Here is a 57,671-nt window from a genome sequence, read left to right as displayed (position 1 = left end):
TGTATTATAGAGATCTAATCCATTTATGAAACTCAGATGGTTCGTCTATAGCTAGATACATCTTTGTGAAAGTACGTTTTCTGCCAAACATAAATACAGCTTCGACAGGCTCCGTACATTCGATTAAGTCATAGACTTAGAACATATCTTCCATTTATTCTTTGTCGTAATAACATCAGTACACAAAGCAAAGGAAGCACTGATAATCAATCTATTGAATAGTCTAATATAATATATAAACGGGATTTATTTTTAAATAACAATTGACTCTCACATTAATGTCACAGTTTATAATAAGCTTACAACCATCAATATAGGAGTTGCATCCATTGAAAATTGGGGAATTGTCTAAGTTAACAGGTGTTAGTATTCGTTCACTACGATATTACGAAGAACAAGGGTTGATTTCGCCAAAGCGCCTTGAGAACGGTTATCGGGAATATAACATGCTGACCATTGAACAAGTAAATACAATCAAATTTTATCTCAATCTCGGCCTATCAACAGAACAAATTTCAACATTTCTCCAATGTGTACTCATCAGTAAAGAAGCCTTCTGTAAGGAAGTGATGCCGGTCTATCAAGCTAAGCTTGAGGAGATAAACAGTCAGATTCTTCAACTCACTGCAATCAAATCCAATTTAGAAGAACGCATTCAGGCCATTCAATTAGAAAATAAATAACTGATGGAGGTTAGATTATGACTATTAAAAATATATCAGATCTGGATTATCGCAAAAATATTTCAAATAAAGGTGTCACCATTATTGATTTTACCGCGCCTTGGTGTCCACCCTGCAAAGCTTTAAACCCTATTCTAGATGGGTTAGATCAAGATTTCGGTAAATCGGTTAACATTCTTAAGCTGAATGTAGACGATTCACCAGAAGCTGCAGCAGAGTTTGGGATTATGTCCATGCCAACTGTTATGCTATTTAAGGATGCGAAGCCAGTTGAGAAATTAGTTGGATTACGATCCAAAGAGGTATACAAAGGACTTATTGCAAAGTATGTAAATTAAACAAATGCATTTAACAAGAAGTAACGGGTTCGCTGTCCTTATAGGATGGCGAACCCGTTCATCTTCTATTTAGAGCTTTGCTCGATAAAAGTCTGTACTTCTTCCACGGAAGGTGCCGCACTTGCCCCACCTATTCGAAGCGTCGCTAATGCGCCGCATGCACAGGCAAACTGCATCATCTCTTCCCTGCTGCTTCCTGCCAAATAACTATAAATCAATCCCGCATTAAAGGAATCTCCAGCGCCTGTCGTGTCGATCGGAGTCACTTTAAACGGTTCTCCCATTATTCTGTTCCCCTGCTCATCAATCATGACAGCACCCTTAGAACCACATTTAACCGCTACAGTATTATGCTTAGCTGGCAGCTTCAGGATAGCATCTTCTAATTGATCCGTAGCATAAATTTGCATAAGTTCATCTTCACTCGGAATAAAAAGTGTCGTCCACTCCATCAATTCTGATATTTGACTCTCATACCACTGATTATGTAAATCCCAGCCAGTATCAAATGAAGTACTAATGCCACGCTCTGTTGCTTTCTTAAATACAGTTTTCCAGTGATCTCGCATATCATCTTGCAAAAAATAAGAACCAAAATGAATGAGATCTGCCTGCTCATACATTTCTTCAGGAAGAAGGTCCATATTCAAATGCGGTATAGCACCTAGATAAGTAAGTAATGCTCGATCCTTCTCAGTGGATAGTGAGAGTGTTACACCAGTTTGCATAGCTGGATCTACCTTCACATACCTGGTATCTACACCTCTTTGCTGCAGTTTTTCGATACACATGCGACCGAATTGATCGTCACCAACTACACTCACCAAATATACATTTAAACCAAGACCCGCTAGTCCAGATGCGGTAATCGCTGAAGAAGAGCCTAGCACAATATCAAATGAATCTAGCAGCTTCTCTCGATTCCATTCAGGCAATATGTCTTTACCCTTAATAATCACGTCTACATTTAATTCGCCTAGAATAAACACATTTTTCTGCATACTCACCCTACCTACCAATTCTATTTAGTATCTCATCTTGGGTACATTTTCCACCGACTATTCTACTTATTAGAATACCTTATTCGCAATCTGATTGCTAACCTAAATAAATCACTTAATATCCTATAAAATTAGTAATTTAGGCCATATTTGAGACCAATTCTTCTTGGAGATCCTAGAATGATAGTACGAACGATCATGAAACTTCGGACTCTGTCTCACCCTACATTCAAAAATATCATCTAATCCATATGGACAAACATAAGTTAAGCGATCATCGTCCTCTAATCGAATTGCAATTCCTGTAACTGTCTCCGGCCAATGGCTAATCGCATCCTCAATACCTGAGTATGGCTCATCACCATTACGAATGTGCATTCTAGCTTGATTCTTGACAGACCACAGAAAATTGCCTGTTTGTTCAATTAACTGTTGTTCATATTGAATATCTATTTCTTCATCCAATTGTTCCAAATCGTAATAGATCAGATCAATATCATTCAGAGGTGTTCGATTCGTAAACCCATGAACATAATCCCATATGTAGTTACGAACATATCCAGCTGAAATATATGCTTCCGGTAATCTCAGATCACGTACTATTCTTAGATCTTTCATCATTTCAGAGTTATTCCGTATTAAGTCCAGAAATTGATCCTCGTACTTAGAAATAGCACTGATTATTGGAGACAACTGACATCAATTCCTTCCTCGGCTATGTAGGGACACATATCTACTCATATCTACAATTATCCTTCCATTGCATGGATATGTACAGAATACCTTATTCACTTGTTATGCTCAAACAAAAAGATAGCTCCATCGCAGATCGCAATTGGAACTATCCATTCATAACTCAGCTAAATTTACTCGTACTTCAACCAAGATTTAAAAAACTTATCATCTTCCATTAAGAAATACGCCTTGGTAAATCGAACGAACTCCTTGGTGTCCACTTGCTTGTAAGCATAGTTGGTATAATACGCTTTGAGATAAGCCCTGGCAGTTTCGATGCCATCATGTTTGTCGAATAGCTCCCATAGTTTGAGTGTTGGTTGGGCGTATAAGTAGGTAAAAAAGCGCCCCCCAGTCTCATAATCATGTAGTGGTAAATTGGATGGTTTGCGAGTAGATCGAATCGTAGATTCATATTCTTTCACATGCTTGAAACTTAATTTCTCGTCCAATTGCTCGGCATCCAATCTTAATAATGAGGCAGTAAACTCTGTGAAGCCTTCGTCCAAATATCCTTCTGTATACGGATCATTGGTAACGACTCCATAGAACCACTGATGAGCCATTTCATGCTGCAACGTTTGTTTTAGCATAAATGCGTCATCAAATCCACCCACGGTTACAATTCCAGGGTATTCCATATTCGCTCCTGGACCAATGAGAATATCGATCTGTTTACGTGGATATAAGCCAATATTCTTTTCGTAATAAGAAAATGCCTCTACCGCATTATCTATCCAACCATCTATTAATGATTCGTCCTCTTGTTTTCCAAACACACGAATTTCCGTGCTTCCTACCATCTTCTTACGCATGATTGAATCCTTCAATATCCCGATGAAGACTTCTTTGGAACGTTTAACTTCTAAAACACCTGAAACCGATGGCTCGTCTACTTCATCATCTGCTGAAGATACGACCGTAAATCCATTTGGTACCTTATAATGAACTTTAAAATCGGTGAAGTCTGTAAAATACGACTCCCCATATCCAATATAATCATTTTTATTCCATCCCCCTTGGTAATTCGCTAACATAGGGTAGAATTGAGCCAAATGATAATCAATTCCTGCTTTGGTAAAACGAATACCTTGTTCTGGAAACGTAAACGAATACGTAATCTCCACTTTATTAGCTTTCTCCTGTTGCAGTCCATCGGTGAGAGAAACTGTTAATGTATCCTTATGAAGTGTAAATTCATTTGGTTTACCATCGACCTTCACCTGATTGATTTGAAATGTACCCTCAGATCCTAACATTCGTTCTAATTTATTTTCCTTAGTAAACATGTTCGGAATCATATAGAAGACCAGTTTGTCCCATACATCTAACGAATTATTCGATACATCAATACTTGCCGTTAGATCAAATTCACCTGAAGATTGCATTTCAATTGAAAGATCGTAAATGGCATTACTTTCATTTGACACCCCTTGCGGTTCAAATTTCCTTAAATCTCCGATCTGAGGGGCATTCTCATCAAATAAGCTTGTTTGTGTTGTCTTTGGCTTGGCATTAGCCGCAAGGAATCCTGGTAAGTAGTCATAAGCTAATTTGCCAGCTATAACGACAACGATTAAACCGAGAACCGTTACAAATGCAAAGAACCAGCGCTCTGTTCCTTTCTTGGATGTATAAATAGTTCTTGTCGTTCCAGCAGGAAAACCGCGTACTGCGAATTCTGCTGGTATCCATGCTGAGATGAGCCCAATGATCATTGGTATTGCACACACTGGTAACAAATACAAAGCATCTAACCAAGGAACGGATGCGTACATATACCAGACAATTATTAACCCTATTCCGTAGCCAATAATGCCAGATAACAAGCCACAAATCCATCCTTCGAGGATAATCAACCTCCGAACAGCCCCACTACGCCATCCAATAGATTTCAGTAAGAATAATTCGACTTTTCGTTCCGTCACATTCTGCCACACGAGTTCACCTGTTGTAAGAACGCAAATGACAAGTGTAACAACGATTGCAATATAATGCTGGGGTCCAATTTGAACCGAGATGTATTGTCCTACCCAGCTTGTATAGAGAACCCCTTTTAGCCTTAAAGTAATGAATAATAGAAGTACGAGTAATGCTGTTGGAAGGGCAATCGAGACAATGGATAGAGAATATCTGCCCAGTTTACCTAGAAAATGATTGAGTGCCATCGCAAACATTCCGTTTGCTCTGAGCCATCTTCTTGACTGCTTCGTTATTTCACCTGTTCGCATCGTTTCATAAGGCTTAATTCGTCCTGACAGCCATGCAGGCCAGAGTGAACCAAGTAAGTAGACCACAAGACCTAGAGATGAGATCAGCCCAATACGTAATAGATCCACATTCTGAGGATTATTTAATTTCATCATAAATCCAATTATTCCTGACACAATAAAGGCAAATAACCCTAATATCACTGCTTCTTGTACGATCATCCTTTTTAACTGCGATGGCTTCCAGCCAACAGCTAGCAGTACAGCAAATTCTTTACGGCGCATGAATAGCGATACGAGCTGCGTAGCTTGTACATATAGAACAGCAACAATTAGGATTAGCAGCATAATGATACTAAAGCCCATCTGTGTTTCTTGAAAAATCCCCGTCGTTACGCCAACTTTCATCCACATCTGTTCAATCCATCCGAGTGCAGGTACATCTCCATTGGCAGGTATATTAATTAACACTGGCTCTGGTGAGGAACCTAAGATGATATCTGCTAATAAACCCGTTTGACGCTCTATCTCCGCAGCCACGCGTTCCACTTTAGCTTGATTTTCTGCGGAGAAATCTGTAACGCCAGCAACCTTAACCCGAATAGAGGAGATTGCCTTATCTCCAAGGACCGCCGTTGCCCCATCTATTGTGGTTAATATAGTAGGTGCACTGGTTAGTACACCTAACGGGTTCGTTGTTGCAGCTACATTCTGAGCTGGATTAACTGGATTTCCTTGTGCATCAAGTACAAGCTTGGCTGCAGGAGAACGGTAAGTTTCTAATGGAGTTTCACTCATCGGATCTTTTGATAATCGTAATTTACCTGGATCGTAGACGCCTACAATGTTGAATAATGTTCTAAATCCAGCCGTATATCTATCCTCCGTCTGATATATGTTATAATCTCGAAATGAATTAGTATATGGTCTATATAAAGTAAACCCTGGAAAAAATTCTGGAGGATTTGTACTAGATGTTGGGGTTACTTGATAGGCATTAGTCCAACGGTCAGGATAAGGACTCATAATTGTATTTATTTGTAGAGGTGTTGGCTGAAGAAAAAGATCATGACCTGCATCTAATTTCACTGAATCCCCGGTCTCAAAAGAATCTCCGGTATATGGATTAAGCCCTGTAAGCATTCCAAAAAACACTTCATATAGTTGCTTCGTATCATACTCACGAATAATCGCATTTTCCTTTAATACACCAACAGTTTTTAAATAATCTACTCCTCCTTTCTCTTTAACCATTTCCATCGTTTTCAACATCTGCTCATTCGTTTCTGCAGGTAAGTCTAGTTTTTCAATTCGAAAGGAAGAAGTTTTGTCAACAAATGGCTGACTACTAACAAGTACAGGTAGAGTAAATACAGGGAGAGTTACCCCATCACCATTGCTATTAGATTTTATCAAGGGATTGTCTTTTACTTGAAAATATCTACTGCTATCAAATGGTAAAATAGCTTCATCCAGTCCTACTAATTTTGCTTCTTGCTCAGGATCAACACCTACCAGTAAACGTTCATCTTTGACATAAATATCTCCGCTAAAATAACCAAGACCGTAATTTTCCAAAAAATCTCTTTTAACAAAAGCATCTTTACTGTCAATATTTAATGCAAAACCTTTCGTAGTATAACCCTCACGCTGTTCCGTTTCTTCATGAATACCGCTTCTTGATGTAGTTTGGTTAGAGATTCGATATATACCATTCTCAGGCAATTTGAGCCCTTCAAATATTATATCGTTGTATACATATCCCATCACTGCTAGTGGTGCAGCAATATCGACATTATCAATACCTTTTATAGTCTTGTATTGTTCAGTCGAAATCCCACCTCCAATACCACTGAGGAAATTGGGTTCGAACAGCTTGTCCTCTTCCGTTACACTTCTTGTTCCTTGCGAACGTACAACAATGTCATAAGAAGCCCTCCATTTCTTCTCAAGGGTATTAGACACAGTACCAAAGTTAGATTCCGTAAGTGTTGATAAGAACGTTAAACCTGAACTTATAATAAGAATTCCGACAAGCAGTAGGATGAATCGCTGCTTATGTCTCCACCAATTGCGCCATATGAAGCGGGTCATAGATGAACCTCCCTTTTATCCATTATCAAAGCTTCAACCATGACTCAAAAAACTTATCATCTTCCATCAAGAAATACGCTTTCGTGAATCGAATGAACTCTCTGGTGTCCACTTGTTTGTAGGCATAAGTGGCATAGTAAGCTTTGAGAAAAGCCTTGGCCGTTTCGATGCTGTTGTACTTTGAGAAAAGCTCCCATAATTTCAAAGTAGGTTGTAGATACACATATTGACCGTACTTACCATCAAAATTAGGCAATGGGAGATTGGAGGGCTTTTGAGCAGGCTCCGTTTTCATTCTACTAGTACGAGAAAATGCCTCATCTTCGTCAAATTTCTCCCCATCCATACGTAGGAGTGTTGCACTAAATTCAGTAAATCCTTCATCTAAATACGCCATATTATAAGGGTCGTTAGAGACAACACCATAAAACCACTGATGGGCTATTTCGTGCTGCAGCGTATGCTTCTTACTCTCAAAATCATCCGTAGGACCTCCAATTGTCACAATACCTGGGTACTCCATAGCCGCGCCTTCTTCAATGAAAATGTCTAACTGCTTCCGAGGATATAACCCTATTGTCTGCTGATAATATTGAAATGCTTGCACTGCATCATCGAGCATTACATCCACTAAAGTAACATCGCTCGTAGCACCAAACACTCGGATTTCTGTTCCTTCAATTGTTTTTTTGCGAACAATTCGATCTTTGACAATAGCGACGAATAGTTCCTTTACCCGCTCCACCTCGAATTGACCAGATGCAAGTGTTTGATCAATTTCATCATCTGCTGAAGAGACAACCGTATAACCTGTTGGAACTTTATACGCAAATTTGAAATTGGTGAAATCCGTAAGATAGGATTCGCCACCAGCGTAATAATCCTCTTTGATCCAGCCTTTATTATAATTAGCTAGCATCGGATAGAATTGCGCTAAATAATAATTATCTTTTTCTTTCGAGAAACGAATGCCTTGTTCTGGAACGGTAAAAGTATAGGATACATCCACTTTAGTATTCGCCCCTTGCTGCAAGGGCTCGGACAAAGGAACAGTCAAAGTATCGTAATGAAGATCATACAATGTCTTCTTCCCTGCTAGTTTAATTTCATTTATGTCTACTTTGGCTGCATCTATTAAATATGTAGGTTTATTAGCCTCTGTAAACACATTCGGAATCATATAGAATACCAACTTGTCCCATGTTTCGGCAGAATCATTCGTAATATCAATAGTAGCCTTAACAGTGAACTGACCAGAGGAATTCAAATCTAGAGATATATCATATTCCGCCTTGCTACCGTTCGGTACCGTTTCAGGCACATAATCTCTCGGTATGCCAATAGTTATGGGTTCTTCCTTAATCATGTTCGTAACAGGTGCTTCCTGTACAGTATTAGCAGCTATGAGCTTGGGAATATACTTGTATGCAGCTATACTTACGATTGTTATAATGATAAGTCCCATCATTGTTACCGAGGCAAAGAACCATCTCTGAGTGGATCGGCTAGACGAATATATTGAACCAGTCGTACCGGCCGGGAACCCACGAACAGCAAATTCTGCAGGAATCCATGCGGCGATTAATCCCACAATCATAGGAACTATGCATACAGGAAGTAGAATCAAGGTGTCCATTAACGGCACTTCACCATACATATAGCCAGTAATAGCGAGTCCAATTAGATAACCGATTAATCCTGACAGTAACCCGCATACGCCACCCTCATAAAGAATTAACATACGTACTGCATTACTTCGCCAACCAATCGACTTTAGCAAAAATAACTCTGGCTTACGCTCCGTCACATTCTGCCAGATCAATTCACTTGTCGTCAGTACACAGATTACTAGCGTAACTCCAATTGCGACAAAATGTTGAGATCCAATCTGTACGGATATGTACTCTCCAATCCAGCTTGTATATAGTACACCTTTAAGTCGGAACGTTATAAATAACAACAGAACCAGTAACGCCGTTGGCAGAGCAATTGAGATAATCGATAGCGCGTATCGCCCGATTTTGCCAAAAAAATGATTTATAGCCATCGAGAAGATCCCTCTTGAAGTCCATACACGACGTGAAGTCTTGCTAATTTCTCCTACTCGCATAGTCTCATAAGGACGAATTTTACCCGTCAACCAAGCAGGCCACAGGGCACCAAGTACATATATAACCAGTCCTAGTAGAGCAAACACCCCAATACGGGATAAATCCACCTCATCAGGAGTTTGTAACCACAACACAAGTCCAATCGTTCCTGAGATAGCTGACGCAAATAACCCTAGAATAATCGCCTCTTGAATCACCATTCGTTTCAACTTCAAGGGGCGTAAACCAATAGCAAGTAAGACAGCAAACTCCCGTCGCCTCATCAGAAGTGAGACAAGCTGCGAGGCTTGAACGTACATTACTGCAACTAATAAGATCAGGATCATAATCAAGCTAAAACCCATTTGTGTTTCATTGAATAATCCGGTCGCTTCTCCAACCTTGATCCAGGTTTGCTCGATCCATCCAAGAGCAGGTGTATCCCCATTCTGTGGAACCTCAATTAGAACAGGTTGTGGCGCCGAACCAAAGATAACATCAGCAATAAGGCCAGTTTCACGTTCGATGTCATGAGCGACCTTTTCAACTTTTGCCTGATTATCGGAACTCAAATCATTTACATCAGCTACCTTGATTCGAATGGCTGAGATCGCTTGGTCTCCATATATGCTCGTTGCGGCATCAATTGTTGTCAGTAAGGATGGAGGGCTTGTCAATAAACCAAATGGATTCATGGTCGCCTGCATAGCTTGCGGCGGATTAACCGGATTTCCTTCGGAATCCAGAACTAGTCGTGCACTTGAAGCCCGATAAGTTTCCAGTGGGGTCTGACTAGTAGGGTCTTTAGAAACAGTCAGCTTATTAGGGTCATAGAACCCGATCCAATTGGGATCTAAGATTTCTGTAAAACTACTATACGTCACTGGACGATAAATATTTTTAAAATAGTTATAACCTTGTATTATTAACGGATCCGCCTTATAAGAAAAATTCCATTTATCCTTAAATGGTCCCGTTGTTGTGCTGAGATTGAGTGGAGTTGACTTTTGATTTATAACTAGATATGACTGCACACCACCGTTTTCACTTTCAAATTGATTTCCCGTATAGGGGTCAGTACCTGTCAAACTACCGATAAATATCTGGTAGGATTTTATGGAATCGAAATGATATTCGTTCTTTACTCCCTTAACAGAAGGGATTGTATCCAAGTATGCACGTGCACCATTCTTCTTTACTGTCTCCATTGTATCTTTTGCTTGTTCAGCAGTATTAAAAGGCAAATCCAGCCTTTCAATTTTGAAGTTATATTGAGTATCATCAAACGGTACACTACTAACGAGAATGGGCATTTTAACTATTGGTAGAGCTTGAAGATCATTCTCATTCTTATTCTTATTATCATTTATCTTTATTACATCATTTTTATTAAAATAACGACTCGTCTCAAAAGGAATTATAGCTTTATCCAACCCGACTAATCTAGCCTCTTGCTCAGGATCTATACCAACTAATAGCTTAATTTCAAATCCACTTAACTGTCTTGTCCCCTCATCATATTCATTTACTCCATACGCATGAAATCCTGATGTATCATTTAATGACTTTCGAGGTATACTCCATGGACCATTAGTTAGATAAGTTGTTAATGAAACAGATTCCTGATTAACTCCACTATCTGATGCGGCATGATGTGTAATTCTGTAAACTCCCATATCTGTGAGTTTAAATTTATCAAAAACCACTGTGAAATGCGTATACCCCATAATAGCCAGAGGTGCCGCAATATCAACATTATTGATAGCCTTGATCTGCTCGAATTGCTTAGTCGATATACCTCCACTTAGCCCACTTAGAAAATTCGGCTCAAACAACTTGTCCTCTTCCGTCACACTACGTGTTCCTTGCGGACGTACAACAATGTCATAGGAAGCTTTCCACTTTTTCTCTAGCGTCTCAGATACCGTACCGAAGTTAGATTCCGTAAGTGTCGATAAGAAGGTTAATCCCGAACTTATGATAAGAATACCCACTAGCAGTAGGATGAATCGTTGCTTATGTCTCCACCAATTACGCCAAATGAAACGGGTCATAGACTGACCTCTGCCACCTCTTCTAAACTCGAAGTATATGAGTCACTTACAACTATCCCGTCTTTCATCTCAATTACACGATCGGCACGTTCCGCTAGCTGTCTGTCATGTGTCACGAATATAACACCGCATCCTCTGCTCTTATGCTGCTCAAGAATTAGTTCGAAAATCAACGTACTATTCTCTGTATCCAGATTTCCAGTCGGCTCATCGGCAAGTAACCACTTTGGCTCGTTTACAAGCGCACGGGCAATCGCAACACGCTGTTGTTCTCCGCCTGAAAGCTGTGAGGGTAGAGACTTCATTTTCGTCGATAAACCAACTTGCTCCAGTAACTGCTTCGCTCGTTCCGATTTGTTGTAAGACACACGTCTTGACAGAAGCGGAGACATGACATTCTCTAAAGCAGTTAAAGTAGGAAGTAAGTGAAACTGCTGAAATACAAATCCAATTTGTTCAAATCTGAAGTCTGCTAGTTTACTAGATCTAAGCTTAAATACGTCGACTTCGTCGAACTTAATGCTCCCTGTCGTCGGTTCGTCTAGCGTACCAATCAACGATAACAATGTCGATTTACCAGATCCAGATGCTCCCACAATCGCTGTAAAATCACTCTGCTTCACAGTCAAATCAACATTACGAACCGCATGCGTCTCAGTCCCATCACCAGAATAACGCTTACCTAATCCACTAATACTAATATTATTCATCCTAAGTTTTCCTCCCAATATAACAAGTAGCACCACTTTTTAATGATAAAGAAGAAGCGCTCTCAAAAGTTACCTACAAGTTAATCACCTACAAAAAAACTAAATAATGTAAACTACACACTAATTATTGTAACATTTGCATTATCATTGTAAAGGAATATTATTCCATCTATTTTAGATAATAGGCTTCAGTGATCATAAACTTATACTTTCTGATATACAAAAAAACGCGCGCATGACCCATTAGTCATACACGCATTGCTTTTATTTCCTCAAATATTATGTTGTTAATCCCATTTAGCAGTATCTGGTTTCCAGCTCTTCTGCAGCTTCCGAATATAAATGATTTGACCAATGTGATAGGCGTTATGTGTTGAAATAATTCCAAGAATTTGCCACCACTTCACTGATACTGAGAATCCATTTACTTCACTTTCTACTTTCTCTTCAGTTAATAGCTCTTGCCATTGCAACAGCACTTCTAATAGTTCTTCCTTTAGGGCACTAAATGTATGATTTTCCGGTATGTTGAAGCTATTATTATTATTTCCTATGGATGGTACAGCCTTGACATCAGATTTAATGTACCTGGTTTGCCATGTCCTGTTCCAATAAAGCAGATGTGCAACAAGTTCAGCGATACTATTACAATCTTCGTTAGGCTTCCAAAATGCTTCTTCCTCTGTTAAATTATCAACTGCGTCTGAAAATGGAACATACCAACTAGGGTCGTTAGCATTTGCTAACAATTGGTCGGCTATAACATCTTTTGCGTGAACCATGCGTTCAACACCCCTTATCACACATAAATTGTTTTTATATTTTATAATCCTTAACTATTATTTAGACTTTTCATCCATCTCATCTAGAACCTTACGAATCGATTCCTCATCAGTTTGCTTCAATGCCTTCAATTGCTGTAGCTTATTCATCATTTCTGTAACAGCTGGATCTAGTTCATTAATTTCTTCGCCTGGATCGAACCAGATATAATAACCAATCGGGCCATTACGAAGAAATGATTTATGCCAGTGCTCAGGATACGTATACGCTTGATCCGTGAACATCAAACTCAGTACTTCATCATTTTCTAGTGGCATTAAATAATGGAATTGCTCTTCGGCTCCTCCAGCAGTAATATCACGATGTAAATAAGCATAGTGAAGATAATGTTCACCTGTTTCATTATCTTTCATAATCTCGTAGCTCTCGAATTCTGGTGCTTCCAGCTCTTTAATTGTTGTTAATCTCTCTTGTAACTGATCAGCTGCAATTTTATCTAAATTTGTCCATGATTCAGTCATTTCATATCCGCTCCTTTAAGAGGATTCTAGTATTCGCTCTACTAATGCATGCGTTGATAGTACCTGATCTGCTCGTATACGACATGATTCCGGATGATCTAGCGATTCTAGAAAGTGATTGACTACTCCTGTGAATCCTCTTCTCTCCCATATCGTTTCCCAGCTGCCGAATGTGTGAACTCGTTCAAGTACATTACGCTCATACAGATGAATTTTATCTAAATTAATGACCTCTACTGATCTTCCTCCGCCGTGCATTTCTAGCTTCTCTAGATCAAATCCGGCATTACGTGCCATGCTATAAGTAGCTGAAGAAGCTCCATTAGATAGCATACCTGTGATGTACTCCATCAATCCCTTATCATCTGCAAGCACCCGATTGGTCTGTAGCTCAACATCAACGCCCGCTAGCCATACGAGCAAATCAAGCATATGTATCAAATCATCATATATCGTTACTTTAGCACTTTGTTGCTGTTTATAAGTACGATGCTTCTGAGCAGAAGCGTAACTAAAGCCAGATGAACTAGAACCCTCCATCCACTCTTTAGCTTCAATATATAGTGGAGCAAACCGACGGTTAAATCCAACCCCTAATATAAGCCCCTTCTTTTCCGCGAGTTCTGTCATCTCAACTGACTCTTTCCAAACTGCTGAGAGCGGCTTATCGACATATACGGATACACCTTGCTGCAAACACTGCATTACGATTTCATAATGTGACTCTGTAGGACTATGAACAAACACTGCATCTAGATCCCAGCTAAGTAATTCCTTCAGTTCAGTTGTGCCGCGAGGGAACCGGTACTTAGCCTGAATCTGATCAACAGTTGATTGCGTTCTACTCATTATGCCTTGTACTTCAACAGATTCGTTCCAAGCTAATAATGGAGCATATACTTTTTGTGCGATGCCACCCATTCCAATCATAGCAACACGCTTTGAACCCAATGATCATCACTCCTTATTCAACACAAAAAGAAAACGGTTTCACGGTTTCACCATCTTTATAAGACGGATTCGTTTCTTAAGGTGATACTTAGAATTTATAATCTGAAAGTTATAAATTCTATATCACTAAGAAAGCCCTGTAGCAATCCAACAGGGCTATACTGTCTAGGTTACAATCGATACAATCTTATTGTAGGTTAGTATCTTGCTCAATCTTCCTGATTCATCTCAAACCCATAATCTTTATATAGGCCTACTAATTCATCTTTCGAACGATGTGCCCATAATTCAATTAATTGAACTCTCTTTAGTTCACGATTCAACGAATTATGTAAGGATGCTTGATAATCTGGAACTTCTCCATCAAATTGACGTAAGTTTGGAATATCAATAAGCGTAATTTCACCAAATGCTAAAGCCCGACGTTGAAAAAATCTACGAGCATCGCCTTTCATTGGATGATGAAGATCACCTTGTTCTGGATGCTTCAATACTGACAATACTTTGACAGCAGATCTGCCTGAAGCTGTAAATTCAACAACCTCACCAATATATTCACCTGAATTATATGTTGTAACGACTTGATCACCAACTTGAATCATGAATGAGCCTCCCTGTTTCCTATCTCTATCTGACAATAAGAATGATTACATTCATGGTAATCTTCTCGGAACCAATCGTCAAGTTATTTAGTAATTCAGATTATTTTCTATCACCTGTTCGAAGTCTCGAAGATACGATGTGCATTTCCTCACGATATTTCATCACTGTTCTGCGAGATATTTGCATTCCAGCGTTTATAAGCTTATCTGTAATTTGTTGATCCGAATAAGGCTTCGCCTTATCTTCCGCATCAATAATATGACGAATTTGCGATTTAATACTCTCAACTGAAATAGCTTCGCCTTGATCCGTCATCAAACCATTTGAGAAGAATGATTTTAACTCATATAGACCTCGTGGCGTTTGAACATATTTATTTGCAATAGCACGACTAATTGTTGATTCATGCAATTCAAGCTTTTCTGCAATCGCTTTTAAATTCAAAGGCTTTAAATACATGATTCCTTTATCTAGGAATAAACTTTGTTCCTGAGCAATTGCCTCGATTACACGATACATTGTCGTTTTTCTTTGATCCAAACACCGCATGATCCATTTAGCAGATTGCGTATAATTACGTACAAAGGACTTCGCCTCCTTATACAGATCCTCCTGATACAGATTTAACGAAATTTTCGGATAACTATTCTCGTTCAACAAGACCATATAACCGTCATTTCTCTTCTGAATATACGCATCGGGTTCCACATATTTAGGACGAACATAACTATAAGGTAAACCTGGGCGTGGGTCTAGGTTACGGATATAGGTTAGCGCGTGTTTCACCTCATCTACAGTAATTTGAAGTGAGTCGGCGATTCGCCCATATTTAGCACTTGCTAATTCGTTCATATAATGACTAACTATTTGGTAAGCAGATGATGTTGTCTCATCGTCTTTACGTATTTGGATAAGTAAACACTCTTGTAAATTTCTTGCTCCAACCCCCGCTGGTTCTAATGATTGTAAATCGCTAAGTGCCAATTCCACAAAGTTAAGTGGTTCTTGAAAATGTGAGCTGACTTCTCCTAAGCTGACTGTTAAATAGCCATTTTCATTCAAACTACCAGCCAAATAAGCCGCTATTCTGAATCGCTGACCAGATAAGCCTTGAACCCGCAACTGACTGATTAACATTTCTTCTATTGTTTCCTCATGATTCTTCACGAATTCAGTTGGATCATAAATATCTGTCTGATTATTAAATGTTCTTGAACTAGTCCTGTTCCACTGATCTGCCCCAGGATCGAATACAACTTCCATGAATGGGTTCTCTGAACACTGCTCTTGTAGATAAGTAATTAAATCTAATGTAGGCAGCTGCAAAATATGAACCGCTTGTACAAACTGTGGGGATACATTCATGCTTGTATTCAGAGCTTGGGTTAAGTTATATTGCAGCTTCATCAATTTTCACCTACCCAAAATAAGATTAAATTAATCATAACAGATTTGTAGCTTGCTTTTATAGTATTCTTTGGCTCAAATAACGTGGACTAATAACTTGTATTTTCTATATAACGAATAAGACGTACAGTAACCGATCACGGTTCTGCACGCCCTACTCATTCATACTTCACATTAAGAACTTGAAGATATTAAACTAAACAACGAAGTTTATTTAATAAGTTCTGAACGGATTCCATTCGATAAATACGCTCAACCACTTGTCCATTATGAACAATAGCAATACAAGGTACACTTTGAATCTGCCATTCATTACTGAGCTCCGGGATGAAGTTCAGATCACTCTTGAATATTGGGATATCAGGCTCCATCGTTAGAACAATTGACAGCATCTTCTCAGTAACCTTGCAGGTTCCACATATAGGTGCATATAGAAACAATGCAATAGGCGACGAGCTGTCAGCTAGCTTCTGGAAGATTTCCTGTTTACTGAGTTCTTGCATGAAATCACTCCCCGTAGGGGTTATTCACAGATAACCATTGCAAGCTTTGAAGCGTATATTCAACTAATGTAGGCAGATCCTCAGCATTCTGTTCATTCAGCTTACGACCAAATAGCAAAGCAACCGTAATGTCACAACGAGGATCCTGTTCTTCATAACTGTAGGATATCGTCTGACGAAGCATTGGTCTACCTTCCCATATGGCTGTAAATTCCTTCTGAATCAAAGCACATAGTACTCGTGGATTGCGGGAAGATGTGTAGAACTTAATGTCGATTATGCACCCGGCTTCTTTCGTTTCTCCTTGCAGGAGCTCTGCAGCTAAGTCAGTTAACGATGCATGCAAAGTCAATTCTGCACTAGAGGAAGCCCCTGAGTTGATCCGAAATCCGATCGTATAATTTCTCGATACCGAAGATAAATCCACGATATCGCTACGCGAAATTATACTAAGTTCACCACTCATATCTAAATCATATACCGCGCCTTCAAGCACGACCTTCAAATTATCAAAGATTACAGGATCAAACATGTCTAACCTCCCAAGAAGCAACGTTTATACCATCCATAGTTGGACAGAATCGTTCCTTAAGGTCAATCTTAACGTAATAGCTGTAGCTATTACGCGTACATCTGCTCACGTAGCGCTTTAACGTCTTCATTCTCAAGAAACTCGTCATAAGTCATCATTCGGTCAATCAATCCATTTGGTGTAATCTCGATGATGCGATTCGCAATCGTTTGAATGAACTCATGGTCATGAGAGACGAAGAACAACGTTCCATCAAAGTCCACAAGGCCATTATTCAGTGCTGTGATCGATTCAAGATCCAAATGGTTCGTAGGCTCATCAAGTAAAAGAACGTTCGATGCACTAAGCATAACTTTAGATAACATACAACGTACTTTCTCTCCTCCTGAGAGAACGTTAGCTTTCTTCAAAGCCTCTTCTCCAGAGAATAACATACGTCCCAAGAAGCCGCGGATGAACGATTCATCCTGATCCTTCGAGTATTGACGCAACCAGTCAATTAGGTTGATGTCCATATCAAAGTAATCTGTGGAATCCTTAGGGAAATAAGCTTGTGAAGTTGTGATGCCCCAAGTATAAGTACCTGCATCTGCCTCAAGCTCACCCATAAGAATTTTGAACAAGGTTGTTTTGGCAAGTCCATCAGGACCAACAAAAGCAATCTTATCTCCTTTGTTGATTGTGAAGTTAAGATCATTTAGGATCAATTCGCCATCAATTGATTTCGTTAATCCTTCAACCTGTAGTAATTGTTTACCCGCTTCTCTTTCAGGCTTGAAATTAAGGAACGGATACTTACGAGTAGAAGGCTTGAGATCTTCTAACGTAAGCTTCTCAAGTTGCTTCTTACGTGATGTCGCTTGCTTCGACTTGGAAGCATTAGCAGAGAAACGAGCGATAAACGCTTCAAGCTCTTTACGCTTCTCTTCCACTTTCTTGTTGGACTCACGTGTTAACTTAAGCATCAATTGAGATGATTGATACCAGAAATCATAGTTACCGACATACATTTGAATTTTACCAAAATCAATGTCAGCGATATGAGTACATACTTGATTCAGAAAGTGACGGTCATGAGATACCACGATAACAGTACCTTCATATTTGGCTAAGAAACTCTCTAACCATGTGATGGACTCAATGTCCAAATGGTTGGTAGGCTCATCGAGTAGCAAAATGTTCGGCGTACCAAACAATGCTTGTGCAAGCAAGACACGAACCTTCTCGTTACCACTTAATTCAGCCATCTTCTTATCATGCATATCACGCTTGATTCCAAGACCAATTAGCAATTCAGCTGCATCAGGCTCTGCTTGCCAGCCGTCAAGCTCAGCAAAATCACCTTCTAATTCTGCTGCTCTCATGCCATCATCTTCATTAAAATCAGGCTTAGCGTAAATCGCATCCTTCTCTTTCATAATCTCATAAAGACGTGTGTGTCCCATAATAACAGTTTCGAGGACTGGGAACTCATCATATTCATAATGATTCTGCTTAAGGACTGCTAAGCGCTCTCTAGGAGGAATACTGACAGTTCCTTTGGATGGTTCGATTTCACCAGATAGAATTTTGAGGAACGTTGATTTACCCGCTCCATTCGCACCAATTAATCCATAACAGTTACCAGGTGTGAATTTAATATTCACATCTTCAAACAAAGCTCTTTTGCCATACCGTAAAGTTACGTCTGTTACAGTTATCATTTAATTTAAAACCATCCTTTAGTTTAATAATTGGCTCATTCCGTTATATATGCTGCCAGCAAACCTGCTGTTCCAAGAATAGCCATAATGTGTGTACGTTCCATTGCATGTGAGGCCTGTACAACCGGACCGATTAATGCTGCGCGAATATCATTGCCACCTTTAAGGGCGGCCGAAGCATCAGATGAGTATTGAGGATATACATCAACGACATATGGAATGCTCTGCGCTTCTGCTAATTGAATTAGCTTACTAGTCATTGCATAGTCATAAGGACCTGAAGAATCCTTAGCACATATCGATACATCTTGTTCAGTTCCAGTCAAGTCGTCTCCTGCTGCACCCATATCAACCGCGATTAACTCGGTTACATCAGGTGGCAAGTATCCAAGTCCATGACCCACTTCTTCATAAGTGGTAATGAGGATCTTAATGGTATATGTTGGCGTGATTGATTCACGCTTCATCCATTCCAATAAGCCGTATACCGCTGCTACACTTGCTTTATCATCAAGATGACGAGATTTAATGTAGCCATTCAACTTGATCTCGGCACGTGGATTGAATGAGATGAAATCACCTGTGCGAATACCAAGCTCCTCTACGTCTTTCTTAGAGAACACAGGCTCATCAAGGCGTACTTCCATATCAGCCTCTTCACGCTTGAGATCACGTGCCCCAGGAAATACGTGAACAGAAGGCATTGTTGACATAATAGTTCCATCGATCGTTCTGCCATCACGCGTATGAACAACGCAGTATTCGTTCTCAACCGAACCCATCATGTAGCCGCCAATCGAAGTAAAGCGTATGCGGCCCGATTCCTTAATCGAACGCACCATAGCTCCAAGTGTATCTACATGAGCAGATATCCCAATGACTCGATCATTGCTAGTTCCAGGTACAGTAATTACGCCACAGCCTTTGTTCGTTGTTGTAAACGAAAACCCTAGCTTCTCTGTTTCCTCACGTAACATCCCCATAATATCATGAGTAAACCCTGTAGGACTCGGTGTATTCAGCAACTTTTCCAGTAAACTAATTACATACGTTTGGTCAAAAACATTTTTCATTTGAGACAGCCTCCCTACACCCTATGTGCAATATTTACAAAAGGAAACGGCTAAGAGTCCATGTAATTGGACGAGCACATTTCCTTCTTAGTTAGCCATAATTAATTGATTCGTATAGAGTGTGATTAACTAATAAAATCCACACAAACTGAAGGACCATCCGTTACTGACTTAATATGCTGGCCTACTTCTACATGAAGCGGATGTACTTGATAAGCTTGCATATCTTCTAATGAAATGAATTTGGTAATTAGCGCAAGATCATAAGAACGCTCACCATGCAAGACATCTGTTCCTACTTCGATATGCAGCAATTGTGGAATCTTTCCTTCCATATTCGCTAGCACATCGCGAGTCACTTGTACCGCTTCAGGAGAGCGGTCCTTTAACTTAAATAATACCACATGAGTCAACATCGATAGTTCCCTCCAAATTTGTGAGTTTAATCTTGCACATGAAGAAGCGGCTTCGTACGTTTAAGCTTAATTTGCTAATTTATTTGACCAATCTTCAACATTCCATATTTTGGAGACCCAGCCTTCATAGAATTCAGGCTCATGACATACAAGCAGAACGGTTCCCTTATATGCCTTAAGCGCTCGCTGCAATTCTTCCTTAGCAACGACATCAAGATGGTTTGTAGGCTCATCGAATAAGATCCAGTTACTCTCTCTCATGAGTAGCTTACAGAGGCGAACCTTCGCTTGCTCTCCACCACTTAACATGTTAAGTGGACGCGTAATATGTTCATTCTTCAAGCCACATCTAGCAAGTGCGCCGCGAACTTCATTTTGAGTCATATGAGAGAATTCATTCCATACATCATCAATTGGAGTAATCGAGCCTAACTTAACTTCTTGCTCAAAATAGGCAGGTGTGAGGTAATCACCCAAGTAAGTTTTACCACTGTAAGGTTCAATCTTACCTATAATCGTTTTGAGTAAAGTCGATTTACCGACTCCATTACAACCGACAATCGCAATCTTCTCACCGCGTTCAATAGCAACATTCATCTTCGGGAGCAAAGCATGGTCATAACCAATTTCTAAATTTTCACCTTCAAAAACAAGCTTACCACTCGCCCGTGTTTCCTTAAACACAAAAGTTGGCTTCATCGCAGATTCAGGACGATCAATCAGATCGATCTTCTCAAGCTGCTTCTGACGACTCTTAGCACGCCCAGAAGTAGAAGCCCTTGCCTTGTTACGCTGGATGAAATCCTCTTGCTTCTTAATAAATTCTTGCTGCTTCTCATAAGCATCGATATGTTGGTTCTTGTTATTATCAGCCATCTGCAGGAACTTCTCATAGTTGGCTGCATATCTTGTCAGACGCGAGAATTCTAAGTGATAAATGATATCTACTACAGCATTCATGAAGTCCGTATCATGGGAAATTAACATAAATGCATAAGGATAATCTTTTAGATAATTGGTAAGCCAATTAATATGTTCAACGTCCAAATAGTTTGTAGGCTCATCAAGTAATAGGACAGTTGGCTTCTCTAACAATAGCTTAGCAAGAAGCACTTTCGTTCTTTGTCCCCCACTAAGAGTAGCTACATCACGATCTAGTCCAATAGCGTTAATACCAAGTCCATTCGCCATTTCATCCACTTTCACATCGAGCAAGTAGAAGCCACTTGTTTCAAGGCGATCTTGAATATCACCCATTTCCTCAAGAAGCTGTTCAAGCTCTTCAGGTGTTGCATCTGCCATTTTCTCACCGATTGTTATCATTTCTTTCTCTAGCTCTAACAAGGGTAGAAAGGCTTCTTTCATAATATCACGTACTGTTTTACCAGGTGTAAGCTTGGTGTGTTGATCCAGATAACCATATTGCACTCTTGGCATCCATTCAACTTTACCAGTATCCTTTAGCACTTTACCTGTTAATATATTCATTAAGGTTGATTTACCTACACCATTCGCACCGACTAATCCAACATGTTCTCCTGCTAGAAGTCTGAACGAAACATCTTTAAATAATACTCGGTCGCCAAATGTATGGCTTAGTTCCTCAATAGTTAATAAGCTCATGTTTTAGCGATTTCCCCCATACAAAAATAATGTCACCTTTATCGGCGACATCTTATTATACCACTTGTACCAAAATAGTGGAAATATATTTGTAAACAAAGATTATGTACTCCTACTATGTAACTAGGATGCATAGCTACGAAAGACGATTTTGTAGGAAACTATCCCGATCATATCACCATCTGACAATGGATAGCTCTCATAAGGTACAAGCTCTTGTTCGTTCAATGTTGTACCATTCTTCGAATCTAGATCTCGAATCACGTAGCCTCCCGATCCTTCACACACCTCTGCATGTATGCGAGACACACCCTTCGTGTGTACGGTCAGACCTACACCCGTATCATCGCGCCCAATGACAAATGGAAGGTTATGAATACGTTTATGTTCAATACGTCCATTCACCTTGATTTCCAGCATAGGCTGTGATTCGGATGTACTTGCCCTCTGAATCTCGCGATCAAATTCCTCTCTCGATTTAGCATCTAGGAGTGAAGTAACCATCGCATGATTGGGTGCTAACAAAGAAGTTTTATTCCCTAGCTGTTGATAGTATGTATCGAGATCAGAATCAGGATCGGGCTCAATACTCATTTTGTTTATTTTACTCATGATACTGACATGTGTCTGCCCATATTCCTTGTCTTGGTTGTATTGATTGCCTTGGTTATTTTGATTGTCTTCATAGTTTTCATTGACTATCATGCCTCTATTTGGGAATAATTGTTTCTTCAATAGTAGGACTCCTGTAGCCAATATAATTACAACTACTATAGCCATGCAGATCCATAGTTTTGTTGGATTCATAGCAGTCTGGGCTCCTACGATGATAGATACTGCTAATATCACATAAATAATGGACTTAGCAGCCTTCTGACTAAGATTTAAGTCGAATATGGACTCTTTAGAAGATACCTCTTCAACATCTTCCCACCAAGTCCCCTTCCAATTATCTTCTTCTTTAGGAAGCTCCGTCCGAACTTGATGACTGTGATTAGGAGAGATGTGTTCTGCTTGATGCTGATGTTGACGTGATGCTTGATGTGCTTGATGCTGAGGTTGATTTACTGCTTGATGAAGTGGTTCTTGTTGAGGATGAAGTACAGATTGTTGTAGAGATTGATCTAAAGTCTGATGTACCGCGTGGTGTAGAACTTGTTGTTCATCTGCGACACCTCTATTATTTACTGTTGGTTCTTTGACCCAATATGGAACTGCTAGTAATTGTTCTACTTCTTGCCGAAAATCAGCAAATGTCCATGCTTCTCGCTCACAATGACGTTGAAGTCTGACTACGTCGTCACATGGCTCATGATGATTCTGCAAATGCTGAACAAGGATGGATAGTAGCTTTTTGATCTGATTTTGCAGAGACGGAAGTGCCACGATGTTCCCTGGAACATAGGTTAACCATATATCCCCCCAGTGCTCGCCAACATAAATCAACCGATCATGTAGAACATATTTACTCTCATGTAATAGATAGTTTAAAGAGTTTCCTATAGTGGCCGTCATACTCGTTATTAAATCAATCGCGTCCTTACTAGTCAATTTACGAATTTGTAACGCATAATGAAGCATTTTACGTGAACTGATGTTATATAAGAGCTGGATATGAAAGTCAATCTCATCCACTCTAAGCGGCAATAAACCGGGGATCGTGCCTGTGCTAAGCATCTGTACTTGCAGTTCTATGAGCTGTTCACGCTTTACTTCCTGTTCTAGCAGCATATAATGCCCACCACGATCGATATAACTCACTTGAAAGCCGGCTATTTCCTCGCTCATATAATCTTCTCTCCCTCCTTATATCCACTTATCGCAATAAGTAAACAAAATACCTGGAACAACCGCAACCATAAAAGGAAAAGTCACATTCTTCTCTTGATGAATGGTTCGGATAGCATCAAAGTCTCGTACCCAAATAAACATCCATAATCGTGTGAACAAGCTTGCGATTCGACGAATGAGCTCTTTACGCCAAATCAGAATAATAACGCCAATTACACCTGCGCATAACAGGGAGTAAATCAATGAGTTGATGACAAACGATGAACCAGACAATGCACCGATGCCCGCGAACAGCTTCACGTCTCCAGCACCTACAGCACGAGCCAAATATAGTGGAAGCGTGAGTCCAAAACCAATCAAGAGTCCAATAAGTGATTGGAGTACTCCAGTTCCCCCGTTCAAGACTGCATGAAGAAACAAGCCTGCTAAACATGCACTCACCGTTAAATAATTGGGAATGAGTGATTTTCTTATATCCGTAACGCATGCAACCACAATATACATCCCTAGCATCACATTAACTACCAATCGATTGTTGCCCCCTGTATATACAAATAATTTTATAAAATTTAAGCTCCGAGCCAGACCCGCTCATATGCTTTTTTCTTCAAAATCAACTCTTTGCTCAGAAAAGGTAGTCGAATCGGGAAACGATAGGTTAATTCAATTCCTAAATAAGCATGATCACGATCACTTAAACTCGGCCAATTTACCTTATTCACATTCATACGATCCTTCTCTAACGTAGACTGATCAGCAAACAAGTAAACAATTGGTTTCATAGCTTGATTTAACCTAGGCTGAAGTACGGTATTATTCAAATTCTGAAGCTCAGCTTCGGTTTGAGTAGCAGCGGACTGCCTAACTTCCTTCTCCCACTCTATTAACTGAATGAATGGCTCAGGAATCCAAGCTCCATAATCATCGACGAATTTCTCTGCCTGTTCTAACTTTCCTTGTGCGGTCTTGACACGATCAATCGCAGAGTTAATCCCAGCACCAATTTGACTCCCGTTATATTTAGCTTTCGCCTCGTCTACTAGCAATTCCACAGGATATAAATTTGCCGAAACGAGCTTGGTAGTTTCAACTGCAGCAGATTTTAATGCGATTTCGGTCACAGCTAAACGAACGAATACTATTAGGACAAGTACAAAAGAAATGAACATCGGCATTATGATTGCTGCCTCAAGCGTAATGCCCCCCTTGGTAGCTCGAACCAGTGAGAATGACTTGAAATACTTACATATAACCTCGATAAGGCGCTTTAATTTCATGATGCGAAGTACTCCTTTCTCGCCTCAAAATGGAACAGAGTCAATTGGGCTTCAATAGGCAATTGCAGCTGATTTCACAATTTCACATCGATTTCCATTTACTACACATTGTGAATTTCCTGATAGTCGAAGTAATTTAAATAAGCCCGAAGTAAACCATAATGAAGTCGAAGACGCTCCTTCTCCTTCTATGTAGGTAGGCACCGTTGCAAGATCCACATTGGTGTTAAGCTCAATCAGAGCTTGCATTCTGGACATTAATTTCTTGTCATTCGAATGAAGGAATAGGAATAGGCGTAAATAATCTTTATATGTAAAAGTGAAAGCAGAGCCTGTAATCTTAGAAGAAATCGGTACTGCTTTTCCATTCGTAAGTTCTTCCATATCTGAATAGGCTTTGACTGCTCCTTTAGCTGCTGCTGTTAATAGAACTAAAAAAGGTGAACCAATCCCAAGAAGTTTATTCTTCGGGTCTGATAACTCCTCTAAAGTACGAATAGCAAACCGTATCGCAAACATTTCGCCATATGCAGAGGACAGATTAGAACCACAGGAGGAAAATCCATAAATCATGTATTCGACTTCCTGATTAAATAAGTTATGGGAATCCGGACTATTCAAGGTCCGCTCCTTCTTTATCTCCCCACTTGGTTTTTGTTCAATTCCAAATGTTCGATAGTTATATTTGGTAAGCACATACTCATTTAAATAAAGTTCATTACGAGCGCTTAATAACAGGTCCCCTAATGCACCTAATAAATCCATTGATTTCGTTGTAGATTTATCCGCATCATCAAGTCCAAAAGAAACACCATTATCACCTGAGCCCTGAACTTGATTCAATTGCAAATATTTAGCATAGAGTCCTTCAGCCTTATTCTTACTATCGCCTTCAAGCTGTTTGTAATTGTCTTCCGTCGCTTGCTCACTACCAACAATGCAGCTACTCATAACCGTCTTCTTAGCTTGATCCAGAACGCTCTTAATCTCCTTACGACGTTCCTTCTTCTGCCCCTTCACATTGTCGTTCTCTTGCTGGCGCTGAGCTTCAATCGAAGACTGCTGTTGATAGAAACTCTGATTACGATCTCGATAAGCTTCGTTCGATGCAATAGCCTTAGAGTAATTAGCATCGTTATATAAATAAATCGCTCCTAAGTCATTACGGAATCCAGCAAACAAAGCTGTAACGGAAGCAACCCCTGCCTGAAATGAGTTAAAATAGGACTGGTCACGAATAACGACTTGCGTAAATACATCGTTTACTCCAAGCTGGTCTTCTGTTCCGCTTTCTTTCTTAATACGATCAAGCTCAGTTACGATTTCATCATTTATTTTCTTAGCAGATTGAATGTACTCATCAACATCCTTCTGAATGTTAAGCATGATCGAATAATCCCATTCCGCTTGAAGCTTCGTCTCTGCAAGTAACTGAATATACTCATGAATCCAGGCAAGTATTTGTCTGATCTGTTCCTTTGCTTGATTTCTAGCCTCTTTCTCTTCCTTACTTTCATCTTTATGGCCACTACCTAAACTCTCGAGCTGCGCGTTTAATGAGATTACAGTTTCAGAACCTATTTGACTCGCCAAATTCTGCATTTGATTAATTTTCTCATTATAAGAGTTATAGGCTTGTTCGATGCGAACATTCAAATCTTCTGCTCTTGACCATGCTGAATCCAGAGCATCCTCTCGCTTATCAATAAGCTTCTCCAGCTTGTCTGCATTCTTTGAGAATATCGATCCACTCTTAAACATTGAAGTTATGGTAGGCTTCTGCAGCTTGTCCGTAATTTCTAAGGCAAATTCTATCGGAGCACGATATTTCATTTCTTCTAGAATCTGCCGTTTAAATACATCATGATTACTTAACATATACATAGGTGTGATTTGAGTGGAGTCTGCTTTCAACTGAGTATCTATATAAGCAAAATAATTGGGATCCGCTGCAGCTTGCATATTCTCTTTGATCACTTGATCAAAGATCACTTTCGCTTGTTCGGAATCAATACCGAGGCCAAATAAACCCCATTGCTGCAAATCCGGACTATAAGCTGACATAACGGACCTTACTCCTGCTCTTATCGCTTGTTCCGTTTCAAGTTCGGAGGCTTTAATTCGTGCATAATCAATGAACAATGTTGTAAAAAGAAAGATAGGTACGAATATAATGATCAAATAGACTGATACCGCTCCTTTAGCTGAACGAAACCGACGTAACAAGATGGTTCTCCTCTCTTACTCATGAATGACAACGATAATTCCTGCTTGATCTAATTTCTGCTGCAGCTTCTCAGAGGGTAGGTTTTTGCCGCCTTTAAAGAAATGCCATACGACCCCTTTTACCATACCTGCTTGCATAAGCTCAATGTCTTTGGGTAATTGAACACTCTCGAGTTCCGAGTTCGTATAATAATAAGCTTGATGTGCTATCCCACCCGAATCTAGCGCATCGATCACACGCTTAGGGCCCGAAGGAGTCTGCATCTCTGTCTTAACGCCACTTACTAGCTTGCGAATATAATCAGATGCCTCAGCTTCTGATTTGAAAGTAAAGGTCGTACCTTGCCCTGAATTACCACTTGGTTCTTTAAATAGCTCACTTGCCTTCTTAGGACTTATGCGATCTTTGATCTCGCTCATATAAGTGCGGGTTAGATCAATCGTACGAATAAATTCAATCGGGTCTGTAATATACGATGCGTGTTCTCCCATTGCTAAGGAAATTCCTCTGAATGGCATATTAAAGGGTTCATTAAGTTGCACCTGTATTTTGCTCAGCACGCCGGAACTTACAAATTTAATTTCTCCTTGTAGATTAGCAGGAATATGTATAGCGGAGTTGGCTAGCTTCGACTGCATTAAATTTGTCCCTGGCTGAATAGCTTGTACGGGAAGTGACATCTTGGATCCCCCAGTTGACCCAAACAGACCAAGTCCAGCACTGAATAAATCACTTGTTAGCCGCCGATACAAGCCATCCTGTGCACTCGGAGTGAATCGACCTGTAACTGGATCCTTATACGAATTGTCCCACACATACGCTGCTCTTTCTGCCGCAATGCCAGATGTACTGCGCATATAAGCAACTTGATACATATACACCGCTGTAAAAAGCAGAATAACTGTACAGATAAGAATAAAAGGAAACACGAGCGTAGATTCGAGTGTGAAGCTTCCGGTTTGATTCCTCCAAATACGAGAATAAACCGGATAAACTTTACTTTGCTTATGGATCACGGACAACCTGTCGTACCTGGAAGACAAGGTTTTACCGTCGAATCATTGAGATTTGTATCTGCTTCACCAACCAATTTGTTAAACCACCCGACTATCCATTTCCGAAATATAATTGCAATAGCAACGAGCACAGCAACAATCAGTAAAATTTCTAGTGTACCAAGTCCATCCTCTTCCTTCCAAAACCCAATTAATCTTTCTTTTAAATTAAGCTTCATTACAATTCCTCCAATATGATCAATTAGAATTTACATCAGCATTAACGCTGGCGCTCCTACAATTATTAATACAACTACAAAAATGATTACCATCGGAAAAACAAGTTTAGAGGCAGCCTCTTCTCCAAGCGTCCGGCTTACCGCCTTACGCCTGTCCCATAATTCCTTTGATAAGGTACGTAATGACAATACGAGTTCTTCCCCCCCTCTCTTGTAGTTGAGTAGCAAGGTAGTCATAAACATGGACACCTCTTGCGAAGCACACCTTCGGCTCATATTTTCTAGCGCTTTGGCAAACGAGACATTCATTTGCAGTTCTTGAAGCGTTAATTTCAGTTCCTTAAACAGTGGACTTTCCTGTAAACTACTTGATTTGGTAATCGTTCGGATCAAGGCTCCTTGCACAGTTTCACCTGCATTTACGAGTAGAATTAATTTATTTAGAACCTCTGGCAGCTCCAAAATAATACTTCGCTTTCGCTGCTCCACTTGTGTACTCAATTGTTTGAGTCCGATGAATGGGATGATGATTGCTACGAACAAGCCGAAACCAATTGCTGTCAGATCATTAGCAATAATCGTGAAGAGTGTTCCGCCAATCAAGCACAAGTACATTTGAGTAAGGACCTCAGCGATGAACAATTGGGTAATTTCTCTTGCAGGTTTATTTCCATAAATGACGACGATTTTCTCATGAACCTTAATCGTATAAAAGGCTATTCGCTTCATCAGTTTGAACTGATTCAGAATATATAAAGATGCTGGAGCCAAGAACTTTAATTTGAATGAATAAGGTAAATCGCTAACGATTCTCTTGCGATAATCAAGACTCAATAAGATGACCGTGACCAACAAACCCATTTCTACACAAAGTAAGACTATAAATACCATCATATCTACACCACAATCTTCATCATTCGCTGTGTCAACCAGAAACAGAATGCAAGGATACACAAGCAAATTGTCATAATAACTCTTCCTAGTCCATGGAATAATGGCTCCATGTAATCCCCAGAGGAAAAGCTAAGTACAGCTACAATACAAATTGGAGCAAGTGTCATGATCCGAGACTCAAATTTCTTCTGTGCAAGCATGACAGCAATATCTGTCTGAATTTCAAGCTTCTCTGTCAAAATACCCGTTGTCCGGCGCATCACTTCAATTAAATTCCCTCCTGTTCGCTTGCATGTCACTAGTACATCTGTAAAATTGCTAATATCCTCGATATTTGCTCGACTTGAGAAATCGTTAACCGCTTTCTCAATTGGTTCCCCATTCTCTAGTCGTTGTACGATCGTCGTGAATTCACCGACAATCAGATTAGAAGGTTCAATGAAAAGTAGCTTTAGATCAGCTAAAGCATCACGGAAGGCATTCTCAATGGATTTGCCAGCTGTAAGAGATGAGGATAAGCAGTAAAGGGCTTGCCTAAACTGGGTTAGAAGCTTATCTTTACGCCGAATAATCATGAGATCGCGCCACATCCTAGGGGATAGAAACCCTGTCAATCCTAGTAGAATGGACAGAATGATATTTTTATAGAAAACAAACCCAATCAGCCCCATAACAAGACCTGCAACAAGGATGACAATCACTCTTTCACGAATGGGTAAATGATATTCATCGTAATCGACTACTTGGCTCCTATTCTCTACTGTCTTCGATTTTATTTTCAATTCGTTATGCGCTCCTTTCCCCTCATCCAATCAGGTAATGATTTACCTGCCATTCGAAGCTTTAACGTATGAATTAACGGATTACCGGTATAGGATAGCTCGCCAATCACCTTGCCATTCTGTTGTTCCTCCTGTTCAACGAATGTGAACAATGGATTCAGCTCAATTTCTCCATTCGTCACTCCGATCACTTCACAAATTTCAGTAACTTTACGTGTTGAATCACGTATTCGACTTAAATGGATTAGAATATCAATTGCCGAGCTTATCTGCTGACGAATCACCGTAAGCGGCAATGGTGCGGCACTTAATACCATCGTTTCAAGTCTGCTCAGCATATCTCGCGAAGAGTTAGCATGGCCAGTTGACAAGCTTCCATCATGTCCTGTGTTCATAGCTTGCAGCATTTCTAAGCATTCTGCTCCACGGACCTCTCCCACGATTACACGGTTGGGGCGCATTCGAAGTGAGGTTCGAATGAGATCTCGAATCGATATTTCGCCTTTGCCTTCCGTGTTAGCGTTACGTGTTTCTAGTGAGACTAAATTAGGAACAGTCCGGATCTGTAATTCAGCAGAATCTTCGATTGTTATGATCCGTTCATCACTTGGAATCCATTGTGATAGTGCATTCAGAAAGGTTGTTTTACCAGAGCCTGTCCCGCCACCGATGAAGATATTGTATTTGGCTTTCACAAAGGTTTGCAAAACTGTTGCAGCCTCACTGGATAATGCTCCGTATACTATAAGATCCGCAATGGTTAAGGGATTCTCAGGGAACTTACGGATCGTCATTGTTGGTCCTTTGAGCGCAATCGGCGGAAGAACAACATTCACACGTGAACCATCGGGCAGTCTAGCATCAACAATAGGTGATGATTCATTAACTGTACGATTCACTTTAGCAACGATACTTTGAATAATATCTTCAAGTCGCTCTTTGCTTTCAAAAGCATCCTCTACCTGTATCACTCGACCTCCTCGCTCAATGAACAACTCTTGATGYCCATTGACCATTATTTCTGTTATCGAAGGATCATCGACTAGCGGCTGTAGTACATCAAGTCCACGAAAGCTATGAAACAGTCTCATCACACACTGATAGAGCCCACTCGCGGTCATACCAAGTCCAGCCGTGTGATCGAATACAACCTGCTCAATCACCGCTTGTAATTGTTCATCAGCTATGGGGCTAGATAAGTCGAGCCTTTCTGCTACCTTCAGCTTCAGTTCAGCTATTTCATCTGCCTTCATGAACTAATCTCCCTTTCGACATTGTTGGTTTCTCAAGCTCCCTGATTACGAAACTAACAGCTTCTTGATAAACTCGGTGCGTGATTAATGCATTCGGATTAGAGGTATTCTTCCATTCCGGAATATAGGGCAAGAAGAACGAGGGCTCACATCCATACGTCGCAGCATCCACTGCCATTCTTCCTGTATATTTATTGACTACAAAATGTGTTCGGTTCAAAGAAGGTAGTGATTTATGGATCAATTCCGATTTATGAAGACATATCGCATCATCCTGAATCAGCCAGATAATATCATCACAGCTCTCCATTGCTGTAACAATTCGCGGATGCAAGGAGCTCTCCAAATCGATCACAATCCAATCATACTGATCGTTCTGAGCAATAGTTTCTAAGAATAACTTCACATCTGGCTTAGACATTTCTTCCATTTCTCGTACCTGATTGATTGCGCTAATATAATCGATTCCACTTCTCGTATCACGTTTTATTATCGTTGCAAGCTTGCTCACAAACTTACTTCGATCCATTCTTAGAAAATACATGAGCTGAGATAACATTTCACCACTTTGTTCGATATCCATTCCTGCTTGTAACACGAAATCTGCAGTCCCTATACTTTCGAGAGATATATACAAGACACGATAATCCTTTATAACTAAGCTTCTCGCTATATTCAGAGCAAGTGTTGATTTACCGCAGTGACCTACGGCTGCATATACACCGATTATTCTGGACTTCCTAGCAGATAGCTGATCGGCAAGACCAAGTGCTTGTTTACGTGCTTTATCAATCTGGCATAATTGTGTTAATAATCGAGTTAGGGCTTGATACTTATACAGATAAACTCTACCGGTGCTACTCTGCTCGTGTATATCACTTACCTGTTCCTGTAGAATGACGATCTGATGATGTCCATCAACTAGCGTCATTGCATGTAAGATTTGCTGAGTTCCGATGATTAGAGGCCTCATACTAGTTCGTTGTAAGAACATTTCAGCATTAGATACAGTCGTAAATACCTTAAGATCAATCAAATCTTTATAGGTCGAATGCTGCAAAAAGGCCATGACTCCATGTACATACTCCATATCTTCATCGATCCATACAAACAAATGCTCCTTCATATTTACCTCCACTTCCTCATTGTTAACAACAAAAAAAGCACACACTGAGAGCAGATAAAATCTGCATTCAGCGGTGCTTCCGCATGTGTAGCTATTAATATGGAATCAGCTTAGCATAATTTACCATATTGAGCAAGATAATTTTATACTAAATTTTCTGATTGTCTACTAGACTAATATGAGTGTTACTATCATAATTGGATCAATTTACCTGTATAAATCATACAAGACATGAATCTATTCGAAACACCGCCTCGAGCAGAGTTTGTTTATGGGGCTTAAGTCTAGGACTACACAAGTCTTGGGAGGGGTTTGAAAATATGAAGAAACGGCTTAACTGTCTTAATAATGACCGATAAGATGCTTAAGATTTATAAAATGAGTTACTGAAAAATGTAATGGTGCTGCTAGATGAACGCTGCGTGTACGGATTGTCCTTCCGATCGCTGTTGCCCCCAGATTTCTTGATCGTATACCGCATATAGTGGTAGAAATCCGGTGGCAAAGGCGAACGCTTCGCTTCTCCAGGACAATTCCGTCCCCTCCGCTACGTTCTGCATAATATTTTCGTATACACAAAATAAAGGCCAGCCCTTCATCCGAAAGGCTGACCTAAACATTCAATAATGCTTGATTATTAACAATGAATAATATTATTTCCACAATTAAGAATACAGTAGAATCTCCTTCATCTTTCCACTAGACATCCATCGCTAATATATAACTTTCGATCTGCTGATACAGCTACCAAATCACTATGTGTTACAACAACTACAGTCTTGTTTAAATCTTTATTAACTCTGATTAAGAGCTCAATTACCTCTTGCTCGGTCGAAGCATCCAAATTTCCAGTTGGTTCATCTGCCAGTATAATATTTGGACTGGAAACCAACGCTCTTGCGATAGCCACCCTCTGCTGTTGTCCACCGCTCAATTGATGCGTCATATGATGAATTCGATCCCCAAGTCCAACTTCTTTAAGCATTTCTACTGCTCGTTCCTGCCTTTCTTTCGACCTGATTCCAGCATAGAATAGTGGTTCTTCTACATTTTGTTGTGCACTCATGTTACTAAATAAATGGAACTGTTGAAAAATAAACCCCACTTGCTCTCGTCTATAAGTAGATAATTGATTCTCATTCAATTTAGTAATATCAGTATGATTCACTTGAACAGATCCAATTGTCGGTTTCATAAACCCACCAAGAATATTCAGTAGAGTACTCTTACCGGAGCCAGATCTTCCTTGCACAGCTACGAACTCACCTTGATTGATATGGATATTGATTTCTTTCAATACCTGAGTGCTATTCTCTTCTTTTCCAAAACTATGTGATAAATGGTTGATATCAATCATTACAATCACCTACTTTTCATTAATGACATACTATTACGTCTCACGAAAATTTTAGCTATGATATAACTTACGATGGCTCCGAATATAATCATAAAAAGAAATATGACTATACTAACCGGTACATTCAACTGAAGTATAGCAGCAATAGATTTTTTTTCGAGCCCATAAGTATACAAAGAATCAAAAGTAATCGTGTTAGAATAAATTAAAGAGCGTAGTCCGCTAAAACATAGAATAACTACAAGAATACCAATTATGGATGCAATAGAAACTAACATTAGCCCTTCCAACATATAACCGCTTACAATTTGCTTTGAGCTAGCCCCAAGTGCTTTACGTATACCGATGTCTCTTTTCCTATCCTCAATTGAACTAAACATTGTAATTGCGAAATTAATAATCGATATGAGTAAAACAATGAACATTAAAGCCGATATATTCTTCAAAAACTGACTAGAGTTATTGAGATTAAACTTGGTATTTACAAGCATATCAATTACTCTATAGCCTTTTGCTCGTAGTTGATCGATTACAGTTGGCACCTTATCTAATGTTTCAACCTTAATGTAAACATTAGCATAGGGAGGCTCCTTATCTGATGGTACAAAGAATTTTATTGAAGGAGATGGTAATAAGATATGATTTGCCTCTGTGATCAAAACATTCGATTTAAGTTGGCCCGTGATTTGAGCTTGTGAGTTCCGAGGGACATTTCGATTGACATCCGCAAAGTACTTTTCTTCAATTGATATATTTAGGTGTTCCCCTAATACTTCTAAATCAGGATTAACTATCGTTTCTGAAGCAATCTGAAAGTCCTGATACTGTTTAATGAGCTTACTTCGGGAAGCGCCTAACATCTCTAGAGAACCTGGTTGATCGATGCCAAATGCTTTTTGATATTGCTCAAGACTTAGTACGTTATTGGAAAATTCTGCAGAAACAATTACATCTGTCTTCCCCTCCATTGTCTTCTCCATCAAGCCCTTGTCTTGAAAAAATGACGAATATTCTGGATCGTAAAATTTAACATACACTGGAAGAACCGCGTTATCCCCCATTCTAAAATTTGACCATGGGTAGGAGCGTGCATTTGATAAAGGTAAAATGTGTTCCACACCTTCTATGCTAGCAATATCTTCAAGTTTTGTATCATTAAATTGATCACCAATAATACTAATTAACTGCATTCTATTGGCAAATTCAGAATCCTTAGCAACGAAAATATTGTTTAGTTGAAAAATGATGGATAATAAGAAAGTTAATAACCCAACCATTGCCACTAGCCCAAAAAGCGAGATCATGTTACGTTTTTTAAATCTTACCAGCTCATGCCATGAGCGAAGTATATATGTACTCCACATCTAATCATCCCTCTTTCGTAAGTCCTAATGAGATTTGTCTCCTGGAAACAAATAACAAGGAAAGAAATGCGATACAAGTTGCAATCAATGGGATTAACAATACGACTAATAGAGTTGTTGAACCAGGCAGAAATAGATTAAATCCGATCGCATCTAATAAACCACTTTGCAATAAAGCTAGCGTTAGGAACAATCCGAGCAATGAGCCCATTATGGTGACGATTAAAATTTCTACGGTAAACAACAATATTTGCTTGCTTCTTGCAATTCCCAAAGCCCGCTGCAGTATAAAGTCATAGTTTCTTCTAACAATAATCAGAAGGCTTGTACCAATAACACATATAACAGAAATGATTACGGATACGACAAAAGATAGCGAATTGAACGTGTTTTGCGCCAGAGAAAATAAATTTGAAGAACGCTCTAAATAATTCGGAGTCTCCGTTCTTTTCACTAAGAGATTTGCAAACTCTTGATTCGCCATTAGTTTCGTAGAGTCTAGTAAATTATCGCTTCGGATCACGGCTTTTCCGCTGAAAATGGATTCAGGCTTGGAGAAATCAAGTGCTGTAAGCTTCTCTTTTATCGTTATAGGCAGCCAAACATTACCTTGCGTTTTATATCCAATGCCCGGATCATAAACACCGACAACCGTTAACGGGATTGAATGTAATCCTCTGAATTCCGGGAACAATTCCTCAAAATCAATTGCGTACATAAAGGATACCTTTTGATCAACAAGCTTGCTAAGATCAATGGATTCTCCTGAACCTTTTTTCAAGTTGTTCCTATCCTCTTCACTTATGATCCCCTTATTATCTTGAATAACCTTGTCCTTATGTATAAATTTATTATATAAATCTCGCGATATAATCACTTCATTTGGATCGCCTGAGAAATACCGACCATGCACTATTTTTTTATCCAACCCATATTCCTGAGCTTGGTCGACATTTATTAAGATCGGGCTTAAATCCAGGTTGAGGTTATTTTCCCACTCAAGCCATGGTGCAAGATATTCATATTGCCATAAATAATAGGACAGATCTTCATAATAATACCCGCTAACAACTCCTTCTAAAGAGATCGTATCCTCCATAGTCTTCATGGTGACAGGTCGATCAACTGTTTTGGTTGCAATTTCGAGTTGATTATAATTCATGTTTTTGTTTGATTGTGATATGGCATTTTCTCTGTAAATTTTTTGTACTTCAACAATGGAATAGACGCTCAGAATACAAAAAGTTGCTAATGCGACACAAATCATCATAATGCTGAAAGAAACAGAAAAACGTTGTATATTTTGATATGAATATTTAATATAATCCATATTTCATTTCCCCTTATCAATCAATGACATTAAATCTTCCATTGTGCTCGGCATAATGTGCTGCTGGAAAATCATCTCCCCTTCTTGTGAATAAACAAAAACAATCGGATAATTTATAATCTGCAAGCCATTTTTTTGAAATTGCGCTTTCAATGTTTGATCGAAGATAACTTGTTTTGCGTAAGGATCTGTTTCTACTAACTCTGCAAGCTTGGCAACTTCATCTTTCTTATTTGTCGACCATAAATAAACGATGTTAGTATCTTTTTTGGATAAAAGTTCATGAAACCGTTTTAATTTCATATAGAAAGACTGCGAAAAATCTCTTCCCATCGTATAACTGCCGATATCGACAACAAAAATGGTATAAGCTTTACCCTTGATGTCCAAAGTCTCTTCTTTTCCACTCAGTAAATTAATTGGCAACGAAGATAATTGAGAGGGAAAGGTTGCTTTCTCTGGGGGTAGATAGAGTAAAGGCTTCGAAGGACTAAACCATTGCATATACACCAAATATCCGAGCAATATTAGAAAAACTGGCAGCAAGAAGTTGAGCGTTTTTCTCATTTAGATTCTCCTCGTAATTATGATTATGTAATTTTTAGATAAAAAAGGATTTAATTCTACATTATGTTATCACACTCTGACATTGTTTTTCAAAAATTCTGTTTATTTTCGGAAACTATTAGTTTTTTTGTAAGATTGCATATGGCTATCCAAAAAATAAAGGCCAGCCCCTTCATCCAAAAGGCTGACCTGCTAATCTTATTTAATTTCTTAATTCTTAACCAAGAATAACGTTAATTCCTCACGATTATGGAACAACTGCTTAGCATGCTGTAAGCTAAGTTCTGGCTCAAGTTCTTTAATCAACTCTTTGATGGTTTGGAATGGCTTCTTATGCATCAATTTAACCGTAAGGATGATTGTACCACCAACTTGAAGCGCATAGAGTAGATCCTTAAGCAGCTTACCTGTCTGCTTCGGACTCCAGCTCATATCGCACACAAGTAAATCATATTGATTCTCATCTAACTTAACGTTCGCAGCATTGCGACGATAGTAGGTAAGTCGCTTATGGCGAATGATGGAGGGATCAAGTGCTCCAGGGTCGATCGCAGTCACTTGAAGACCACGCTCAAGCAATAAGCTTGTCCAACCACCAGGAGCCGCACCAAGATCAATTGCATTGCGATACTGTGTGAAATCCAGTCCAAAAGCATACTCCGCTTCTAACAGCTTAAATTTAGCTCGCGAAATTTGCCCATCCTCTTTGCGGAAACGAATCGCTCCTCCAGCCCAGTCTGATAAATTATCCGAAGGGCGAGAAACGCCAATAAAGATAGTGGTAGCTGTAACATAGATTGAAACGATCTGATCCGCATCGCGCACAACTGTTTCCACAGAGAATCTTTCAATGAGTACTTCATCTAGAGCTTTCTTGATCTCTGAAGGAGAATAAGCAAAGCCCGCGTTCTCAGCCTTACGTACCTGCACAGCTATTTTCTCGTCTCGATTCAAGTCAGGTAAAGCTTTAATTGCACGACGAATCGCGACTAAATCAGCTTCATGATCCATCTCTTCGGACCGCGTTAATTGAGTCTGTACCGGATGAATATGTCTTAGAAACATCGGTTCTTGACTATGTATGTGCTGAAGCACATCTTCATATGAAAGTTCAACCGTAAACTGAAAAGTCTCGGACGGAACTAAATACTTAAACTTCATTCCCGTAAATAATCTTCGAAGCTCTTCAATCGCATATACTGCAAATCCGTGATTCGCCGTCCCAATCCATGTTGAACTTACGCTTGTTGTCTCTTCTTCTACATCCATCTGATTGTTCATCGTATGTTTATCTATTCTCCTTATGTCTGTACAAATTCAATTCATCTTACACAACTTTAATCCATGGACGATCTTTGAACCATTCAATTTCAACAGGTACATCAAATACTTTACGTAAGTTATCGGAAGTCAGAACTTCCTTCTTAGGCCCAGACGCGATTAATCGGCCTTGTTCAATCAGGGCAACATGCGTGAAGAGCGGAATCATTTCTTCAATATGATGAGTAACATACACAACTGTCATATCTTTACCCATCTCCGTTATGTCAGCGAGCAGCTTTTCCCGTTCATACAAATCAAGACCAGAGCATGGCTCGTCTAGAATGAGAATTTCAGGATTCGTCATTAGTGCGCGAGCGAGCATCACTTTCTTGCGTTCACCCTGAGACAAGCTACCTAGTGGCTGCTCTATTACATGCCCAAGACCAATTTTACGTAAAAAAGCAACTGCTTTCTCAATAACTACAGGCTCAATCGTTTGATAGAAACGTAAGAATGCGTATTCCCCTGTTGCCACAACTTCCCAAACTGGATCTGATAAATTCAATTTCTCAAATAGGGATTGCGATATATACCCGATTTTGCGACGAACTTCACGTACATCACATTGTCCATATCGATTCCCTAGAACTTCAACCGTACCTCTGCTTGGAAATTCATATCCGTTTACCAGTTCGAGCATCGTTGTTTTTCCTGAACCGTTGCGTCCAAGTATAACCCAATGTTCGCCTTTACGCACTTCTAATTGCACATTATCCAGAATCTTTCTATCTTCTCGTATAAAATAAACATCCGATAATCGTATCATACAGCTTCCCCATTCCCCAACTTAAGTATAATGATTAGTATGTATAAGCTACTTAGCTTCTTTGGCAACAGCGGCAATCAGGTCGTCAGGCATCGGACCATTATGGAGCTTCACGTGATCAGGTTTACTCTCATATAAAGTTTCATACATTCTGACTTTCCCGCTATGAGAGGAGGTATGCAAAAAAATACTTCTAGGATACTTACCTGAAGCTGCAACCCAACGTGCAACCTCACTACCAGTAGGGCAATTCCAGCCCAAATCAAAATCTAAGGATAAAATATCAACCTCATATTGATCTAAAATTAAAATGCATTCTGCCGCCGTTTTGGCAAGTACAAATCCTTCTGGACACCGTCTAGAATCATCTAAGTAAACATGTATCACGTACAGATCTCTCTCCTTCTACTCTTTATTAGATAAATATTTAACGTGATTAATTTCTTTGTAATGCGTACCATCTAACCCTTTGGGTGTTTCTAGAATACAAGGAACATGTCTGATCACTTCAGAGTGTAGAAGCTGTTGTATACCCGAATTCGTAATATACCCGCTCCCAATAGGAGCATGCCGATCCCGTCTCGAACCAGAAGGATATAAGGAATCATTCAAATGAACCGCTTTCAGGTATTCAAAATATTCAAGCTTAACCCCGTGATCTACTACTGAATCCCAGTTATGTCCATTCCATAATCCACTAGCGAATGCGTGACAAGTATCCAGACAGTAGCCAATTTTATCAGGATAATCACTTAGCCTACGTATCGTTGTTAATTCATCTAAGGTCATCCCCATCTGTGTACCTTCGCCTGCTTGATTCTCTATCAGTAGCAAAGCTTGACCTTGCCATTCTTTGAGCGATTTATTTGTCAATTGTATAATATTTTTGTAGGATTGTAACCTATCAATACCCTTATTTTTACCAAAATGCACGACTAAACCAATTGCACCACAGGCTTCGGTAATCTCTAAACAATTCAGGAGTGCATGATGCATAATATCCTGCTGATCTGCATCTACCGCTAAGTTCAAAGCATACGGTGCATGCGTAATCGAGACTATTCCCAAGCTGTGGGACAAGCTAGCGCATTCCCTAGCATCATGTTCATTATAGGATGATTTGAGAACGAGTGAACGAGGATTTTTGGGGAAAAATTGAAATGCGTTAGCTCCCATCTTATGTGCCATTCGTACAGCACCACAGTAACCTTGCCTGGTCGAGACATGAGCTCCAATTAGCAGCGCGGAACACTTCCTTTCCTTACTGCTTCCTAGCATTCCCCAATTTCTGTGATTTTGTACGTAAACGGTCCATTCGTTTCTGTAGTTCAAGCTCTGCAATTGTATCTGTAGCTGTGTATCTGCGCAGCGCTTTGCGTCTTCTTAACATTTCGTATGCCGAAGTCGATAAACTCATCGCTTTAGCAAAGTTGCGTTCACGATGCTCGTAGTGAATAGCTAGCTCAATATAGGGCTGTATCATCGTTGGGAGTCCACTTGCTCTTGTATCGATCCATCTGTGCCATAAAGATACAGCACGCTGATGCTCGTGTTTCTGTTTATAGTAAGTCGCTAGCCTTAGCGGCAGATCGCTGCGCCATACTGCATTTCCCTCGTCTGAATATGAGCCATATAGCAGCTCCTGCCAAATATGATCCAGTAATTCATTAGCAAACACCTGTTTATTCATTTTCGCTAACCATAATGCTGAACGAAACCGCTCTTCTAATGGCATACGACTTAGATCAAGTGTACCTGAAAGCAGCTTAGCAAAATGAATGACTAGAGAAGCCAGCGTCACGATATCCTGTTCATTATGCTTGAATACCCCATGTAAGAGAGTCGGATTACTTTCCGCTAAATATTGAAAATACAGTGCTGGAGCAAGCGATCCTGGTACATCATCATACCTATACACGCCTAGACGATCCACTTCTACTTGGCTTAGCTTGCAGGTAGGCAGCGTATTCTTCCAAACGCTCCGGGAAGGATGAAGAAGATCGATATGCTGTAGTTCACTATTATCTGCAGGCTGACGATTCAGGATAAAACGATTCAAAATAAGCGGCCAATCGAAGGTTCGTCCATTATAAGTGACTAGATGTGTAAACCGCTGAAGCGTAAGTTGTAAGTAATGCAGCATAGCAAGCTCCTCAGCGGGATTGCGAATGAATAACTGTTCTACTAAAAATGACTCATCAGTGTAGTAACCAATTCCGATCATAAAAGGAACGTTCCCCGCTCCAATTCCAAGTCCAGTTGTTTCCGTATCGAGAAAAAGAAGTGAACGCTCAGACAAAGTGTCTGCACCTGAACCGTTACTTTGAAAAGCTATTAATTCAGTAGCATGGATCCGTAGCTCGTCGAGTTGATAGATTCCTTGTGATTCGGATAGTAAATAAACCTTTCGACGCAGCAGGAATGAGCCCTTTTCATTGTGGCATAGTTCTGCCCCAATGAGCGACCAAGCAGGCTCAAGAAGAGGCTTATCAAGCAGCATATCAGCTGTGTCAGCTTGCAAATCTTGATCTACTCGCTCTCCATAGTCAGCCCTTACCTCCATATGATCACTAGATAGTGAATGTTCATGTTTATGTTCAAGGTCACTATTTACGCTTACCGCTGACTTCATACTAGCCTGTTTATGTCTGAGCAACCGCTCTCTCACACTGCTCATGTCTTTTCACTCCCTTTCCTCAGCACCGAATTATATTTATATCGTTAATTATATCGTCAGTGACAATAAATCTAGCGCATGCTTCTTCCCTAACAAGCCAACCTCTTCAATAGGTCCGACACAAGCAGGGCAACCGCTCAGACAGCTACAGGAGGTAATAATCTGCTTAGCTTGCTCTAGCAAATCTGCATGAATCTCGTATAAATGCTCACTAAGTCCGACTCCACCAGGATATCGATCATAGAAGAATATCGTTGGTTTCTTATTATGCAAAGCGCGTACTTGAGGCACGACTCTGATATCAAACGGATCACACATTAAATACAAGGGTGCGATATGAACAAGTACATTCGCAATTCCAAGTAAGCCATATTGCAGATCGTTCGCAGTAAATTTCTCGGTTACCGAATCATCGAACGAGAACCAATAAGAGCTTGTGTGCAACTCTTCCTCTGGCAATCGAATCGGACCAGAGCCGATATTCTCATGACTCCTCAAACGGATTTTTTTGAATATTGTCGCCTGCGCATTAATCGTAACTTCACCATAATGGCGTTCCAAGCCATCGCGCTGTTCTTCTTTATTCACATGTAGAACCTTGAGCTGAACAGCCAGATTCGCATCCGTATAGTAGTCGACATTCACTTCACGTACGAAAGCCTTCTTCTCTTCATAGTCAAGCTTCTCCACCTGATATTGCACACCCTCATGGATATAGATCGCTTCTTCATGAATAAGCGTTGGTGCTGAGAAACGATCCACTTCACCAATAACACGTGAGCCATTCGATAGATCGATAATGATGAAATTCTCTTGAGCTGCGGAACGAAGTGAGATACCTTGCGCTGGAAAGGATTGCTCCATCCAGTACCAGCGCTTGTCCACCTCGTGGAGTACCTTCTCTTCGGCGAGATAATCGAGAATATCGATGAGCGGCTCATCGCCGAACTTCTCACCCGCTTCGAACGGCAGCTCATACGCTGCGCATTTAACATGATCAACGAGTATGATGAGGTTATCTGGGCTAATGCGCGCCTCCTCTGGCGGACGTTCGAAGAAGAACTGTGGATGCTGGATCACGTATTGATCCAGCGTCCCAGAGCTCGCCACAAGCACGGTGAGCGAGCTCTCCTTGCGGCGGCCTGCACGGCCCGCCTGCTGCCATGTGCTGGCAATTGTGCCAGGGTATCCGCACAATACGCATGCCTGCAGTTGGCCGATGTCGATGCCGAGCTCGAGAGCATTCGTGCTCACTACGCCGCGGATCTCGCCGCTGCGGAGCCCGCGCTCGATCTCGCGGCGCTGCATCGGCAGATAGCCGCCGCGATAGCCGCGGATCGACTTGCTGCCGAGCTCGCCGCGAATCAGCTCCTGCAAGTAAGTCAGCAGCAGCTCTACCCGCACGCGTGAGCGTGCAAAGACAATCGTTTGGATACCGCTGCTAAGCAGCAGTCCAGCGATTTTGCGTGCTTCTAACACGGAGCTCTTGCGTATACCCAGTTGTTCATTTACAACCGGTGGATTATAGAAGACGAAGTGCTTATCACCTGACGGCGCTCCATTGTTGTCGACAAGTGCAACTTGCTCTCCAATCAGTCGTTCTGTATGTTCACGCGGATTCGCAATCGTTGCAGATGCGCAGATGAACTGGGGATTCGAGCCGTAGAATCGACAAATTCTTTTGAGCCGGCGAATGACGTTCGCCACATGTGATCCAAATACGCCACGATAAGAATGCACCTCATCAATGACCACATAACGTAAATTCTCGAATAGCTTGACCCACTTCGTATGCAAGGGAAGAATAGCTTGATGCAGCATATCTGGATTCGTAACTACAATATGCCCCGCATTCCGAATCGCTTGTCTTGCGGATACTGGTGTATCCCCATCATAGGTGCTTGATTTAATATCCACACCCATTACCTCAACGAGCTTCTGCAGTTCGGTTACTTGATCTTGGGCTAATGCCTTTGTCGGAAATAAATACAGTGCTCTTGCACTATCGTCCTCGATAATCTTCTGTACAACAGGCAGGTTATAACACAATGTTTTACCAGATGCCGTTGGTGTGACCGTAACTACATGATCCCCTGCTAATGCTCGTTCGAACGCTTCACTCTGATGTGTATATAAGTACCCTATGCCGCGTGTAACTAGGGCAGATCGCAATTTAACATGCAAGCTAGACGGAAATAGGACAGTTTTAGCCTCTTTTGCTGGAATGGTATGCCAATTGGTTACGCCAGCCATTATTTCTGGTTTACTGCGCATGACCTCTAGCATTTCTTCTATGGACGTTACTTTCCCCGTTAACGGATTCACTTTCGCATTTCTCCTCAACCATACGTATAATTAGTTCCATTGTACAGAATATACGTTCGTCTTTCAATATACCTGAAGCTAAACTAAAACAAACATAGACCAAACAAGGAAACTAATATGCTTAGTCCTTTCGAACCTGATCTCAACCTGCTTTCTCGACAAAAAAATAAAGGAACCGACGTCATGTCGGTTCCTGCGCTTTCCCGGGAAAAGTTAGCTGTATTTCCCTATATAGACTCTACTAAATCATCGTAGTCATACCGCAATTTCTCATCATCGGAAGTTTCTGAATCTGCATTCACTTGTAAGGCAATCCATGCGTTTTCACGAAGCTTATCCAACACCTCGCGGAGTTCAGCAATCCTAACCTTTGATTTTTCATTTTGGAGTGCGGATTGAAGTGCATATTCAATGACAGCGATATCCTGACTATTAAATTTCATGCTGTTCACCTCATCGGATGTTGATTTGCTTTGCTATCCCCCACTATTTTTACCTTAATCATGGCAAATTAATCATAAATTTCATTTATGTACAATATCATACGACCAAAAATCAGAAGCAATGTAGGTATCTGAATGAATTACCTTAGCTTCAGCAAGAAGTGATGTCACATCATCAGATTGATAACGCGAAGAAACATGAGTTAAGATCAGCGTTCGAACCCCTGCAGTCTGAGCAATTTGAGCAGCTTGCTCCGATGTTGAATGACCATAATCGTTCGCATGTTCAGTATGCGAGGCCGCAAAAGTAGCTTCATGAACCAGCACTCGAGCATTCTGTGCAAGCCTAACTGCAGAATCACACGGCTTCGTATCTCCCATTATGGCGACAATACGTCCGTGGATCGTAGGTCCAACATAATCTTCTCCCCTAATTGTACGTCCATCAGGTAGAGTAATTAGACCACCCTGCTTAATTTGAGCATAGATTGGACCCGGTTTAATTTGAGATGCCTTGAGCTTCTCAACCTGCAACGTCCCTGGCTGATCAGGCTCCGTAACTCGATAACCGAAGCATTCCCCACGATGTACCAGTCTTCTGGCTTCGACAGTATACCCGTCTTGTGTAGTAATAATTCCTTCTTTCGTAATCTCTTCAATCTGTAAATCATAATTTAGATGCGAACCACTGATCTCAATGGATTGCTTAATAAATGCAGCAATTCCTGGTGGTCCATAAACCGTTAACGGCGACTCTCCACCTTGATAAGAACGTGAAGACAAGAGACCAGGTAAACCGTATATATGATCACCATGTAAATGTGTGATAAAGATTTTATTGGTTTTACTCAACTTAACCGGAGTTCGAAGTATTTGATGCTGTGTACCCTCGCCGCAGTCGAACAGCCAATATACACCTAGCTCCGCAAGTAAGTTAAGTGCTATGGACGTCACATTCCGTTCCTTCGATGGTACCCCTGCACCTGTTCCTAAGAAATATAGCTCCACTATAAACTCCTCCTATACCTTACTTAAAGGCAGTAAAGCGCAGGAATCCCTGCGCTTATCATTATTGCCAATTTCTATTATACTTTGTTCACGTTAAAATAACGCGCTTCTGGATGTGCAAACACAATAGCAGATACAGACGCTTCAGGCTCCATCATGAAGCCTTCCGTTAGATCAATTCCAATATCCTGAGGCTTCATTAACGCAAATAATGGTTCCTGATCTTCTAGATTCGGACACGCTGGGTAACCAAACGAGAAGCGTTGCCCGATATACTTAGCACTGAATCGTTCCTGCATCGTCATTTGGGCATGATCTGCGATCCCCCACACATCACGCATAATGTGGTGAATTCGTTCAGCGAACGCCTCTGCAACCTCAAGTGCAGTAGATTGTAAGGCATGTGAACGTAGATAATCTCCACTCTCACGCCATACTCTAGCTAGATCAGATACACCCTCTCCCGCAGTAACGATTAGGAAACCAATGTAATCCATTTCACCACTATCTACTGAGCGTATATAATCAGCTAAGCATAGGTAAGGCTCTACATCTTGGCGTGGGAAGTTAAACGTATGTAGGATGCGAGTCTGATCTTCTGGATCATATACAAGCACATCATCACCACGCGATTGTGCTGGGAAGAACCTATACATACCACTAGCCCGAATAATACCTGTTTGCTGAGCCTCGGTGAGAATACCATCTACCGTTTCCTTCAAGCCGATTGCCTTCGCATCTCCTTCGGAAATTAGCTTCTCAACTTTACCTTTAAGCCCTAGATGATGCCCAAGTAACATTTGCATATTCACATAAGGAAGCAAATGACTTATTGGATAATCACGAAGTACATGACGTTCTAAATCAGGTGGCGTCATAATTGGACCGTCCTTGCGTACATTAGAGGTCACATTAAGCGGAGCCTTAGTAACAATTGGTGCAGGTTTACCTGATTCCATCACATCGGAATCAATATTATCACGAAGCTCCTGTACTAGCCGCGCACGTTGTTCAGGGTCGCTTATTTGATTAGCGATATCAAGTCCATTCATCGCATCTTTGGCATAGAGTACGAGTCCTTCATACTCAGGCTGGATGCGGTTCTTCGTGAACTTACGTGTTAATGCTGCACCACCTACCATGATTGGGACGTCGATTCCAGCATTCCGCATATCCTGTGCAGTTACAACCATCTGTTGGGCTGATTTAACTAGAAGTCCGGACAGACCAATGGCATCTGGCTTTTCCCGATGATATGCCTCGATTAACTGTTCAGGTGGCACTTTAATCCCTAAGTTAACAATCTCATAACCATTGTTAGCGAGTATGATTTCTACCAGGTTCTTACCAATATCATGAACGTCACCTTTAACTGTCGCAAGCAGAATCTTGCCCTTGACCGCGGATTCATTCTTCTCCATGAACTGTTCTAAATGAGCAACAGATGCTTTCATCACTTCTGCGCTCTGTAGAACCTCAGCTACGATTAACTCGTTATTATTAAATAAACGACCAACTTCCGACATACCTTGCATCAGCGGTCCGTTAATTACTTCTAGTGCAGAATATTTCGTCAAAGCCTCTTGAAGATCCGGAATAAGTCCTTCTTTCGTACCTTCCACCACATAAGAAGCCAAGCGCTCCTCAAGTGTTAGATTCGAAATCTTTTCCTTCTTCTCAACTTTCTTCACACGGAAATGCGCTACAAACGCTGCTAGTGTATCATCGTTCGTTTCATAAATGAGCTGCTCGGACAATCTACGCTCTTCTTCAGGAATGGAAGCATAGCGTTCCAGCTTCTCTGTGTTGACAATCGCATAATCGAGTCCAGCCTTCGTACAATGATATAAATAAACGGCATTAAGTACTTCACGTCCAGCTTCAGGCAAACCAAATGATACGTTAGACAATCCAAGAATTGTCTGGCACTCTGGCATAGCTTCTTTAATTAAGCGAATACCTTCAATTGTTTCCTTAGCGGAGCCTATATATTGTTGATCTCCTGTTCCAACAGGAAACACGAGTGGGTCAAAAATAATATCAGATGCATTCATGCCATATTTATTCACCAGCAAGTCACGTGAACGCTGAGCCACTTCCAATTTATCGGTAGCCGTAATCGCTTGACCACGTTCATCAATTGTACCAACTACTGCAGCCGCTCCATATTTATGAATTAGGGGAACAACATGCTCGAACTTCTCTTCACCATCTTCAAGATTAATGGAGTTAATTATCGCTTTACCTTGCGAATATTTAAGCCCAAGCTCAATGACACGAGAATCCGTTGAATCGAGCATGAGAGGAACTTTTACCTTCTTCACAACTAGCTTCAGGAATTGTTCAACATCCTCAATTTCATCACGGTCAGGATCTTGTAAACAAACGTCTATTACATGCGCTCCTCCTTTAACTTGGGCACGTGCAACTTCAGATGCTTCTTCAAACTTACCTTCGGCAATCAGACGTTTGAATTTACGAGAGCCTAATACGTTTGTACGCTCTCCAACCATGTACGGACGGTTTTCTGATTCAATGTACACAGTTTCGATACCAGATACAGCTGGAGGATGCGATCCTGCAAGCTGTCTTGGAGGAAACTTGGATAATGATTTAACTAAAGCAGAGATATGCTCAGGTGTTGTACCACAACAGCCGCCAGCAATGTTTAACCAGCCCTGCTCAGCAAACGCCGTCATCTTCATAGCAAGAGAATCCGGGGATTCATGGTAATGTCCGTTCTCATCTGGTAAGCCCGCATTGGGATAACAGGATATCGATGTATCCGCAATTTGCGATAAGCTACGGATATGATCACGCATAAACTCAGGTCCTGTTGCACAGTTAAGACCAACTGAAATTGGTTTAAGATGTTCTAGTGAAACATAGAATGACTCAATGTTCTGTCCTGCAAGTGTAGTTCCCATCGGCTCAATCGTACCTGAGATCATAATCGGTAATTCACGCTTTAATTCTGCAAAAGCTCGTCTAATTCCAATTGAACCAGCTTTCACATTTAATGTATCTTGAGATGTTTCTAGCAATAATGCATCAACACCAGCTTCCATTAATGCCACAGCCTGCTCATAGTAGCTTTCTTCAAGCTGTTCGAATGTAACTCCACCTGTTACAGCAAGCGTTTTGGTTGTGGGCCCCATCGCACCAATCGCATATCGTGGCCATTCAGGTGTAGAATATTTATTAACAGCATCAATTGCGAGTCTTGCAGCTTCTAAATTTATTTCACGTGTGCGATCCTGCAAATCATATTCAGCAAGAACAACACTAGTAGCTCCAAAAGTATTGGTTTCAATCATATCTGCTCCAGCAGCTAAATAGAGCTCATGAATTTTGGAGATGACGTCAGGTCTCGTGAGTACGAGCATTTCGTTACATCCATCAAGCTCCTCACCACCGAAATCTTCACCCGTTAAATCTTCTTGTTGAATCATTGTGCCCATAGCACCGTCTAAGATCAGAATCTTCTTAGCTAACTGCTCTTGAATAGTAGGTTTCCCCATATCGTTTCTCCTTTTTTCTCGTAAACATCCGACTATTCTTAAAATTGATTATTAGTTTAACAGAATAGACGCATTATGAAAAGAATATCGCGTGCTACATTCTATACATCGGTAACAATTTCCACTATAATAATGGTTATAATTAAATTCTTATTATCACATTGGAAAAGAGAGGGATTAGAATGGCAGAGATACGTATACGTAACACAGGTGAACGCATTACTGGTGAGGAGAATGTTAAAGCATTCCTAGAAGCCCAGACCGTACTTTATGAGCATTGGGATCCTAACAAACTGCCACAGCATTTGCACAATAAATTCGTCCTTACAGATGAAGAAAAAACAGAAATATTAGTAACCTTTAATGATGAAATCCACAGCATTGCAGGTAGACGTGGTTATCGGACTTGGGATGTTATCGCTCTATCTGATGCAACACCGAACATTGAAGAGCTACTTCAGAAATTCGAGCAAGTGCATACACATACAGAAGATGAAGTCCGTGCTATCGCTTCAGGTCAAGGGATTTTTGTTATTAAAGGACCAGAAGACATTGGTTACTTTGATGTTGAACTCGAAGCTGGTGATCTGATCTCAGTTCCAGAGCGAATCCCACATTTCTTCACCCTAATGGAATCACGTCAGATTGTTGCTATTCGTTTGTTTATTGAAACCGAAGGCTGGATCGCACAACCTTATGATGATCCTGATTTCGTAACTGCCTAAAATTATTATTACATTATTTAAAAAAGTTTCTTAACAATAAGTGAGGCTGTCCCTCAAGTCTTCTGACTCAAGGAACAGCCTATTAATTCTGAATAAACTAAATTATAGCTGATCGCGTAGAATGATTTCTTGTATTTGTGTTAGATCCTGAATTTCATATCGAGGTACAATCTCCCCTGTTTGCGAAAGTCCACGACGGTTAATCCACATATTAGGCATACCAACACGGTTAGAGCCAAGAATATCTGTCGTCAGTTTATCCCCAATCATTACGCCTTCACTCGCGTGAATGTTCAGAAGTGACATCGCATATTCAAAAATAGACTCATCAGGTTTACCTTTACCGAAATCACCTGATATAACAATATGATCAAAATAGGCAGCTAGCTCAGGTACGCCATCAATTTTCTCCTGTTGAAGATCTGGCGCTCCGTTCGTTAACATAAGTAACGTATATTCCTCTTTCAATTGCTTCAACACAGCAAATGTTTCTTCATATACGTATGGACGGTTCCGACGTTCAACTGGGAATAACTCACCAAGCTCATACCCAAGAGCAGAATTATCAATACCTAGAGCTTTCAGACCACGTGTCCAAGCTTCAGTACGGTATGTAGGAGCAAGTGCTTGCAACTTTCTGAAATTCTCATCTGCACCGCCAGTAAAATTCGCCCATAAGGCTTCAAAAGGATTGATCCCAATATTCTTCGTAAACGGGAATGTCTCATAAGTCTGATATAACGCTCTAGCTTCTTTACGAACTGCCTGCTCAAGCTCCTCTGGATCAACAGCTACTTGTTTAGCTGCCTCTTCACAGGTTACACGAAACGCTTCTTGTACGCTTCTGTCGTCCCACAACAGCGTATCATCTAAATCAAATAAAATAGCTTTAATTGTCATTGCCTTGCTCTCCCTTCGATTCAGATTCTGGAATTACATTCCCATCTTTATCCACATACTTGATATTCTCAAGATGATTCTTAACTTGACCTGTGACAGATCGAATATACTTCTTGCGAAGTTCAGCGCGTTCAGCAACTTCTTCCTCTGTTAAGGTTCCTAGTTTCGCTTTACGTGCTAATTCATTAATGCGATCAATTGTTTTTTGCATCTGGTTGATTGAACCTCCCTGAATGACCGTTCATTAGTTGTAATTATCACTAATACTTTGCCATTCAGACAAGCCATTGTCAAGTTCGAGAACTATGAATTTAGATTTATTGGATCATTCAAATAATAGTATAAAAACCTTCATATGTACACTACTTATCTTATTGTTTCATTTAAAAAGTAAATATCCCATTGTTTCAGTCGAGTAATAAATCATTATTGTATAGTTTCAATCGAACATTACTCATCTCATTAGTCTTGCTTAAATAGTCATCATCTAGGTAATTCAAGAACTTGTCCTTCTTGTATGTTGTTGGAGGTTAAGTTGTTCGTTGCAACGAGCTTCTTAATATACGTTCGCTTATCCATCTGACTTGGTGCATGTTCTGCAGCGATTGACCATAACGTATCACCACTGTATACAACAACAGTTAATGTATCTGAATACGAGTTCGAGTTCGCATTATTGGAGGAATGTGTCTGTGAGTATCGATCTTGACTTGGTTCTTGCGATGCATAAACATGGACAATTGCCCCAAACAGAATCGCAATACTAAGCAGCATAACAAGTGTCATTGTTCGCATTACGAATCTACCTTGCTTCTTATGATGCTGTACCTTCTGTTGAATTACTTGCAATGAATTAACAGTTCGATTAACGGTTCTCTTCATAGAACCCGATGTATAGTCCTCATGACATGATAAATACATCATTTTCCACCACCCAAACATTTGTTCTATTCGTAATTTAACACGAACATTTGTTTGTGTCAATCAAATATTCGAACTTATGTTTGTACGAACTTGGGTTCTATGTTATACTTTTAGAAAATGATTACATACTGGAGGGCTACCCCGTGAGCAAAGTGTCACAGCGCCAATTAGCCATTCTCGATTTTATTAAAACTGAAGTCAGATCCAAGGGCTATCCACCATCTGTTCGTGAAATTGGCGAAGCTGTCGGCCTTGCATCATCTTCTACTGTACATGGACATTTGGATCGTCTTGAGAAGAAAGGGTTAATTAGACGAGATCCAACTAAACCTAGAGCAATTGAGATTTTAACTGATGGAAGTTCGAAGGGTGCAGAGAATTTCAATTTATCTGTATCACGTGTGCCTTTAATTGGTAAAGTCACTGCTGGTGTACCAATAACCGCAACGGAGAACATTGAAGATTACTTCCCATTACCGAACCATTACGTCAAGGATGATAAAGTATTCATGCTTAGTGTCCTTGGAGATTCGATGATCGAAGTGGGTATTAATAACGGAGATTATGTCATTGTACGTCAACAGCAATCGGCTGATAATGGTGATATCGTCGTTGCCATGACAGAGGATGATGAAGCTACAGTGAAAACATTCTACAAAGAGAAGGATCACATTCGCTTACAACCTGAGAACTCAGCTCTTGAGCCAATCCGTCTACGGAATGTGACGATTCTAGGTAAGGTCATTGGATTATTTAGAGATTTTCATTGATCCTTCAATAATAATCCTTCATCAAGATTCATCAATAAAATTCTCCATCATTAAGATCCATAATTAAACAATAAACGGCTGTCACAGAGTTAATCTGGACAGCCGTTTTCTTATCTTTTTTATTATCCGAAACTCCAGTAAGCGACAAAACAACATTAAGCGATTATATTAGCTTGTGTCTATGCCACTTATCTCCTTTGAACCTTAACATGAAGATCAATCCACGTATACCCCACTCCGCAACCATTGCTACCCATACGCCGATAATCCCATATCCTAATGTAATCCCTAGAATGTAACCAAGTACGACTCGGAATAGCCACATCGTAAGCAAAGAGGTTATCGAGGTAAAGTTAGAATCCCCTGCTGCTCGTAAAGCAGATGGCGTGATAAAGCTAATTGACCACAGGAATGGTTGTGCAATAGCTGTAATCAATATGATTGTATAAATCGTTGGGACTATTTCATCTGGTGGAGAGAACAAGCCTACCAAGAACGGGAATAAAGGCATGAGTACAGCACCTATGATGACAAAGCATATCGAAGACAGACCAAGAAATGATTTAATAAATTTACGGGCGTCCTTCACATTCCCTCTCCCCATGCATTGTCCAACAACTGTTACGACAGAAATGCTAAATGCACTTGCCACAACTTGAAATAGCATGGCTATGGAACCACTGATCGCACTGACTGTCATGGCCATTGTCCCTAGTTGAACGATGAAGGTTTGTGTTAATAGCTTCCCTCCATTGAAGAACATCTGCTCAGCAGCAAATGGAACCCCAATAAACATAATCTTTTTTTGAATCGCAAAATCTAACTTCAAAGCACTCTTGATACGAACTCTTAGCGTGTGATTGTATTTTAACAAATAAATGACGGACGTTGCCGCACCTAATACCCTTGATAGTGTCATTGAAATGACAAGCCCCAGAACGCCCATATCGAGTACAGTTATAAAAAGTATATTTAATCCCAAAAAGGTCAGATTCATAATTAAAGATAGTCCCAAGCAGGCTTTCGTTTCAGCTGCACCTCGGAGTACACCGCTCACAGCTTGAAATAGGGCTATCAATGGATAAGAAATACAACTACCAATTAGGTAGACTTTAGCATTCTGAAACACTTCTACCTCTGCATTACCAAATAGCAAATTTAAGATTGGTGCATGAAAGACGAACACAAGCAAACTAATTATCACAGATAATAGCGTGACCGCTGAAACAGCTTGGCCAGCAGCGTTCGACATCATCTTCTGATTACCGTTTCCTTTATATTGTGCGACTATTACTGTACCACCGGTTGCAACCGCAATGAATACGTTAATTAAGAATATATTCAAGGAGTCGACCATACTCACCGCACTTACCGCTGCAACACCAGAAGAGCTAATCATAGCTGTATTAAGAATACTCATACACACGATGAAAGCTTGATCGACTAGAATCGGGATAATAATGGCTATTATTTGCTTGTAATCAATTGACTCCCCAGTAAAGTATTTATTCAGCAGCCATACCGTTTTATGTTTGACAGCCACGCTAGCATGACTCAGCATATTATCACATCTTTTAGTTTAGTGTTTTGTGATCTTGAATTTCTACCCATAGGTTCTGGTTTATGTATCCAGCCTCTCCAGTAACTTCTTTTCCAAACCATGTAGGCGGGGCAAATTGTGCAGCGACCTCTTCACTTGCGAATTCAATTTCTATCGTCATCAGGTTTAACTCTTTTGTATTGTGATAAACATCCAAATCGAATTTATTGTGATCGATCAGGACTTTGAATCTTGTTTTGCGAAGAGCAATCAATTGGCTGTTCTTTAGGAGCTGATTGTACGTCGTTTCATTGATAGCAAATTCAACCTCATCACGTACTAATCCCCTACCCGATTTGAAGGTCATCGTATATTTAGACTGATCAATCCTGCGGACACGAATCGACTCCGTATCATTATGGGCTAGATAGGTTTGTTCAATTTCTTGTTTTTTTAGTATTTCTAAATCATTAGGTTTGTTTGGTACTAAAAATTTTCGTTCTATTTCTTGGTTCATACTCTGTCCTCCAAGCTCATCTTAGTTACAATTCAATAATAAGAGACGCCCCCTAAATAATCAAATTAAGGAGCGTCTTTATGAATTATAATAATGCTTCTACATCTAACTCTAAATCAAATGGAGAAACTGATGACTCAAAACGTTTGACAACATCACCTTCACGGTTAATCAGAAACTTAGTGAAATTCCATTTCACGTCATTACCTTCGAGAATTTCTGGGAACTTCTCTTCTAAGATCGCTTTGAGCATCTTCGAAGTTGGGTTTGATAAATCAAAGCCTTCAAAAGGCGCTTGCTCCGTTAAGTATGTAAACAAGGGATGCTTATCAGACCCTCTTACTTCAATTTTTTCAAATAAAGGGAAAGTCACACCATAGTTTAATTGGCAAAATGCATCAACCGCCTCGTTCGAATCAGGCTCCTGTTCACCAAATTGATTACATGGAAATCCCAATAGAACAAGTCCTTGCTCCTTATATTTCTCATATAACTTCTGTAAGTCAGCATATTGAGGCGTAAAGCCACATTTACTAGCTGTATTAACAATCAGTATGACTTTGCCTTTAAATTCTTCTAGGCTAATCTTAGTTCCGCGAATATTGTTTACTGCAAACTGATATACTCCCATTTTGTAGCACCTCACAAGTTGATTATTGCAAACTATTATATCATACATTCATCTGATAGTAAGATTGTATCATATTCTGAGAATAAAAAACCCTCAACGCCTAGAGCGCCAAGGGGCTGTGTAATTAGAATGTGGTCATGTATTGCTCGCGTTCCCAAGCGTGAACTTGTGTACGGAACATATCCCACTCAATTTCTTTAAGCTCGCAGAAATGAATTAGTGCATGATCACCAAGTGCTTCAGAGATTACTTCGCTCTTACGAAGTTCATCAACAGCTTCTTTCAAGTTTTCTGGTAAGCTCGGAATTCCATCAGCATATCTTTCTTCTTCTGTCATTACATAAATGTTGCGATCCGTTGGAGCCGAAAGCACCATTTGCTTCTTAATTCCATCAAGACCTGCTTTAAGCATTACAGCAAGTGCAAGATATGGGTTCGCTGCAGGATCGGGATTTCTAGCTTCAATACGAGTACTTATACCACGTGACGAAGGAATACGAATCATAGGCGAACGGTTTGATGCTGACCAAGCAACGTAGCAAGGCGCTTCATAACCAGGAACAAGACGTTTATATGAGTTAACAGTCGGATTTGTAATAGCTGCAAAAGCTCTTGCATGGAACAGCATACCAGCCATATACTGACGAGCAGTTTCACTAAGACCTAGCTTATCCGACTCATCGTAGAATACGTTGTCTTTACCACTGAATAGCGATTGGTGACAATGCATACCGGAACCTGCTACACCGAAGATCGGCTTAGGCATGAAAGTAGCATGTAGACCATGTTGACGAGCTATCGTTTTGACAACTAATTTAAATGTTTGAATTTGATCTGCAGCTTTAATTGCATCTGCATATTTGAAGTCAATTTCATGTTGACCTGGTGCATTCTCATGGTGAGATGCTTCGATTTCAAAGCCCATTTCTTCTAAAGTTAAAACAATATCTCTACGACAATTTTCTCCAAGATCTGTAGGTGCTAGATCGAAGTATCCAGCTTGGTCATTAAGCTCAAGCGTAGGGTTACCCTTCTCATCCGTTTTAAACAAGAAGAATTCTGGTTCTGGACCAACTTTCATTGCTGAGTAGCCCATTTCTTCTGCTTCTTTCAGAACTCTTTTGAGTACTCCACGAGGATCTCCAGGGAATGGATTACCATTAGGTAAATAAACATCACAGATTAATCTAGCAACTTTACTTTCCATAACCCAAGGGAAAATAACCCAAGTGCTTAAGTCAGGATATAAGTACATGTCAGATTCTTCAATACGTACATAACCTTCAATTGAAGACCCGTCAAACATCATTTTGTTATCGAGGGCTTTCTCTAGTTGACTTAGTGGAATCTCAACGTTCTTAATTGTTCCTAGTAAATCGGTAAACTGCAGTCGAATAAACCTTACATTTTCTTCTTTCGCAATTCTAAGAATGTCTTCTTTTGAGTAACTCACTTCAGATTGCCTCCTACATGTTTGGTGTAATTGTAAGCTAGGCGCCTACCTCGCACTTTTTGTTTTTTATGTACTTAATTAAGTTACAGACAAGCTGCAACCTGATCATACTTCAAATAGAAAGAAAACATTAAAAATAATCATATATAGGTCGCTCGGCTTCACTATGTGAACAAATTTCACATCATGTTGTCACAAAAAGAAAACCCTATTCAATTAATTTAGAAATTGTTTAATTTGAATAAAAGCGTGACAACTCGCCTTGAATAAGCGACACTTGACCAGGGCGTTTAGCACCTAGTAATTGCTGCTTAAGCAAGCTTCGCAACTGTAATTCAGTTAGCTCTTTCCGTTTTTCTTCGGTTTGTTCATCTAGAACAGTACCCTGTTCAGAATCCTGATTATCTGTCGTAAACATTTGTTTAATCCCAGCGATATTAACACCTTTCTCCAACAATTCTTTAATTCGGAGAAGATTCGTAACGTCGTTGAAGGAATATAATCTCTGATTACCTGACGTTCGTACTGGGAAAACAAGTTCATTTTGCTCGTAATAGCGAATTTGACGTGCTGTTAAGTCTGTCAACTTCATTACTATTCCAATCGGAAAGAGTGCCATATTTCTGCGGAACTCATCGCTCAAAAGTAATCACTCCCGTGTTTATTAGATTATCAAGATTTTATAGATTCTATACTCCGAAAATGCTTGATAACTTCAAGAAAATGCTTCCTTCACACTAGATTCAGAAGTTTTTTCTTGTTACCCTATTTAACATTGTAATATCTTAGGTCGAAGGATGTCAATAATATGTTAGATAAGTTCACAATAAATGATTATTAATCATGTTTTGAAGCGCAGTTAACACACCAAACTTGGCGTGAGCATAGGTTAAACCGCCCTGCATATACGCAATAT

The 57,671-nt window shown here is 40.2% G+C and carries 53 protein-coding genes (1 of these 53 running past the window's edge); 4 read left to right on the top strand and 49 right to left on the bottom strand.

Annotated features, from left to right (window positions below):
* Positions 1-329 precede the first annotated feature (329 nt).
* Together AC1DOK_RS02565 and AC1DOK_RS02560 are read left to right on the top strand one after the other, a co-directional pair.
* Positions 330-683, top strand: coding sequence for a MerR family transcriptional regulator (locus AC1DOK_RS02565; RefSeq protein WP_477552650.1), 354 nt, complete (start codon positions 330-332; stop codon positions 681-683).
* 17 nt (positions 684-700) lie between these two features.
* Complete coding sequence (locus AC1DOK_RS02560; RefSeq protein ID WP_477552649.1) at positions 701-1,021, top strand: thioredoxin family protein; 321 nt, start codon at positions 701-703, stop codon at positions 1,019-1,021.
* A 65-nt stretch (positions 1,022-1,086) separates the two neighbouring features.
* On the opposite strand, the gene AC1DOK_RS02555 is transcribed toward AC1DOK_RS02560, so the two are convergent.
* From AC1DOK_RS02555 to metH, 40 genes are all read right to left on the bottom strand, one after another.
* Positions 1,087-2,022 (bottom strand): carbohydrate kinase family protein, encoded by a 936-nt coding sequence (locus AC1DOK_RS02555; protein WP_477552648.1) that lies wholly within the window; start codon positions 2,020-2,022, stop codon positions 1,087-1,089.
* A gap of 123 nt (positions 2,023-2,145) precedes the next feature.
* The gene (locus AC1DOK_RS02550; protein ID WP_477552647.1) at positions 2,146-2,643 is read right to left on the bottom strand and encodes a nucleotidyltransferase family protein; all 498 of its coding nucleotides are present in this window, start codon (positions 2,641-2,643) and stop codon (positions 2,146-2,148) included.
* Between the two features lie 245 nt (positions 2,644-2,888).
* Positions 2,889-7,061 carry an FtsX-like permease family protein gene (locus tag AC1DOK_RS02545; RefSeq protein WP_477552646.1) on the bottom strand — a complete coding sequence of 1,391 codons (4,173 nt, stop codon included), beginning with the start codon at positions 7,059-7,061 and terminating at the stop codon, positions 2,889-2,891.
* Positions 7,062-7,086: 25 nt separating this feature from the next.
* The gene (locus AC1DOK_RS02540) at positions 7,087-11,205 is read right to left on the bottom strand and encodes an FtsX-like permease family protein (RefSeq protein WP_477552645.1); all 4,119 of its coding nucleotides are present in this window, start codon (positions 11,203-11,205) and stop codon (positions 7,087-7,089) included.
* Positions 11,202-11,915: an ABC transporter ATP-binding protein gene (locus tag AC1DOK_RS02535; RefSeq protein WP_477552644.1), complete on the bottom strand. Its 714-nt coding sequence runs from the start codon at positions 11,913-11,915 to the stop codon at positions 11,202-11,204. Before AC1DOK_RS02535 ends, AC1DOK_RS02540 begins: the two co-directional genes overlap by 4 nt.
* A 287-nt stretch (positions 11,916-12,202) precedes the next feature.
* Positions 12,203-12,697 (bottom strand): DinB family protein, encoded by a 495-nt coding sequence (locus tag AC1DOK_RS02530; RefSeq protein WP_477552643.1) that lies wholly within the window; start codon positions 12,695-12,697, stop codon positions 12,203-12,205.
* Between the two features lie 57 nt (positions 12,698-12,754).
* The gene (locus AC1DOK_RS02525) at positions 12,755-13,219 is read right to left on the bottom strand and encodes a hypothetical protein (RefSeq protein WP_477552642.1); all 465 of its coding nucleotides are present in this window, start codon (positions 13,217-13,219) and stop codon (positions 12,755-12,757) included.
* A 15-nt stretch (positions 13,220-13,234) separates the two neighbouring features.
* Positions 13,235-14,170, bottom strand: coding sequence for a Gfo/Idh/MocA family protein (locus AC1DOK_RS02520; protein ID WP_477552641.1), 936 nt, complete (start codon positions 14,168-14,170; stop codon positions 13,235-13,237).
* A 209-nt stretch (positions 14,171-14,379) separates the two neighbouring features.
* On the bottom strand, positions 14,380-14,772 hold the full coding sequence (gene kapB / locus AC1DOK_RS02515) for a sporulation phosphorelay system protein KapB (RefSeq protein WP_477552640.1): 393 nt from the start codon (positions 14,770-14,772) through the stop codon (positions 14,380-14,382).
* Between the two features lie 100 nt (positions 14,773-14,872).
* Positions 14,873-16,180 carry an RNA polymerase factor sigma-54 gene (gene rpoN, locus AC1DOK_RS02510; protein ID WP_477552639.1) on the bottom strand — a complete coding sequence of 436 codons (1,308 nt, stop codon included), beginning with the start codon at positions 16,178-16,180 and terminating at the stop codon, positions 14,873-14,875.
* Between the two features lie 191 nt (positions 16,181-16,371).
* Positions 16,372-16,683: a thioredoxin family protein gene (locus AC1DOK_RS02505; protein WP_477552638.1), complete on the bottom strand. Its 312-nt coding sequence runs from the start codon at positions 16,681-16,683 to the stop codon at positions 16,372-16,374.
* Positions 16,684-16,687: 4 nt separating this feature from the next.
* Positions 16,688-17,215 (bottom strand): hypothetical protein, encoded by a 528-nt coding sequence (locus tag AC1DOK_RS02500; protein WP_477552637.1) that lies wholly within the window; start codon positions 17,213-17,215, stop codon positions 16,688-16,690.
* 89 nt (positions 17,216-17,304) lie between these two features.
* Complete coding sequence (locus AC1DOK_RS02495) at positions 17,305-18,918, bottom strand: ABC-F family ATP-binding cassette domain-containing protein (protein WP_477552636.1); 1,614 nt, start codon at positions 18,916-18,918, stop codon at positions 17,305-17,307.
* Between the two features lie 35 nt (positions 18,919-18,953).
* The gene (locus tag AC1DOK_RS02490) at positions 18,954-19,991 is read right to left on the bottom strand and encodes a M42 family metallopeptidase (protein WP_477552635.1); all 1,038 of its coding nucleotides are present in this window, start codon (positions 19,989-19,991) and stop codon (positions 18,954-18,956) included.
* Positions 19,992-20,116: 125 nt separating this feature from the next.
* Complete coding sequence (locus tag AC1DOK_RS02485; RefSeq protein WP_477552634.1) at positions 20,117-20,407, bottom strand: Dabb family protein; 291 nt, start codon at positions 20,405-20,407, stop codon at positions 20,117-20,119.
* A gap of 66 nt (positions 20,408-20,473) precedes the next feature.
* Positions 20,474-22,030 carry an ABC-F family ATP-binding cassette domain-containing protein gene (locus AC1DOK_RS02480; protein ID WP_477552633.1) on the bottom strand — a complete coding sequence of 519 codons (1,557 nt, stop codon included), beginning with the start codon at positions 22,028-22,030 and terminating at the stop codon, positions 20,474-20,476.
* 123 nt (positions 22,031-22,153) lie between these two features.
* A complete protein-coding gene (locus tag AC1DOK_RS02475; protein ID WP_477552632.1) occupies positions 22,154-23,818 on the bottom strand; it encodes a DUF6382 domain-containing protein in 1,665 nt (554 codons plus the stop codon).
* 18 nt (positions 23,819-23,836) lie between these two features.
* On the bottom strand, positions 23,837-24,349 hold the full coding sequence (locus tag AC1DOK_RS02470; RefSeq protein ID WP_477552631.1) for an A24 family peptidase: 513 nt from the start codon (positions 24,347-24,349) through the stop codon (positions 23,837-23,839).
* Between the two features lie 41 nt (positions 24,350-24,390).
* The gene (locus AC1DOK_RS02465) at positions 24,391-25,098 is read right to left on the bottom strand and encodes a TadE/TadG family type IV pilus assembly protein (RefSeq protein WP_477552630.1); all 708 of its coding nucleotides are present in this window, start codon (positions 25,096-25,098) and stop codon (positions 24,391-24,393) included.
* A gap of 51 nt (positions 25,099-25,149) precedes the next feature.
* Positions 25,150-27,324 carry a hypothetical protein gene (locus AC1DOK_RS02460; protein WP_477552629.1) on the bottom strand — a complete coding sequence of 725 codons (2,175 nt, stop codon included), beginning with the start codon at positions 27,322-27,324 and terminating at the stop codon, positions 25,150-25,152.
* Positions 27,325-27,339: 15 nt separating this feature from the next.
* Positions 27,340-28,347: a TadE/TadG family type IV pilus assembly protein gene (locus tag AC1DOK_RS02455; protein ID WP_477552628.1), complete on the bottom strand. Its 1,008-nt coding sequence runs from the start codon at positions 28,345-28,347 to the stop codon at positions 27,340-27,342.
* On the bottom strand, positions 28,338-28,559 hold the full coding sequence (locus AC1DOK_RS02450; RefSeq protein ID WP_477552627.1) for a Flp1 family type IVb pilin: 222 nt from the start codon (positions 28,557-28,559) through the stop codon (positions 28,338-28,340). The genes AC1DOK_RS02455 and AC1DOK_RS02450 overlap by 10 nt, the downstream gene beginning before the upstream one ends.
* Before the next feature lie 30 nt (positions 28,560-28,589).
* Positions 28,590-29,420: a type II secretion system F family protein gene (locus AC1DOK_RS02445; protein WP_477552626.1), complete on the bottom strand. Its 831-nt coding sequence runs from the start codon at positions 29,418-29,420 to the stop codon at positions 28,590-28,592.
* A gap of 35 nt (positions 29,421-29,455) precedes the next feature.
* Complete coding sequence (locus AC1DOK_RS02440) at positions 29,456-30,235, bottom strand: type II secretion system F family protein (protein WP_477552625.1); 780 nt, start codon at positions 30,233-30,235, stop codon at positions 29,456-29,458.
* On the bottom strand, positions 30,232-31,488 hold the full coding sequence (locus tag AC1DOK_RS02435) for a CpaF family protein (RefSeq protein ID WP_477552624.1): 1,257 nt from the start codon (positions 31,486-31,488) through the stop codon (positions 30,232-30,234). Before AC1DOK_RS02435 ends, AC1DOK_RS02440 begins: the two co-directional genes overlap by 4 nt.
* Positions 31,475-32,614 carry an AAA family ATPase gene (locus tag AC1DOK_RS02430; protein ID WP_477552623.1) on the bottom strand — a complete coding sequence of 380 codons (1,140 nt, stop codon included), beginning with the start codon at positions 32,612-32,614 and terminating at the stop codon, positions 31,475-31,477. The genes AC1DOK_RS02435 and AC1DOK_RS02430 overlap by 14 nt, the downstream gene beginning before the upstream one ends.
* Before the next feature lie 407 nt (positions 32,615-33,021).
* The gene (locus AC1DOK_RS02425; RefSeq protein WP_477552622.1) at positions 33,022-33,147 is read right to left on the bottom strand and encodes a hypothetical protein; all 126 of its coding nucleotides are present in this window, start codon (positions 33,145-33,147) and stop codon (positions 33,022-33,024) included.
* Positions 33,148-33,302: 155 nt separating this feature from the next.
* Positions 33,303-33,971 (bottom strand): ABC transporter ATP-binding protein, encoded by a 669-nt coding sequence (locus AC1DOK_RS02420; RefSeq protein ID WP_477552621.1) that lies wholly within the window; start codon positions 33,969-33,971, stop codon positions 33,303-33,305.
* Between the two features lie 5 nt (positions 33,972-33,976).
* A complete protein-coding gene (locus tag AC1DOK_RS02415; protein WP_477552620.1) occupies positions 33,977-35,335 on the bottom strand; it encodes an ABC transporter permease in 1,359 nt (452 codons plus the stop codon).
* Positions 35,336-35,339: 4 nt separating this feature from the next.
* Positions 35,340-36,497, bottom strand: a complete 1,158-nt coding sequence (locus tag AC1DOK_RS02410; protein WP_477552619.1) for an FtsX-like permease family protein — start codon at positions 36,495-36,497, stop codon at positions 35,340-35,342.
* Positions 36,498-36,668: 171 nt separating this feature from the next.
* On the bottom strand, positions 36,669-37,232 hold the full coding sequence (locus AC1DOK_RS02405) for a hypothetical protein (protein WP_477552618.1): 564 nt from the start codon (positions 37,230-37,232) through the stop codon (positions 36,669-36,671).
* A 210-nt stretch (positions 37,233-37,442) separates the two neighbouring features.
* Positions 37,443-38,513 carry an SAM-dependent methyltransferase gene (locus tag AC1DOK_RS02400; RefSeq protein ID WP_477552617.1) on the bottom strand — a complete coding sequence of 357 codons (1,071 nt, stop codon included), beginning with the start codon at positions 38,511-38,513 and terminating at the stop codon, positions 37,443-37,445.
* 46 nt (positions 38,514-38,559) lie between these two features.
* Positions 38,560-39,321 (bottom strand): ABC transporter ATP-binding protein, encoded by a 762-nt coding sequence (locus tag AC1DOK_RS02395; RefSeq protein WP_477552616.1) that lies wholly within the window; start codon positions 39,319-39,321, stop codon positions 38,560-38,562.
* Positions 39,322-39,369: 48 nt separating this feature from the next.
* The gene (locus tag AC1DOK_RS02390) at positions 39,370-39,708 is read right to left on the bottom strand and encodes a cyclic-phosphate processing receiver domain-containing protein (RefSeq protein ID WP_477552615.1); all 339 of its coding nucleotides are present in this window, start codon (positions 39,706-39,708) and stop codon (positions 39,370-39,372) included.
* 18 nt (positions 39,709-39,726) lie between these two features.
* Positions 39,727-40,599, bottom strand: coding sequence for a deoxyribonuclease IV (locus tag AC1DOK_RS02385; protein ID WP_477552614.1), 873 nt, complete (start codon positions 40,597-40,599; stop codon positions 39,727-39,729).
* Positions 40,583-41,998: a ribonuclease H-like domain-containing protein gene (locus AC1DOK_RS02380; protein WP_477552613.1), complete on the bottom strand. Its 1,416-nt coding sequence runs from the start codon at positions 41,996-41,998 to the stop codon at positions 40,583-40,585. The genes AC1DOK_RS02385 and AC1DOK_RS02380 overlap by 17 nt, the downstream gene beginning before the upstream one ends.
* A 48-nt stretch (positions 41,999-42,046) precedes the next feature.
* Positions 42,047-44,323 (bottom strand): DEAD/DEAH box helicase, encoded by a 2,277-nt coding sequence (locus AC1DOK_RS02375; RefSeq protein WP_477552612.1) that lies wholly within the window; start codon positions 44,321-44,323, stop codon positions 42,047-42,049.
* Positions 44,324-44,550: 227 nt separating this feature from the next.
* Positions 44,551-44,766 carry a hypothetical protein gene (locus AC1DOK_RS02370; protein ID WP_477552611.1) on the bottom strand — a complete coding sequence of 72 codons (216 nt, stop codon included), beginning with the start codon at positions 44,764-44,766 and terminating at the stop codon, positions 44,551-44,553.
* Between the two features lie 81 nt (positions 44,767-44,847).
* Positions 44,848-45,774 (bottom strand): ribonuclease Z, encoded by a 927-nt coding sequence (gene rnz, locus AC1DOK_RS02365; protein ID WP_477552610.1) that lies wholly within the window; start codon positions 45,772-45,774, stop codon positions 44,848-44,850.
* A gap of 77 nt (positions 45,775-45,851) precedes the next feature.
* Positions 45,852-49,295, bottom strand: a complete 3,444-nt coding sequence (metH, locus tag AC1DOK_RS02360; RefSeq protein WP_477552609.1) for a methionine synthase — start codon at positions 49,293-49,295, stop codon at positions 45,852-45,854.
* A 182-nt stretch (positions 49,296-49,477) separates the two neighbouring features.
* Here metH and AC1DOK_RS02355 point away from each other — a divergent pair, with 182 nt between their 5' ends.
* Complete coding sequence (locus AC1DOK_RS02355; protein ID WP_477552608.1) at positions 49,478-50,020, top strand: 1,2-dihydroxy-3-keto-5-methylthiopentene dioxygenase; 543 nt, start codon at positions 49,478-49,480, stop codon at positions 50,018-50,020.
* A 102-nt stretch (positions 50,021-50,122) separates the two neighbouring features.
* Here AC1DOK_RS02355 and AC1DOK_RS02350 read toward each other — a convergent pair whose 3' ends face one another.
* From AC1DOK_RS02350 to AC1DOK_RS02340, 3 genes are all read right to left on the bottom strand, one after another.
* The gene (locus AC1DOK_RS02350) at positions 50,123-50,920 is read right to left on the bottom strand and encodes an HAD family hydrolase (protein WP_477552607.1); all 798 of its coding nucleotides are present in this window, start codon (positions 50,918-50,920) and stop codon (positions 50,123-50,125) included.
* Positions 50,910-51,131, bottom strand: coding sequence for a DUF896 domain-containing protein (locus tag AC1DOK_RS02345; RefSeq protein ID WP_477552606.1), 222 nt, complete (start codon positions 51,129-51,131; stop codon positions 50,910-50,912). Before AC1DOK_RS02345 ends, AC1DOK_RS02350 begins: the two co-directional genes overlap by 11 nt.
* 272 nt (positions 51,132-51,403) lie before the next feature.
* Positions 51,404-51,841, bottom strand: a complete 438-nt coding sequence (locus tag AC1DOK_RS02340; protein ID WP_477552605.1) for a LysM peptidoglycan-binding domain-containing protein — start codon at positions 51,839-51,841, stop codon at positions 51,404-51,406.
* Between the two features lie 146 nt (positions 51,842-51,987).
* Between AC1DOK_RS02340 and lexA the strand changes: the two genes are divergently transcribed.
* Positions 51,988-52,614, top strand: a complete 627-nt coding sequence (gene lexA, locus AC1DOK_RS02335; RefSeq protein ID WP_477552604.1) for a transcriptional repressor LexA — start codon at positions 51,988-51,990, stop codon at positions 52,612-52,614.
* Between the two features lie 163 nt (positions 52,615-52,777).
* On the opposite strand, the gene AC1DOK_RS02330 is transcribed toward lexA, so the two are convergent.
* The 6 genes from AC1DOK_RS02330 to AC1DOK_RS02305 all read right to left on the bottom strand — a co-directional run.
* The gene (locus tag AC1DOK_RS02330) at positions 52,778-54,175 is read right to left on the bottom strand and encodes an MATE family efflux transporter (protein WP_477552603.1); all 1,398 of its coding nucleotides are present in this window, start codon (positions 54,173-54,175) and stop codon (positions 52,778-52,780) included.
* A 13-nt stretch (positions 54,176-54,188) separates the two neighbouring features.
* Positions 54,189-54,671, bottom strand: a complete 483-nt coding sequence (locus AC1DOK_RS02325) for a CYTH domain-containing protein (protein ID WP_477552602.1) — start codon at positions 54,669-54,671, stop codon at positions 54,189-54,191.
* 85 nt (positions 54,672-54,756) lie between these two features.
* Entirely contained in the window at positions 54,757-55,302 is a 546-nt protein-coding gene (locus AC1DOK_RS02320; RefSeq protein WP_477552601.1) for a glutathione peroxidase, read from the bottom strand.
* Positions 55,303-55,426: 124 nt separating this feature from the next.
* A complete protein-coding gene (gene glnA, locus AC1DOK_RS02315) occupies positions 55,427-56,755 on the bottom strand; it encodes a type I glutamate--ammonia ligase (protein ID WP_477552600.1) in 1,329 nt (442 codons plus the stop codon).
* 232 nt (positions 56,756-56,987) lie between these two features.
* Positions 56,988-57,398 (bottom strand): MerR family transcriptional regulator, encoded by a 411-nt coding sequence (locus tag AC1DOK_RS02310; protein WP_477552599.1) that lies wholly within the window; start codon positions 57,396-57,398, stop codon positions 56,988-56,990.
* Positions 57,399-57,576: 178 nt separating this feature from the next.
* Positions 57,577-57,671, bottom strand: the 3' portion of a protein-coding gene (locus AC1DOK_RS02305) for a methionine gamma-lyase family protein (RefSeq protein WP_477552598.1). 1,159 nt of this gene lie beyond the right edge of the window; the window shows 95 of its 1,254 coding nt (coding positions 1,160-1,254); its start codon lies beyond the right edge, outside the window — the gene reads right to left on this strand; its stop codon occupies positions 57,577-57,579.

It is taken from the genome of Paenibacillus sp. P5_B5 (genome assembly GCF_056400365.1).
This window is presented reverse-complemented; position numbering and strand designations above follow the sequence as displayed.

Coding starts and splice junctions, on each gene's coding strand:
- AC1DOK_RS02560 (WP_477552649.1), top strand. CDS start 701: ATGACTATTAAAAATATATCAGATCTGGATTATCGCAAAAATATTTCA.
- AC1DOK_RS02555 (WP_477552648.1), bottom strand. CDS start 2,022: ATGCAGAAAAATGTGTTTATTCTAGGCGAATTAAATGTAGACGTGATT.
- AC1DOK_RS02550 (WP_477552647.1), bottom strand. CDS start 2,643: ATGATGAAAGATCTAAGAATAGTACGTGATCTGAGATTACCGGAAGCA.
- AC1DOK_RS02545 (WP_477552646.1), bottom strand. CDS start 7,061: ATGACCCGCTTCATATGGCGCAATTGGTGGAGACATAAGCAGCGATTC.
- AC1DOK_RS02540 (WP_477552645.1), bottom strand. CDS start 11,205: ATGACCCGTTTCATTTGGCGTAATTGGTGGAGACATAAGCAACGATTC.
- AC1DOK_RS02535 (WP_477552644.1), bottom strand. CDS start 11,915: ATGAATAATATTAGTATTAGTGGATTAGGTAAGCGTTATTCTGGTGAT.
- AC1DOK_RS02530 (WP_477552643.1), bottom strand. CDS start 12,697: ATGGTTCACGCAAAAGATGTTATAGCCGACCAATTGTTAGCAAATGCT.
- AC1DOK_RS02525 (WP_477552642.1), bottom strand. CDS start 13,219: ATGACTGAATCATGGACAAATTTAGATAAAATTGCAGCTGATCAGTTA.
- kapB (WP_477552640.1), bottom strand. CDS start 14,772: ATGATTCAAGTTGGTGATCAAGTCGTTACAACATATAATTCAGGTGAA.
- rpoN (WP_477552639.1), bottom strand. CDS start 16,180: ATGAAGCTGCAATATAACTTAACCCAAGCTCTGAATACAAGCATGAAT.
- AC1DOK_RS02505 (WP_477552638.1), bottom strand. CDS start 16,683: ATGCAAGAACTCAGTAAACAGGAAATCTTCCAGAAGCTAGCTGACAGC.
- AC1DOK_RS02500 (WP_477552637.1), bottom strand. CDS start 17,215: ATGTTTGATCCTGTAATCTTTGATAATTTGAAGGTCGTGCTTGAAGGC.
- AC1DOK_RS02495 (WP_477552636.1), bottom strand. CDS start 18,918: ATGATAACTGTAACAGACGTAACTTTACGGTATGGCAAAAGAGCTTTG.
- AC1DOK_RS02490 (WP_477552635.1), bottom strand. CDS start 19,991: ATGAAAAATGTTTTTGACCAAACGTATGTAATTAGTTTACTGGAAAAG.
- AC1DOK_RS02485 (WP_477552634.1), bottom strand. CDS start 20,407: ATGTTGACTCATGTGGTATTATTTAAGTTAAAGGACCGCTCTCCTGAA.
- AC1DOK_RS02480 (WP_477552633.1), bottom strand. CDS start 22,030: ATGAGCTTATTAACTATTGAGGAACTAAGCCATACATTTGGCGACCGA.
- AC1DOK_RS02475 (WP_477552632.1), bottom strand. CDS start 23,818: ATGAGCGAGGAAATAGCCGGCTTTCAAGTGAGTTATATCGATCGTGGT.
- AC1DOK_RS02465 (WP_477552630.1), bottom strand. CDS start 25,098: ATGAAATTAAAGCGCCTTATCGAGGTTATATGTAAGTATTTCAAGTCA.
- AC1DOK_RS02450 (WP_477552627.1), bottom strand. CDS start 28,559: ATGAAGCTTAATTTAAAAGAAAGATTAATTGGGTTTTGGAAGGAAGAG.
- AC1DOK_RS02445 (WP_477552626.1), bottom strand. CDS start 29,420: ATGGGTTTGTTGGTCACGGTCATCTTATTGAGTCTTGATTATCGCAAG.
- AC1DOK_RS02430 (WP_477552623.1), bottom strand. CDS start 32,614: ATGAAGGAGCATTTGTTTGTATGGATCGATGAAGATATGGAGTATGTA.
- AC1DOK_RS02420 (WP_477552621.1), bottom strand. CDS start 33,971: ATGATTGATATCAACCATTTATCACATAGTTTTGGAAAAGAAGAGAAT.
- AC1DOK_RS02415 (WP_477552620.1), bottom strand. CDS start 35,335: ATGTGGAGTACATATATACTTCGCTCATGGCATGAGCTGGTAAGATTT.
- AC1DOK_RS02410 (WP_477552619.1), bottom strand. CDS start 36,497: ATGAATTATAATCAACTCGAAATTGCAACCAAAACAGTTGATCGACCT.
- AC1DOK_RS02405 (WP_477552618.1), bottom strand. CDS start 37,232: ATGAGAAAAACGCTCAACTTCTTGCTGCCAGTTTTTCTAATATTGCTC.
- AC1DOK_RS02400 (WP_477552617.1), bottom strand. CDS start 38,513: ATGAACAATCAGATGGATGTAGAAGAAGAGACAACAAGCGTAAGTTCA.
- AC1DOK_RS02395 (WP_477552616.1), bottom strand. CDS start 39,321: ATGATACGATTATCGGATGTTTATTTTATACGAGAAGATAGAAAGATT.
- AC1DOK_RS02385 (WP_477552614.1), bottom strand. CDS start 40,599: ATGCTAGGAAGCAGTAAGGAAAGGAAGTGTTCCGCGCTGCTAATTGGA.
- AC1DOK_RS02380 (WP_477552613.1), bottom strand. CDS start 41,998: ATGAGCAGTGTGAGAGAGCGGTTGCTCAGACATAAACAGGCTAGTATG.
- AC1DOK_RS02370 (WP_477552611.1), bottom strand. CDS start 44,766: ATGAAATTTAATAGTCAGGATATCGCTGTCATTGAATATGCACTTCAA.
- metH (WP_477552609.1), bottom strand. CDS start 49,295: ATGGGGAAACCTACTATTCAAGAGCAGTTAGCTAAGAAGATTCTGATC.
- AC1DOK_RS02355 (WP_477552608.1), top strand. CDS start 49,478: ATGGCAGAGATACGTATACGTAACACAGGTGAACGCATTACTGGTGAG.
- AC1DOK_RS02350 (WP_477552607.1), bottom strand. CDS start 50,920: ATGACAATTAAAGCTATTTTATTTGATTTAGATGATACGCTGTTGTGG.
- AC1DOK_RS02345 (WP_477552606.1), bottom strand. CDS start 51,131: ATGCAAAAAACAATTGATCGCATTAATGAATTAGCACGTAAAGCGAAA.
- AC1DOK_RS02340 (WP_477552605.1), bottom strand. CDS start 51,841: ATGTATTTATCATGTCATGAGGACTATACATCGGGTTCTATGAAGAGA.
- AC1DOK_RS02330 (WP_477552603.1), bottom strand. CDS start 54,175: ATGCTGAGTCATGCTAGCGTGGCTGTCAAACATAAAACGGTATGGCTG.
- AC1DOK_RS02325 (WP_477552602.1), bottom strand. CDS start 54,671: ATGAACCAAGAAATAGAACGAAAATTTTTAGTACCAAACAAACCTAAT.
- AC1DOK_RS02320 (WP_477552601.1), bottom strand. CDS start 55,302: ATGGGAGTATATCAGTTTGCAGTAAACAATATTCGCGGAACTAAGATT.